50 protein-coding genes, 1 tRNA gene and 2 pseudogenes (1 of these 53 cut by a window edge) are annotated in these 56,467 nt (G+C 63.4%); 22 read left to right on the top strand and 31 right to left on the bottom strand.

Annotation, left to right across the window (positions count from 1 at the left end; translation table 11 throughout):
* The 5 genes from pcaF to pcaC form a co-directional block, all read left to right on the top strand.
* Positions 1–1,117, top strand: partial view of a 3-oxoadipyl-CoA thiolase gene (pcaF, locus tag PPA02S_RS13955; protein ID WP_174435885.1) — the 3' portion only. It extends 89 nt beyond the left edge of the window; the window shows 1,117 of its 1,206 coding nt (coding positions 90–1,206); the start codon falls outside the window, past its left edge; the stop codon is at positions 1,115–1,117.
* Between the two features lie 140 nt (positions 1,118–1,257).
* Positions 1,258–2,547, top strand: a complete 1,290-nt coding sequence (locus PPA02S_RS13950) for an MFS family transporter (RefSeq protein ID WP_028635114.1) — start codon at positions 1,258–1,260, stop codon at positions 2,545–2,547.
* A gap of 9 nt (positions 2,548–2,556) precedes the next feature.
* On the top strand, positions 2,557–3,909 hold the full coding sequence (locus PPA02S_RS13945; protein WP_028635113.1) for a 3-carboxy-cis,cis-muconate cycloisomerase: 1,353 nt from the start codon (positions 2,557–2,559) through the stop codon (positions 3,907–3,909).
* 11 nt (positions 3,910–3,920) lie between these two features.
* The gene (gene pcaD, locus PPA02S_RS13940; protein ID WP_028635112.1) at positions 3,921–4,712 is read left to right on the top strand and encodes a 3-oxoadipate enol-lactonase; all 792 of its coding nucleotides are present in this window, start codon (positions 3,921–3,923) and stop codon (positions 4,710–4,712) included.
* A gap of 10 nt (positions 4,713–4,722) precedes the next feature.
* The gene (pcaC, locus tag PPA02S_RS13935; protein WP_028635111.1) at positions 4,723–5,115 is read left to right on the top strand and encodes a 4-carboxymuconolactone decarboxylase; all 393 of its coding nucleotides are present in this window, start codon (positions 4,723–4,725) and stop codon (positions 5,113–5,115) included.
* Positions 5,116–5,276: 161 nt separating this feature from the next.
* Here pcaC and PPA02S_RS13930 read toward each other — a convergent pair whose 3' ends face one another.
* The 5 genes from PPA02S_RS13930 to PPA02S_RS13910 all read right to left on the bottom strand — a co-directional run bounded on the left by PPA02S_RS13930 (position 5,277) and on the right by PPA02S_RS13910 (position 13,154).
* Positions 5,277–5,762 carry an Mpo1 family 2-hydroxy fatty acid dioxygenase gene (locus tag PPA02S_RS13930; protein WP_028635110.1) on the bottom strand — a complete coding sequence of 162 codons (486 nt, stop codon included), beginning with the start codon at positions 5,760–5,762 and terminating at the stop codon, positions 5,277–5,279.
* A gap of 137 nt (positions 5,763–5,899) precedes the next feature.
* The gene (locus PPA02S_RS13925; RefSeq protein ID WP_028635109.1) at positions 5,900–7,153 is read right to left on the bottom strand and encodes an OprD family porin; all 1,254 of its coding nucleotides are present in this window, start codon (positions 7,151–7,153) and stop codon (positions 5,900–5,902) included.
* 236 nt (positions 7,154–7,389) lie between these two features.
* Entirely contained in the window at positions 7,390–8,844 is a 1,455-nt protein-coding gene (locus PPA02S_RS13920) for an AdeC/AdeK/OprM family multidrug efflux complex outer membrane factor (RefSeq protein ID WP_028635108.1), read from the bottom strand.
* Entirely contained in the window at positions 8,841–11,993 is a 3,153-nt protein-coding gene (ttgB, locus tag PPA02S_RS13915) for a multidrug efflux RND transporter permease subunit TtgB (RefSeq protein WP_028635107.1), read from the bottom strand. Before ttgB ends, PPA02S_RS13920 begins: the two co-directional genes overlap by 4 nt.
* Before the next feature lie 3 nt (positions 11,994–11,996).
* A complete protein-coding gene (locus PPA02S_RS13910) occupies positions 11,997–13,154 on the bottom strand; it encodes an efflux RND transporter periplasmic adaptor subunit (RefSeq protein WP_028635106.1) in 1,158 nt (385 codons plus the stop codon).
* Between the two features lie 254 nt (positions 13,155–13,408).
* On the opposite strand from PPA02S_RS13910, the gene ttgR reads away from it, so the two are divergent.
* Positions 13,409–14,041 (top strand): efflux transport transcriptional regulator TtgR, encoded by a 633-nt coding sequence (gene ttgR, locus PPA02S_RS13905; RefSeq protein WP_028635105.1) that lies wholly within the window; start codon positions 13,409–13,411, stop codon positions 14,039–14,041.
* Between the two features lie 52 nt (positions 14,042–14,093).
* On the opposite strand, the gene PPA02S_RS13900 is transcribed toward ttgR, so the two are convergent.
* A complete protein-coding gene (locus tag PPA02S_RS13900) occupies positions 14,094–15,545 on the bottom strand; it encodes an MDR family MFS transporter (RefSeq protein ID WP_028635104.1) in 1,452 nt (483 codons plus the stop codon).
* A 374-nt stretch (positions 15,546–15,919) separates the two neighbouring features.
* Between PPA02S_RS13900 and PPA02S_RS13895 the strand changes: the two genes are divergently transcribed.
* The gene (locus PPA02S_RS13895; protein WP_028635103.1) at positions 15,920–16,789 is read left to right on the top strand and encodes an isocitrate lyase/PEP mutase family protein; all 870 of its coding nucleotides are present in this window, start codon (positions 15,920–15,922) and stop codon (positions 16,787–16,789) included.
* Positions 16,790–16,810: 21 nt separating this feature from the next.
* Here the strand turns inward: PPA02S_RS13895 and PPA02S_RS13890 are convergent, their stop codons facing one another.
* Positions 16,811–17,716: a LysR family transcriptional regulator gene (locus PPA02S_RS13890; protein WP_028635102.1), complete on the bottom strand. Its 906-nt coding sequence runs from the start codon at positions 17,714–17,716 to the stop codon at positions 16,811–16,813.
* 103 nt (positions 17,717–17,819) lie between these two features.
* Here PPA02S_RS13890 and PPA02S_RS13885 point away from each other — a divergent pair, with 103 nt between their 5' ends.
* On the top strand, positions 17,820–18,695 hold the full coding sequence (locus PPA02S_RS13885; RefSeq protein ID WP_028635101.1) for an MBL fold metallo-hydrolase: 876 nt from the start codon (positions 17,820–17,822) through the stop codon (positions 18,693–18,695).
* A gap of 27 nt (positions 18,696–18,722) precedes the next feature.
* Positions 18,723–19,337 carry an NAD(P)-dependent oxidoreductase gene (locus PPA02S_RS13880; RefSeq protein WP_028635100.1) on the top strand — a complete coding sequence of 205 codons (615 nt, stop codon included), beginning with the start codon at positions 18,723–18,725 and terminating at the stop codon, positions 19,335–19,337.
* Here the strand turns inward: PPA02S_RS13880 and PPA02S_RS13875 are convergent.
* Positions 19,313–20,221: a LysR substrate-binding domain-containing protein gene (locus PPA02S_RS13875; protein WP_028635099.1), complete on the bottom strand. Its 909-nt coding sequence runs from the start codon at positions 20,219–20,221 to the stop codon at positions 19,313–19,315. The two genes, PPA02S_RS13880 and PPA02S_RS13875, sit on opposite strands and share 25 nt — an antisense overlap.
* Positions 20,222–20,335: 114 nt before the next feature.
* Here PPA02S_RS13875 and PPA02S_RS13870 point away from each other — a divergent pair, with 114 nt between their 5' ends.
* Positions 20,336–21,970, top strand: a complete 1,635-nt coding sequence (locus PPA02S_RS13870; RefSeq protein WP_028635098.1) for a 5-guanidino-2-oxopentanoate decarboxylase — start codon at positions 20,336–20,338, stop codon at positions 21,968–21,970.
* Positions 21,971–21,978: 8 nt separating this feature from the next.
* Here PPA02S_RS13870 and PPA02S_RS13865 read toward each other — a convergent pair whose 3' ends face one another.
* Positions 21,979–22,899, bottom strand: coding sequence for an AraC family transcriptional regulator (locus PPA02S_RS13865; protein ID WP_028635097.1), 921 nt, complete (start codon positions 22,897–22,899; stop codon positions 21,979–21,981).
* 201 nt (positions 22,900–23,100) lie between these two features.
* On the opposite strand from PPA02S_RS13865, the gene PPA02S_RS13860 reads away from it, so the two are divergent.
* Both PPA02S_RS13860 and PPA02S_RS13855 read left to right on the top strand, forming a co-directional pair.
* Positions 23,101–23,394 (top strand): putative quinol monooxygenase, encoded by a 294-nt coding sequence (locus PPA02S_RS13860; protein WP_028635096.1) that lies wholly within the window; start codon positions 23,101–23,103, stop codon positions 23,392–23,394.
* A gap of 76 nt (positions 23,395–23,470) precedes the next feature.
* Positions 23,471–23,704, top strand: a complete 234-nt coding sequence (locus PPA02S_RS13855) for a hypothetical protein (RefSeq protein ID WP_028635095.1) — start codon at positions 23,471–23,473, stop codon at positions 23,702–23,704.
* Here PPA02S_RS13855 and PPA02S_RS13850 read toward each other — a convergent pair whose 3' ends face one another.
* The 6 genes and pseudogenes from PPA02S_RS13850 to bglX all read right to left on the bottom strand — a co-directional run bounded on the left by PPA02S_RS13850 (position 23,705) and on the right by bglX (position 31,889).
* The gene (locus tag PPA02S_RS13850) at positions 23,705–24,310 is read right to left on the bottom strand and encodes a flavin reductase family protein (protein WP_028635094.1); all 606 of its coding nucleotides are present in this window, start codon (positions 24,308–24,310) and stop codon (positions 23,705–23,707) included.
* Between the two features lie 97 nt (positions 24,311–24,407).
* A pseudogene (locus PPA02S_RS13845) lies at positions 24,408–24,614 on the bottom strand (heme utilization protein); the annotation flags it as partial.
* A gap of 291 nt (positions 24,615–24,905) precedes the next feature.
* Positions 24,906–26,225: an MFS transporter gene (locus PPA02S_RS13840; protein ID WP_028635093.1), complete on the bottom strand. Its 1,320-nt coding sequence runs from the start codon at positions 26,223–26,225 to the stop codon at positions 24,906–24,908.
* Between the two features lie 244 nt (positions 26,226–26,469).
* Positions 26,470–27,804: a sigma-54-dependent transcriptional regulator gene (locus tag PPA02S_RS13835; RefSeq protein ID WP_028635092.1), complete on the bottom strand. Its 1,335-nt coding sequence runs from the start codon at positions 27,802–27,804 to the stop codon at positions 26,470–26,472.
* Positions 27,801–29,555 carry a sensor histidine kinase gene (locus PPA02S_RS13830; RefSeq protein ID WP_028635091.1) on the bottom strand — a complete coding sequence of 585 codons (1,755 nt, stop codon included), beginning with the start codon at positions 29,553–29,555 and terminating at the stop codon, positions 27,801–27,803. The genes PPA02S_RS13835 and PPA02S_RS13830 overlap by 4 nt, the downstream gene beginning before the upstream one ends.
* Positions 29,556–29,597: 42 nt before the next feature.
* A complete protein-coding gene (gene bglX / locus PPA02S_RS13825) occupies positions 29,598–31,889 on the bottom strand; it encodes a beta-glucosidase BglX (protein WP_028635090.1) in 2,292 nt (763 codons plus the stop codon).
* 186 nt (positions 31,890–32,075) lie between these two features.
* Between bglX and PPA02S_RS13820 the strand changes: the two genes are divergently transcribed.
* From PPA02S_RS13820 to PPA02S_RS13810, 4 genes and pseudogenes are all read left to right on the top strand, one after another.
* Positions 32,076–32,693, top strand: coding sequence for a TPM domain-containing protein (locus tag PPA02S_RS13820; RefSeq protein ID WP_028635089.1), 618 nt, complete (start codon positions 32,076–32,078; stop codon positions 32,691–32,693).
* A 66-nt stretch (positions 32,694–32,759) separates the two neighbouring features.
* Entirely contained in the window at positions 32,760–33,965 is a 1,206-nt protein-coding gene (locus PPA02S_RS13815; RefSeq protein ID WP_028635088.1) for a class I SAM-dependent methyltransferase, read from the top strand.
* 154 nt (positions 33,966–34,119) lie between these two features.
* Positions 34,120–34,394: pseudogene (locus tag PPA02S_RS23355) on the top strand (hypothetical protein).
* A gap of 5 nt (positions 34,395–34,399) precedes the next feature.
* On the top strand, positions 34,400–34,906 hold the full coding sequence (locus tag PPA02S_RS13810; RefSeq protein WP_028635087.1) for a helix-turn-helix transcriptional regulator: 507 nt from the start codon (positions 34,400–34,402) through the stop codon (positions 34,904–34,906).
* Here the strand turns inward: PPA02S_RS13810 and PPA02S_RS13805 are convergent, their stop codons facing one another.
* The 8 genes from PPA02S_RS13805 to PPA02S_RS13770 form a co-directional block, all read right to left on the bottom strand.
* The gene (locus PPA02S_RS13805) at positions 34,907–35,920 is read right to left on the bottom strand and encodes a DUF4917 family protein (RefSeq protein WP_028635086.1); all 1,014 of its coding nucleotides are present in this window, start codon (positions 35,918–35,920) and stop codon (positions 34,907–34,909) included.
* Positions 35,921–35,972: 52 nt separating this feature from the next.
* Positions 35,973–37,694 carry a SulP family inorganic anion transporter gene (locus tag PPA02S_RS13800; RefSeq protein WP_028635085.1) on the bottom strand — a complete coding sequence of 574 codons (1,722 nt, stop codon included), beginning with the start codon at positions 37,692–37,694 and terminating at the stop codon, positions 35,973–35,975.
* 72 nt (positions 37,695–37,766) lie between these two features.
* The gene (locus tag PPA02S_RS13795) at positions 37,767–39,311 is read right to left on the bottom strand and encodes a Fic family protein (RefSeq protein ID WP_028635084.1); all 1,545 of its coding nucleotides are present in this window, start codon (positions 39,309–39,311) and stop codon (positions 37,767–37,769) included.
* Positions 39,312–39,533: 222 nt separating this feature from the next.
* Positions 39,534–39,607: transfer RNA gene (locus PPA02S_RS13790), tRNA-Gly, on the bottom strand.
* Positions 39,608–39,718: 111 nt separating this feature from the next.
* Entirely contained in the window at positions 39,719–40,606 is an 888-nt protein-coding gene (locus PPA02S_RS13785) for an alpha/beta fold hydrolase (protein WP_028635083.1), read from the bottom strand.
* Positions 40,607–40,937: 331 nt separating this feature from the next.
* Entirely contained in the window at positions 40,938–41,630 is a 693-nt protein-coding gene (locus PPA02S_RS13780) for a pseudouridine synthase (RefSeq protein ID WP_028635082.1), read from the bottom strand.
* Positions 41,631–41,635: 5 nt separating this feature from the next.
* Complete coding sequence (locus PPA02S_RS13775) at positions 41,636–41,848, bottom strand: cysteine-rich CWC family protein (RefSeq protein ID WP_028635081.1); 213 nt, start codon at positions 41,846–41,848, stop codon at positions 41,636–41,638.
* Positions 41,841–43,322 (bottom strand): sensor domain-containing diguanylate cyclase, encoded by a 1,482-nt coding sequence (locus PPA02S_RS13770; protein ID WP_028635080.1) that lies wholly within the window; start codon positions 43,320–43,322, stop codon positions 41,841–41,843. The genes PPA02S_RS13775 and PPA02S_RS13770 overlap by 8 nt, the downstream gene beginning before the upstream one ends.
* 213 nt (positions 43,323–43,535) lie before the next feature.
* Between PPA02S_RS13770 and PPA02S_RS13765 the strand changes: the two genes are divergently transcribed.
* Positions 43,536–43,949: a hypothetical protein gene (locus tag PPA02S_RS13765; protein WP_033728190.1), complete on the top strand. Its 414-nt coding sequence runs from the start codon at positions 43,536–43,538 to the stop codon at positions 43,947–43,949.
* A 24-nt stretch (positions 43,950–43,973) separates the two neighbouring features.
* On the opposite strand, the gene dspII is transcribed toward PPA02S_RS13765, so the two are convergent.
* On the bottom strand, positions 43,974–45,080 hold the full coding sequence (gene dspII / locus PPA02S_RS13760) for an enoyl-CoA hydratase/isomerase DspII (RefSeq protein ID WP_028635079.1): 1,107 nt from the start codon (positions 45,078–45,080) through the stop codon (positions 43,974–43,976).
* 125 nt (positions 45,081–45,205) lie between these two features.
* Between dspII and ung the strand changes: the two genes are divergently transcribed.
* Entirely contained in the window at positions 45,206–45,898 is a 693-nt protein-coding gene (ung, locus tag PPA02S_RS13755) for a uracil-DNA glycosylase (protein WP_028635078.1), read from the top strand.
* Positions 45,899–45,910: 12 nt separating this feature from the next.
* Here the strand turns inward: ung and PPA02S_RS13750 are convergent, their stop codons facing one another.
* The 5 genes from PPA02S_RS13750 to PPA02S_RS13730 all read right to left on the bottom strand — a co-directional run bounded on the left by PPA02S_RS13750 (position 45,911) and on the right by PPA02S_RS13730 (position 51,283).
* Positions 45,911–46,942, bottom strand: coding sequence for an AbrB family transcriptional regulator (locus tag PPA02S_RS13750; RefSeq protein ID WP_028635077.1), 1,032 nt, complete (start codon positions 46,940–46,942; stop codon positions 45,911–45,913).
* Complete coding sequence (locus PPA02S_RS13745; protein WP_028635076.1) at positions 46,935–48,449, bottom strand: tripartite tricarboxylate transporter permease; 1,515 nt, start codon at positions 48,447–48,449, stop codon at positions 46,935–46,937. The genes PPA02S_RS13750 and PPA02S_RS13745 overlap by 8 nt, the downstream gene beginning before the upstream one ends.
* 3 nt (positions 48,450–48,452) lie before the next feature.
* Complete coding sequence (locus PPA02S_RS13740) at positions 48,453–48,911, bottom strand: tripartite tricarboxylate transporter TctB family protein (RefSeq protein WP_028635075.1); 459 nt, start codon at positions 48,909–48,911, stop codon at positions 48,453–48,455.
* A 69-nt stretch (positions 48,912–48,980) separates the two neighbouring features.
* Entirely contained in the window at positions 48,981–49,961 is a 981-nt protein-coding gene (locus tag PPA02S_RS13735) for a Bug family tripartite tricarboxylate transporter substrate binding protein (RefSeq protein WP_028635074.1), read from the bottom strand.
* Between the two features lie 32 nt (positions 49,962–49,993).
* A complete protein-coding gene (locus PPA02S_RS13730) occupies positions 49,994–51,283 on the bottom strand; it encodes an OprD family porin (protein ID WP_028635073.1) in 1,290 nt (429 codons plus the stop codon).
* 199 nt (positions 51,284–51,482) lie between these two features.
* On the opposite strand from PPA02S_RS13730, the gene PPA02S_RS13725 reads away from it, so the two are divergent.
* Together PPA02S_RS13725 and PPA02S_RS13720 are read left to right on the top strand one after the other, a co-directional pair.
* Entirely contained in the window at positions 51,483–52,154 is a 672-nt protein-coding gene (locus PPA02S_RS13725; RefSeq protein WP_028635072.1) for a response regulator, read from the top strand.
* A complete protein-coding gene (locus PPA02S_RS13720; RefSeq protein WP_028635071.1) occupies positions 52,147–53,526 on the top strand; it encodes a sensor histidine kinase in 1,380 nt (459 codons plus the stop codon). Before PPA02S_RS13725 ends, PPA02S_RS13720 begins: the two co-directional genes overlap by 8 nt.
* 21 nt (positions 53,527–53,547) lie before the next feature.
* Here PPA02S_RS13720 and PPA02S_RS13715 read toward each other — a convergent pair whose 3' ends face one another.
* On the bottom strand, positions 53,548–54,354 hold the full coding sequence (locus PPA02S_RS13715; RefSeq protein WP_028635070.1) for an HDOD domain-containing protein: 807 nt from the start codon (positions 54,352–54,354) through the stop codon (positions 53,548–53,550).
* 55 nt (positions 54,355–54,409) lie between these two features.
* Complete coding sequence (ygfZ, locus tag PPA02S_RS13710; RefSeq protein ID WP_028635069.1) at positions 54,410–55,351, bottom strand: CAF17-like 4Fe-4S cluster assembly/insertion protein YgfZ; 942 nt, start codon at positions 55,349–55,351, stop codon at positions 54,410–54,412.
* A gap of 134 nt (positions 55,352–55,485) precedes the next feature.
* Between ygfZ and PPA02S_RS13705 the strand changes: the two genes are divergently transcribed.
* Positions 55,486–55,740 carry an FAD assembly factor SdhE gene (locus tag PPA02S_RS13705; RefSeq protein ID WP_028635068.1) on the top strand — a complete coding sequence of 85 codons (255 nt, stop codon included), beginning with the start codon at positions 55,486–55,488 and terminating at the stop codon, positions 55,738–55,740.
* Complete coding sequence (locus PPA02S_RS23350) at positions 55,724–56,182, top strand: protein YgfX (RefSeq protein ID WP_080667904.1); 459 nt, start codon at positions 55,724–55,726, stop codon at positions 56,180–56,182. The genes PPA02S_RS13705 and PPA02S_RS23350 overlap by 17 nt, the downstream gene beginning before the upstream one ends.
* Positions 56,183–56,467: the final 285 nt, after the last annotated feature.

The raw sequence follows: 56,467 nt of genomic DNA, 5'->3' as shown, positions 1-56,467 counted from the left end.
GGCTGCTGTGCCCCTCAAGGCGCTGATCGAGCGCAACCCTGGCGTGCAGTGGGACCAGTTGGACGAAGTGTTTTTCGGCTGTGCCAACCAGGCCGGTGAAGACAACCGCAACGTGGCGCGCATGGCGCTGCTGCTGGCCGGCCTGCCCGAGAGCATTCCCGGCGTCACCCTGAACCGCCTGTGCGCTTCGGGCATGGATGCCATCGGCACAGCGTTCCGTGCCATTGCCAGCGGCGAGATGGAACTGGCCATTGCCGGCGGCGTGGAGTCGATGTCGCGCGCCCCCTTCGTAATGGGCAAGGCCGAGAGCGGCTACTCGCGCAGCATGAAGCTTGAAGACACCACCATCGGCTGGCGCTTCGTCAACCCGCTGATGAAAAGCCAGTACGGGGTGGACGCCATGCCCGAAACGGCCGACAACGTGGCAGACGATTACCAGGTTTCCCGCGCTGACCAGGATGCCTTCGCCGTGCGCAGCCAACAGAAGGCTGCAGCCGCCCAGGCTGCCGGGTTCTTCGCCGAAGAGATTGTGCCGGTGCGCATTGCTGGCAGAAAGGGTGAAACCGTGGTCGAGCAGGACGAGCACCTGCGCCCGGACACCACCCTGGAAACCCTGGCCCGCTTGAAACCGGTCAATGGCCCGGACAAAACCGTCACGGCAGGCAACGCTTCGGGGGTCAACGATGGTGCGGCGGCGTTGATCCTGGCATCGGCAGAGGCGGTCGAGAAGCATGGCCTTACCCCACGTGCCCGGGTACTGGGCATGGCCAGTGCCGGTGTGGCGCCGCGTGTCATGGGTATCGGTCCGGTGCCTGCAGTTCGCAAGCTGACCGAGCGGCTGGGGGTGGCGGTGAGCGATTTCGACGTCATTGAGCTCAATGAAGCCTTTGCCAGCCAGGGCCTGGCGGTGTTGCGCGAGTTGGGGGTAGCGGACGATGCCCCGCAGGTGAACCCCAACGGTGGCGCGATTGCCCTGGGCCACCCGCTGGGCATGAGTGGTGCACGGCTGGTACTCACGGCCTTGCACCAGCTGGAGAAAAGCGGCGGGCGCAAGGGCCTGGCGACCATGTGCGTAGGCGTAGGGCAAGGCCTGGCGTTGGCCATCGAGCGCGTGTGAAGGGTAGGGGCCTGCTCGCGCACTGTGCGCTGACAGGCCCTTGCTGTTAGACACAGGGCCTATTGGCGGCCACTTGGTGGAACATGTGTGTTACTAGGTATGTCTAGACTTACCTTGTACCCTCCAGGAGCAAAACCCTCATGACCTCAAGCTATTACACCGGTGAAGAGCGCAGCAAGCGCATCTTTGCCATCGTCGGTGCCTCATCAGGCAACCTGGTGGAATGGTTCGACTTCTATGTCTACGCCTTCTGTGCGATCTATTTTGCTCCGGCCTTCTTCCCCTCCGACGACCCTACCGTACAGTTGCTGAACACTGCCGGTGTATTCGCCGCCGGGTTCCTGATGCGCCCGATCGGCGGCTGGATTTTCGGCCGCCTGGCCGACCGGCATGGCCGCAAGAACTCCCTGATGATCTCGGTGCTGATGATGTGCTTCGGTTCCCTGATGATCGCCTGCCTGCCCACCTACGCCAGCATCGGCACATGGGCCCCGGCGCTGCTGTTGCTGGCGCGGCTTATCCAGGGGCTTTCGGTGGGTGGCGAATATGGCACCACGGCCACCTACATGAGCGAGGTGGCCTTGCGCGGGCAGCGTGGTTTCTTCGCCTCGTTCCAGTACGTGACCCTGATCGGCGGCCAGTTGCTGGCTGTGCTGGTGGTGGTGGTCCTGCAGCAGGTGCTGACCGAGGACGAACTGCGCGCCTGGGGCTGGCGCATCCCCTTCGTGGTGGGCTCCATCGCCGCGGTGATTTCGTTGATGCTTCGCCGCTCGCTGCATGAAACCAGCAGCGCCGAAACCCGGCAGGACAAGGACGCAGGCAGCATTCGCGGCCTGTTTGGCAACCACCTGGCGGCATTCATTACCGTGCTGGGCTACACCGCCGGTGGCTCGCTGATCTTCTATACCTTCACCACCTACATGCAGAAATACCTGGTGAACACGGCCGGCATGACCGCGAAGAACGCCAGCTACGTGATGACCGGCGCGCTGTTCCTGTTCATGGTGCTGCAGCCGTTCTTCGGCATGCTTTCCGACCGTATCGGGCGGCGCAATTCCATGCTGCTGTTCGGCGCGTTGGGCACGCTGTTCACGGTGCCGTTGCTGATGGCACTGAAAACCGTCAGCAGCCCGTTCATGGCCTTCGTATTGGTCAGCCTGGCGCTGTGCATCGTCAGTTTCTACACCTCGATCAGCGGCCTGGTTAAGGCCGAGATGTTCCCGCCACAGGTGCGGGCATTGGGCGTGGGGCTGGCCTATGCGGTGGCCAACGCTGCCTTTGGCGGGTCGGCTGAATACGTGGCCCTGGGCCTGAAGACCCTGGGCATGGAAAACACCTTCTACTGGTATGTCACGGCCATGATGGCAATCGCCTTCCTGTTCAGCCTGCGCCTGCCCAAGCAAGCGGAATACTTGCACCACGATCATTAAGGACGTTGCATGACCAACCAGTTGTTCGATGCCTACTTCACCGCGCCGGCCATGCGTGAGGTGTTCTCCGACCGCGGCCGCCTGCAGGGCATGCTCGACTTCGAAGCCGCCCTGGCGCGGGCCGAGGCGGCGGCAGGGCTGGTGCCGCAAAGTGCGGTGGCTGCAATCGAAGCGGCCTGCAAGGCCGAACGCTATGACGTGGGGGCGCTTGCCGAAGCGATCGCCACGGCTGGCAATTCGGCCATCCCACTGGTGAAGGCGCTGGGCAAGGTGATCGCCACGGGTGTACCGGAAGCTGAACGCTACGTGCACCTTGGCGCCACCAGCCAGGACGCCATGGACACTGGCCTGGTGCTGCAGTTGCGCGATGCGTTGGCGCTTGTCGAGGCTGACCTGGCTGCACTGGCCGACACGCTGGCCCGCCAGGCGCTGCTGCACGCCGATACGCCGCTGGTGGGCCGCACCTGGTTGCAGCATGCAACCCCGGTTACCCTCGGCATGAAACTGGCTGGCGTGCTGGGTGCGCTCACACGCCACCGCCAGCGCCTGCAACAGTTACGGCCGCGGTTGCTGGTGCTGCAGTTCGGGGGCGCCTCTGGCAGCCTGGCGGCGTTGGGCAGCAAGGCACTGCCGGTGGCCGAAGGCCTGGCCGAACAGTTGCAACTGACGCTGCCGGAGCAGCCGTGGCACACCCAGCGTGACCGTCTGGTGGAGTTCGCCTCGGTGCTGGGGCTGATCGCCGGTAGCCTGGGCAAGTTCGGGCGTGACGTCAGCCTGCTGATGCAGACCGAGGCGGGGGAGGTGTTCGAGCCTTCCGCACCGGGCAAGGGCGGCTCGTCGACCATGCCGCACAAACGTAACCCGGTGGGCGCTGCTGTGCTGATTGGCGCGGCTACGCGGGTACCGGGCCTGGTTTCGACGCTGTTTGCGGCGATGCCGCAGGAGCACGAACGCAGCCTGGGGCTGTGGCATGCAGAATGGGAAACCCTGCCTGAGATCTGCTGTTTGGTTTCCGGGGCGCTGCGCCAGGCCCAGATCATTGCCCAGGGCATGGAAGTGGACGCCCCGCGCATGCGCCGTAACCTGGACCTGACCCAGGGGCTGGTACTGGCCGAGGCTGTAAGCATCGTGCTGGCCCAGCGGCTTGGCCGCGACAGTGCCCACCATTTGCTGGAGCAGTGCTGCCGCCGTGCGGTCGCCGAGCAGCGCCATTTGCGCGCGGTGCTGGGTGATGAACCGCAGGTCACGGCGCAGTTGTCTGCCGAAGAACTGGACCGCCTGCTCGACCCCGCGCATTACCTGGGCCAGGCCCGGGTGTGGGTAGCGCGTGCTGTGTCCGAACATCAACATTTCACTGCCTGAAGGAGACCGCTGTGGCGCACGTGCAATTGGCCGATGGCGTTTTGAATTACCAGATCGATGGCCCCGAAGCGGCGCCGGTGCTGGTCTTGTCCAACTCGTTGGGTACCGACCTCGGCATGTGGGAGACCCAAATGCCGCTGTGGACCCAACACTTTCGCGTGCTGCGCTACGACACCCGGGGGCATGGCGCATCGTTGGTCACGGCCGGCCCGTACAGTATCGAGCAACTGGGCCGTGACGTGCTGGCCCTGCTGGATGCCTTGGATATCCCGCAAGCGCATTTTGTCGGCCTTTCGATGGGCGGGCTGATCGGGCAGTGGCTGGGCATCAATGCCGGCCAGCGCCTGCGCAGCCTCACCTTGTGCAACACCGCCGCCCAGATCGGCACTGCCGAGGTGTGGAACAGCCGCATCGACACCGTGCTCAAGGGCGGGCAACAGGCGATGGTCGAGCTGCGTGATGCCTCCATCGCCCGCTGGTTCACCCCGGGCTTTGCCCAGGCCCAGCCACAACAGGCGCAGCGCATCTGCCAGATGCTGGCGCAGACCAGCCCGCAAGGCTACGCAGCCAACTGTGCGGCGGTACGTGATGCGGACTTCCGCGAGCAAGTAGGCGGTATCAAGGTGCCTACCCTGATTGTTGCCGGTACCGAGGACGTGGTGACCACGCCAGCCCATGGCCGCTTCATGCAGGCTGCCATCCAGGGTGCCGACTATGCCGAGTTCCCGGCGGCGCACTTGTCCAACGTGGAGATCGGCGAAGCGTTCAGCCGCCGCGTGCTCGACTTTCTGCAGGCTCACTGAGTACTTGACCATGGACGAGAAACAACGTTACGACGCCGGCATGCAGGTACGCCGTGCGGTACTGGGTGATGCCCACGTGGACCGCAGCCTGGAGAAGCTGAACGACTTCAATGGCGAGTTCCAGGAAATGATCACCCGCCACGCCTGGGGCGACATCTGGACCCGCCCGGGCCTGCCACGCCACACCCGCAGCCTGATTACCATCGCTATGCTGATCGGCATGAACCGCAACGACGAGCTGAAACTGCACTTGCGCGCGGCTGCCAACAATGGCGTGACCCGTGACGAAATCAAGGAGGTGCTGATGCAGAGCGCCATCTACTGCGGCATCCCGGCAGCCAATGCCACGTTCCACCTGGCTGAGTCGGTGTGGGATGAGCTGGGCGTGGAATCGCGCGGCTGACCCTTTGGCCGAATGCCGCAGCATGCGATACGCCGTGGGGGGCTGAAGGGTGTTCGCCGTAACAGGGATTGCGCCTATGAGATCGAGCGCCGCGCGGGCGGCGCTCGATCTCACAGGCGAAAAAACCCTCAAGGCAGGCCCCTGGCGGCCCTCACGCTATCTCAATCCGTATCAATGCTGCGCTTTAGGGATGACCGCAGGCCCAGCATGAACGCCGCTTCAGCCACCACGAACAGCGGGCCGATGATCAGGCCGCTGACGTCATCGACGAATGCCGGTTTACGCCCCTCGTAGTAATGCCCCACGAACTGGATCACCCAACCCACCACGAATGCACCCAGGCCGGCCATAAGCCACACTGCGGTAGCCTGCACCGCCAGCGCCTGGCCTACCCACAGGCACAGCCCCAGCAACAGCCCCATCACCAGGCCGAACGGGATATCGAGCCGCAGGTAAAACCAGACAGCAGCCACCACCGCGAGCAGGGCAGGGGACAGCCATACACCGGCTACCTCCCAGCCAGGGCGCGACAGCAGGATGGCCACGGCCAGCACGATCATGGGGATGCCGATGAAATGGGTGGCGATGTTGCGCGGGTCGCGGTGGTAGCTGGCGTACTGGCTCAGGTGCTCGGCGAGGGTTTTCACTGTTGTGCCTCCTGTCGTGCCTGATCGGGATGTTGCTCCCGATATAGCTCAGGATAGCCCCAGGCTCCACCATCATCAGCCAGACGAATGGCGAGCCCGCACCCGGCAAGCGGGGCGGGCCTTGTGCAGCCAGGCACTTACAGGAGGTTGAGGGGGTAACTCACGATCAGCCGGTTCTCATCGAACGCGTTGGTGCTGAAGTCACGGCGCATGGTCGAATTTCGCCATTTCAGCGACAGGTCCTTGAAGGTGCCGGCCTGGATCACGTAGGCGAGTTCCGTCTCACGGGCCCATTCCTTGCCGTCATCTACACGGCCCGCAGTGACGTTGTCACCTTTGATATAGCGGTTCATCAGGGTCAGCCCCGGTACGCCGACAGTGGCGAAGTTGAAGTCATGGCGAACCTGCCACGAGCGCTCCTTGGCATTGTCGAAGCTTGAGTTGTAGCTGTCGTTGGCCAGTGTGCCGCCGCTGGTGCCGTTGACCCGCATCCAGGCGTTGTCGCCGCTGACCTTCTGCAGGCCGACGTAGAAGGTATGGCCTTGGTAGCGTGCCGAGAGCATGGCCGAGGCGGTGCGGTTGTCCAGCTTGCCGGCCCGCTCGGAGCCGTCTTCCTTGCCGATGAAGTAGCCCAGGTTGGCACCCAGGGTCCAGTCGCCCAGCGGCTGGCTGTGCACCAGGTTGAGGTACTGCTGGCGGTAGATGTCCTTGAGCTGGGCATCCCACAGGCCGATCATCGTGCGCTTGTCGTTGAAGGTGTACTCACCACCGGCGAAGTTGAAGCGGTCAGAGGTGATGGCGGCGCGGCCGGTGAGCGACATGTCGTCCATGCTCGCATCGTTGCGCGGGCTGTTGCCGCGGAACTGCCCGGCGTACAGGGTCAGCCCAGCGATTTCCTTCGAGGTCAGCTGGCCGCCACGGAAGGTCTGGGGCAACGAGCGGCCATCGTCCGAGCGCAGGATCGGCAGCACCGGCATCCACTCACCGACTTTCAGTTCGGTCTGGGACAGCTTGGCCTTCAGCGCTACCCCAAGCCTGCCGAAGTCGTCGGCCGGGCGGCCGTCATCGTGCACCGGCAGCAGTTGAGTGTTGGTGGTACCCCTGCCACCGTCGAGCTTGACCGAGTACAGCCCCAGTACATCCACACCGAAGCCGATAGTGCCCTGAGTGAAGCCGGAACGGGCATCCAGAATGAAGCTTTGCGTCCATTCCTCGGCCTTGCCCTGAGCATGTGCAGGGTCGACGAAATTGCGGTTGATGTAGAAGTTGCGCAGGTTGAGAGTGGCCTTGGCGTCCTCCATGAACCCCCCTTCGGCGGCGTACAGAGGGAAAGCGCAGGACATGGCCAACAGGCCGGGCAGCAGCTGGCGTGCGGGTGGCAAAGTGCTCATGTGTCGTGGATCTCTTGTTTTTATGGGCGAATCGGTGCCTTGCAGGCGCAGGCCGGCTGAGGCGGTCGGTATTCCGTAAACCGGGGCAACGTTGCGTGGGGAAGATGGTGCGGGGTGGTGCGGGGGAGAGGCAATTCGCCGCAGACGGAATGGGGCGATAATCGAACGGAATGTTCCAGTTAGTTAATTGTTGTACGCAAGCGCGGCGGGCGCCACGCCTGCGTACAACAACGGCGTCAGCCTTGGGGCGTTTGCACCGCCGCTTGCTGGTTGGCCTGGCCAGTGCGCTCATACCAACCGCCGCCCAGCGCTTTGTACAGGTTGACCTCGCTGGTCAGCTGCGAAAGGCGGTCACCGATCAGCGCTTGCTGGGCACTGAACAGGTTGCGTTGTGCATCGAGGTAGGTCAGGTTGCTGTCGATGCCGATGCGGTAGCGGCGCTCGGCCAGGCGGTAGTAATCCTGGTTGGCCTGCACCAGGTCACGTTGCGCCTGCAATTGCTCTTCGAAGGTCTTGCGCGCCGCCAGGCCATCAGAGACTTCCTGGAAGGCGGTCTGGATGGTCTTTTCGTACTTCGCGACGTTGATGTCCTTCTGGATCTTCGAGTAATCCAGGCTGGCCCGGAGGCTGCCGGCGTTGAAGATCGGCAGGTTGATCTGTGGCTGGAACAACCAGGTGCCCGAACCGCCCTTGAACAGCCCGCCCATGTCAGGGCTGAGCGTGCCCGCGTTGGCGGTCAGGCTGATGCTCGGGAAGAACGCAGCCCGCGCGGCGCCGATGTTGGCGTTGGCGGCCTTGAGCAGGTGCTCGGCCTCCTGGATGTCCGGGCGCCGCTGCAGCAGGTCTGAAGGCAGGCCAGCCGGCACGTCGGCCAACTGATCGGCATCCAGCTTGAGCGGCTCAGGCAGGTTGTTCGGGATACCGGTGCCCAGCAGCACGGTGAGGCTGTTCACATCCTGGGCAACCAGGCGCTGGTACTGGGAATACTTCACCCGCGCGCCCTCGACGGCGGTGCGTGCCTGGCTCAGGTCCAGTGCCGATGCCACGCCCACTTCGTTGCTGCGGCGCGTGAGGTTGAAGCTTTCCTGGTAGTTCTTGAGGGTGTCCTCAGTCAGCTTGAACAGGGCCTGGTCGGCCTGCCAGGTGTAATAGGCATTGGCCACGCTGGCCACCAGGCTGATCTGCGTGGAGCGCCGTGCCTGCTCGCTGGACAGGTACGTTTCCAGAGCCTGTTCGGAAAGGCTGCGAACACGGCCGAACAGGTCCAGTTCGTAGGCGCTCACACCCAGCGTGGCCGAGTACTGGCTGGTGATGGCCGACTGACCCGTCTGCGACATGTTGGCCGGCAGGCGCTGGCGGTTACCGCTGCCGGTGGCCGACACCGCCGGGAACAGGTCGGCGCGCTGGATGCGGTATTGCGCACGGTAGGCGTCGATGTTCAGTGCTGCCACACGCAGGTCGCGGTTGTTCACCAGCGCGGTCTGGATCAACTGCTGCAGCGCTGGGTCGTTGAAGAACTGACGCCAGCCTTGTTCGGCGGCGGCAACGTTGGCCGACTGGGTTGGCGAGTACGCCGGACCTTGTGGCCACTGGGCAGCCACCGGTGCTTCCGGGGTTTTGTAATCGGGGATAAGCGAGCAGCCGCCAAGCACGAGAGCGGTAACTGCCAGGGACAACAAAGACTTGGTCATTGCCCAGCCTCATAACGTGGGGTTTCAGGGGTATCGTCTTTTTTCGGCTCTTTGCTGCCGAACAGCGACGACACTGCGACGAAGAATAGCGGTACCCAGAAGATCGCCAGTACGGTGGCGCTGATCATGCCGCCGATCACGCCAGTACCGATGGCGTGCTGGCTGCCGGCCCCGGCGCCGCTGGCGATGGTCAACGGTACCACGCCCAGAATGAACGCCAGCGAGGTCATGATGATCGGGCGCAGACGCATGCGGCAGGCCTCGATGGCGGCGTCATACAGGCTGCGGCCCTGTTCGTGCAGTTCCTTGGCGAACTCGACGATCAGAATGGCGTTTTTCGCCGCCAGACCGATGGTGGTCAACAGGCCCACCAGGAAGTACACGTCGTTGGACAGCCCGCGCAGGCTGGTGGCGATCAGCGCACCGATGATACCCAGCGGCACCACCAGCACCACCGCGATAGGGATCGACCAGCTTTCGTACAGCGCTGCCAGGCACAGGAACACGAACAGTACCGAGAGGGCGAACAAGGCCGGCATCTGCGAACCGGACAGTTTTTCCTCGTAGGACATGCCGGTCCAGGCGAAGCCGACACCGCTTGGCAGCTCGCCGGCAATCCGCTCGACCTCGGCCATGGCCTCACCCGTGCTGTAGCCAGGGGCCGGGGCACCGAGGATCTCCATGGCCTCTACACCGTTGTAGCGCGACAGCTTGGGCGAACCGTAGGTCCATTCACCCTTGGCGAACGAGGAGAACGGGACCATTTCGCCTGCGCCATTGCGCACGTACCACTTCTGCAGGTCTTCCGGGCTCATGCGGGCATTCGCCTCACCCTGGATGTACACCTTCTTGACCCGGCCGCGGTCGATGAAGTCGTTGACGTAGCTGGCGCCCAAGGCAATCGACAGGGTGTTGTTGATGTCGGAGATGGTCACGCCCAGGGCGCTGGCACGTTCGTCATCGATGGTCAGCTGGTACTGCGGCTCATCGTTCAGGCCGTTGGGGCGCACGCCGGCGAGGATCTTGCTTTGCGACGCCTTGGCCAGGAACTGGTTGCGCGCCTCCATCAGCTTGGCGTGGCCGACGCCACCACGGTCCTGCAGGAACACGTCGAAGCCGGTGGCGTTACCCAGCTCGAGCACGGCAGGCGGGGCGAAGGCGAACACCATCGCGTCACGGAAGCTGAAGAAGTGCTGCTGGGCACGCTGGGCCAGGCCGAACACGCTGTTTTCGGCCGAACGCTCACCCCACGGCTTGAGCATGATGAACGCCATGCCCGAGCTCTGGCCACGGCCGGCGAAGTTGAAGCCGTTGACGGTGAACACCGACGATACCGTGTCCGCTTCGTCCTTGAGCAGGTACTCGCGCATCTGGTCGACCACCGCCTGGGTGCGCTCGGCACTGGAACCGGCCGGGGTCTGTACCTGGGCAAACAGTACGCCCTGGTCTTCTTCAGGCAGGAACGCCGTTGGAATGCGCGTGAACAGCCAGATCATGCCCACCACGATGAGTGCATAGGCCAGCAGGAACGGAATCTTGTTGCGCAGGATGGCGCCCACGCTGCGCTCGTAGCCGTTCACGCTACGGTCGAAGTTGCGGTTGAACCAGCCGAAGAAGCCACCTTTGGCCACGTGGTGCTCGCCCTTTTTCAGCGGCTTGAGCATGGTGGCGCAAAGGGCCGGGGTGAACACCAGCGCCACCAGCACCGAGAGGCCCATGGCCGAGACGATGGTGATGGAGAACTGCCGGTAGATTACCCCGGTGGAGCCGCCGAAGAAGGCCATGGGCAGCAATACCGCCGACAGCACCAGGGCGATACCCACCAGGGCCCCCTGGATCTGCTCCATCGAACGCTTGGTCGCCTCCTTGGGCGGCAAGCCTTCCTCGGACATGACCCGCTCGACGTTCTCGACCACGACGATGGCGTCGTCCACCAGCAGGCCGATGGCCAGCACCATGGCGAACATGGTCAGGGTGTTGATGCTGAACCCCGCTGCGGCAAGGATGCCGAAGGTGCCCAGCAACACCACCGGTACCGTCATGGTGGTGATGATGGTGGCGCGGAAGTTCTGCAGGAACAGGTACATCACCAGGAACACCAGGACCACGGCTTCGATCAGGGTGTGGATAACCCCGCTGATCGATTCGGTGACCACCGGCGTGGTGTCATAGGGGAATACGGCCTTGACCCCCGGCGGGAAGAACGGCTCTAGGTCGGCAATGGTCTGGCGCAGTGCCTTGGCAGTGTCCAGGGCGTTGGCGCCGGTGGCCAGCTTGACCGCAAGGCCCGACGCCGGCTTGCCGTTGAACTGGGCACTGACGGCGTAGTTTTCACCACCCAGGCCAACGTCTGCGACGTCGCCCAGGCGTACCTGAGAGCCATCGCTGTTGACCTTGAGCAGAATCTTCTCGAACTGCTCGGCGGTTTGCAGGCGGGTCTTGCCGATGATGGTGGCGTTCAGCTGGGTACCCGGCATGGCCGGCAAGCCGCCAAGCTGGCCGGAGGAAACCTGCACGTTCTGCGCGGCCACGGCGGTTTTAACGTCCACCGGGGTCAGCTGGAACTTGTTCAGCTTGGCCGGATCCAGCCAGATGCGCATGGCGTACTGCGCGCCGAACACCTGGAAGTCGCCCACACCTGCGGTCCGTGAGATCGGGTCCTGCATGTTGGAGACGATGTAGTTGGCCAGGTCGTCCTTGGTCATGCTGCCGTCTTCGGACACCAGGCCGATCACCAGCAGGAAGTTCTTCACTGCCTTGGTGACGCGGATACCCTGCTGCTGCACTTCCTGCGGCAACAGGGGCGTGGCCAGGTTCAGCTTGTTCTGAACCTGAACCTGCGCGGTGTCAGCGTTGGTGCCCTGTTCGAAGGTGGCCGTGATGGTCATGCTGCCGTCTGAGTTGCTTTCAGACGACACGTACCGCAGGTTGTCGATACCGTTGAGCTGCTGCTCGATCACCTGCACCACGGTGTCCTGCACGGTCTGCGCGGAGGCGCCCGGGTAGGTCACGGCGATGGCGATGGCCGGTGGCGCGATACTGGGGTACTGGTTGATCGGCAGCTTCAGGATCGACAGGGCGCCGACCAGCATGATCACCAAGGCGATCACCCAGGCGAAGATCGGGCGATCAATAAAGAACTTCGACATGGTTTACTCCGCTTTGGCGTCAGCTGGCGCTGCGTTGCCCTGTTCAGGGCTACCCGGCTTCTTGACGTTGGTGGCGTCGCTGACCTTGACCTCGACGCCAGGGCGCACGTACTGCAGGCCTTCGGTGATCAGGCGGTCGCCCGGGTTCAGGCCTTCCTCGATCAGCCAGTCGCTGCCCAGGGTACGGTTGGCCTTGAGCTGGCGCAGCTCGACCTTGTTGTCCTTGCCGACCACCAGCGCTGTGGGTGCGCCTTTGAGGTCGCGGGTTACACCCTGCTGCGGGGCAAGGATGGCATTGGCGTTGACGCCGGCCTTGAGCCGTGCGTGCACGAACATGCCTGGCAGCAGCGTGTGGTCAGGGTTGGCGAAGATGGCGCGCAGGGTCACCGAGCCGGTGGTTTCGTCCACGGCCACTTCCGAGAATTCCAGGCGGCCTTCCTGCTTGAACAGGCTGCCGTCCTCCAGCACCAGTTGCACCGAGGCGGCGTTGTCGCCGGCCTTCTGCAGTTGGCCGCTTTCAAGGTCACGGCGCAATTTGAGCAGTTCGGCAGTGGACTGGGTGACGTCGACGTAGATCGGGTCCAGTTGCTGGATGGTGGCCATGGCGTTGGTCTGGCCATTGTTCACCAGCGCGCCCTCGGTCACCGCAGAACGGCCGATCCGGCCGCTGATCGGTGCCATGACCTTGGTGTAGCGCAAGTCGATCTGGGCGCTCTTGAGCGACGCTTCTGCCTGCAGGCGCTTGGCATTGGCGTCATCGTATTCCTGCCGGGAAACCGCCTGTTCATCGATCAGCTGCTTGTAGCGATCGGCCAGCGAGCGGGTCGCCTGAAGGTCGGCCTGGGCATTGGCCAGGTTCGCCTCGTACACCGCAGGGTCGATCTGGTACAGCTGCTGGCCCTGCTTCACCTCGCTGCCTTCCTTGAACAGGCGCTTGAGGATGATGCCATTGACCTGCGGGCGCACTTCGGCAACCCGGTAGGCGGTGGTGCGCCCCGGCAGCTCGGTGGTCAAGGTGAAAGCCTGGGGCTGAAGGGTGACGACGCCGACCTGAGGAGCCTGCGCTGCGGGCGCTGACGCTTCTTCTTTCTTGCAGCCACTGAGCAGGGTTGCCAGGGCGACGGCGGAAACCAGAGCGGTAACGGCTGGCTTGAATTGCATGAGTATCCTCGGGGCGCTGGAGCAGGGAGACGCTCAAGAGTAGTGGAAGAGTCTTGATCCGGATAACAGGTTACCCGGTGGATAAATAGCTTGCTAAGGAATATACTTACATTCATGGTTGTTTGTAAATACCGCTGAGTTGTACTCCGTTACCACTACAGCCCTTGATTAGCTTGATCCGTGAGGCCCCCAGCAGAGGTGCCCCGGAGCCCCGCACGCAGTCTCACGTGTGGGCCATATGAGGTTGTACTGCCATGGTCCGTCGAACCAAAGAGGAAGCCCAGGAAACTCGCGCCCAGATCATCGAGGCAGCGGAAAAGGCTTTCTACAAGCGCGGGGTCGCGCGAACCACCCTGGCTGACATCGCCGAACTGGCGGGTGTGACGCGCGGGGCGATCTACTGGCACTTCAATAATAAAGCCGAACTGGTGCAGGCGTTGCTCGATAGCCTGCACGAAACCCATGACCATCTTGCACGCGCCAGTGAGAGCGAAGACGAAATGGACCCGCTCGACTGCATGCGCAAGCTGTTGCTGCAGGTGTTCAACGAGCTCGTGCTCGACGCCAGAACCCGGCGTATCAATGAGATTCTGCATCACAAGTGCGAGTTCACCGATGATATGTGCGAAATCCGCCAGCAGCGCCAGGCGGCGGTACTGGATTGCCATAAAGGCATCACCCTGGCCCTTGCCAATGCCGTGCGCCGTGGCCAACTGCCCGAAAGGTTGGACGTGGAGCGCGGGGCGGCGGCGATGTTTTCTTACATCGACGGCCTGATCCGGCGCTGGCTGCTGCTACCCGAAAGCGTGGACTTGCTTGGCGACGGTGAAAAATGGGTTGATGCCGGTCTGGATATGCTGCGCTTGAGCCCGGCGATGCGCAAATAACACTTTGTTAAGGTTTGTGAGGGCATATTTCCCCCTGCTTTGGTGATGGCTGCTAGCGGCCGCGTAGTTGGCGGTCCGGCAGGGCCACCGCTACCAGCACCCCCGCCAGGCTGACGACCGCGCTGCCCATCAGCAGGTGGCGGAACGTGGCCAGCAAGCGTGCCTGGGTGTGCGGGTCGACCTGGCCAGCCTTGAGGCTGCCCAGCAACGGGTTGTCCAGCAGCGCGAAACCGCCCTGATGGAGCAGGGCGAGCAGCAGGCTGGACATGCACGCCACGCCCATGGCGCCCCCAAGCGAGCGGAACAGGTTGGTGGTGCTGGTGGCCACGCCGATGTCCCGCATATCCACCGCGCTTTGCGTACCCACCAGCGAAGTCGGAAATTGCAGCCCGCAGGCGATACCGGTGATCAGCATGAATAGCGCACTCGACAGCCCCGCCTGGGGTGGGGTCAGCGCCATGGCGAAGATGGCGCACGGCATCATCAGTGCGCCGGCAAGAATCTGCGGCTTGTAGCGCCCGGTCAGGGAGGTCAGGCGCCCGCCGGTAAATGCACCGATGGGCAAACCCATGGCCAGGGGCAGCAGGTGCAGGGCCGCACTGTCGGCGCCACTGCCGGTGATGCCCTGATAGCGCAGGGGCATGAGCATGGTCAGGGAAATGGACTGGAAGCTGGCGAAGAAGATCACCGCCCAGCACAGCACCGCCACCCGGTTGCCGAACAACGCCAGGGGCAGCAATGGCTCGGCGCAGCGGCGCTCATGGGCAACGAACAGGGCCAGGCCCATTACCGCGCAGGCGAACAGTACCAGCACGGCGGGGTCGGCCCAGGCGTGGCCTTGCCCGACCAGGGTTATGCCCAGCAACAGGCTGCCCAGGCCGAGGATCAGCAGCACGGCGCCCAGGTAATCCACCCGAGCCTGGCGGTGCTGCACCGGCATGCCAGCCAGTGCCCGGTGGATCGCCCAGAGCGCCACCGCCCCCAGCGGCAGGTTGATCCAGAACACCCAGCGCCATGACAGGTATTCGGTCAGCCAGCCGCCCAGCACCGGCCCGGCCACGCTGGCGACCGCGTACATGCTGCTGAAATACCCCTGGTAGCGGCCACGCTCGCGCGGTGGCACGAAGTCGCCGATGATCGCCTGGCTTACCGACACCATGCCGCCGGCGCCAACCCCTTGCAGTACCCTGGCCAGTACCAGTTGCTGCATGTCCTGGGCCAGGGCGCAGGCGATCGAGGCCAGGGTGAACAGGCTGATGCCGGTCAGGATCATGCGCCTGCGCCCGTACAGGTCTCCGAGCTTGCCATAGATCGGCACCGCGACGGTCATCGCCACCATGTACCCCGAGATGACCCAGGCCAGCAGGCCGACGTCGTCGAACTGGGCAGAGATGGCCGGGAGCGACACGGCCACGATGGTCTGGTCCAGTGCGCCCAGGAAAATGGCCAGCATCAGGGCAGTGAGCACGTTGCGCAAAGCGGTAGGGGGCAGGGCGGCGGTCACGAATTTACCTTGTCTGTCGATGGCAGGCTTCGACACGCAGTGATGCGTTGAAGGACGCTGGATTGTAACCCGACTTAGGTAGCTTCCTATGTACTATCAGCATCGCCTATGCAAGATCGGCATTGGCGCATTCATCCAGTGCACCATGGCCGCGTGATATCGTTGGTATGCCAGAAGCCCCAGAGGCCGCGTATTGCACCAGCTTGGTGCGTTATTGCCAGTCATCGCCGAGCTCTCTGGCTCCCGCACCTATTATTCCTCTGCCTGCATGTCGAACATGGCCTTGCGCTGATGGCAAGGTTCGATACAGGTCAGGCAAACCCGATTCAGGGGTCTGTAGTTACCGTTCAAATTTCTTCAATAGTGGAGTGATCATGCCCAAGGCTTCCCATCAAGATCTGCGTTTTGCCTTCCGCGAGCTGCTCGCTTCAGGTTCTTGCTACCACACCGCTTCGGTGTTCGACCCCATGTCGGCGCGCATCGCCTCGGACCTGGGCTTCGAGGTGGGCATTCTGGGTGGTTCGGTTGCCTCGCTGCAGGTGCTGGCTGCACCTGACTTTGCCCTGATCACCCTGAGCGAATTCGTCGAGCAGGCCACCCGCATTGGCCGGGTGGCGCAGCTGCCGGTACTGGCCGACGCGGACCACGGCTATGGCAACGCGTTGAATGTGATGCGTACCGTGATCGAGCTGGAGCGGGCAGGGGTTGCCGCGCTCACCATCGAGGACACGCTGCTGCCCGCGCAGTTCGGGCGCAAATCCACCGACCTGATTTCGGTCGAAGAAGGGGTGGGCAAAATTCGTGCGGCCGTGGAGGCGCGCGTCGACGCGTCGCTGTCGATCATCGCCCGCACCAATGCCGGCGTGCTCAGCACTGAAGAAATCATCGTGCGTACCCAGAGCTACCAGAAGGCCGGTGCCGATGGCATCTGCATGGTGGGGGTAAAGGACTTCGAGCAGCTGGAGCAGATTGCCAGCCACCTGACGGTGCCGCTGATGCTGGTCACCTACGGCAACCCCAACCTGCGCGATGACGAGCGCCTGGCGCGCCTGGGCGTGCGCATCGTGGTCGATGGCCATGCCGCCTACTTCGCGTCGATCAAGGCCACCTACGACTGCCTGCGCTTGCAGCGCGGCCAGCAGAACAAGTCGGAAAACCTCAGCGCCACCGAACTCTCGCACACCTATACCCAGCCTGAGGACTACATCCGCTGGGCCAAGGAGTACATGAGCGTCGAGGAGTAACCTTGCGCCGCTGGCGCGGGGTCAGAGGTCTGCGTCCCACGCCGGCTCGTCCTTGAAGCGCTGCGCAAGAAAATCCAGCATGCTGCGCAGCGTTGCGGGCATGTGCTTGCGCGAGGTGTAGACCGCATTCAGGCTCAGCTCCCGTGGCTTGGCTTTGGGCACCAGGCGAATCAGCTGCCCGTTGCGCAAGGCATCGGCAGCCTGATAGGTGGGCAGCATGGCGATGCCTGCGCCGGCAAGTGTGGCCTTCTGCAGCGTCATTGCCTCATTCGCGCTGATATTGCCCGACACGGGTATGGCCACCTGCTGCCCGCCCACCTCGAAATGCCACAGGCCATGGCCGAAGTAGGCATGGGTGAGGCAGTTGTGGCGGGTAAGCTCTTCGACGCGCTGGGGCGTGCCGTGCTCACTGAGGTAGGACGGTGCGGCGCAGATCACCGACCGGCACACGCTGAGCCTGCGGGCAATCAGGTTGGGGTCCAGATCATTGCTGGTGCGTATCGCCAGGTCGATGCGTTCGTCCACCAGGTTGACGGTGCGGTCGAGCATTTGCAATTCCACGTTCACCCCTGGGTAGCGGCGCACGTAATCGGCTACTGCATCGGCCAGCTGAGCCTGGCCAAACGACGTGCTCACGCTGATGCGCAGCGCACCGCGTGGCGCGTCATCGGGCTGCTGCACGGCGCTTTGCAGGTCTGTGGCCATGTCCAGCATCTGCCGGCAGCGTGGCAGCACCTCTTCGCCGGCGGTGGTAAGGCTCAGCTTGCGCGTGGTGCGCTGCATGAGCCGCGCGCCCACCCAGGCTTCCAGTTCTGCCAAGTAGCGTGACACTACAGGCCGCGACAGTTGCAGATGATCGGCCGCCGCCGATTGGCTACCCAGGTCGACCACGGTGACGAAAACGCGCATTGCGGTAAGGCGGTCCATGATTTGCTCGATTCCAGAAACAAACTATGTCGCAGGATCGCATTTTTTGTACTGGTTACGGCAACTATGCTCTGGGGCATCGCCAATCTGAAAGGTTTCCCCCATGCCCCTTCTCAACACCTTACGCGTGATGCTTGTGGCCTGCCTGGCGCTGGCCGGGCAGGCACTGGCTGCTGCCCCTTTGCAGTTGGATGTCTACAACCCCGGCGAGCAGGCCATCTTCCCGGTGAGTTCGGTCATCGTCAGCGGCGAGCACGATGCCGTGCTGGTGGACGCCCAATTCGGCAAGGCCCAGGCCGAGCAACTGGTGCAGCGCCTACGCACAAGTGGCAAGCGCCTGACCGCCATCTACATCAGCCATGGCGACCCCGACTATTACTTTGGCCTCGACACGCTGACCCGGGCCTTCCCGCAGGCCAAGGTGCTGGCATCGGCGCCGACCGTGGCGCATATCCGCCAGACCATGGCTGCCAAGCTGGCCTACTGGGGGCCACAAATGGGCGCGGACAAACCTGCAAAGCTGATCGTGCCGCAGGTGCTGGCAGGTGATCGCCTGATGCTGGAAGGCCAGGCCCTGGAAGTGCGCGGCCTGGGCGGGCCGCAACCGGACCGCAGTTATGTCTGGATACCTTCGATCAAGGCCGTGGTGGGCGGGGTGGTGGTGTCTGAAAACATCCATGTGTGGATGGCCGATACCCAATCGGCGCAGTCCCACCAGGCCTGGCTGGCGACCCTGGCCGCTATCGAGGCGCTGGCGCCCGAAACGGTTGTGCCCGGCCACTACCTGGGCACCGGCAGCCGGTCACTGGCAGCTGTGCGCTTCACGGCAGGCTACATACGTGACTTCGATGCCGAAACGGCCAAGGCCCACGATGCTGCGCAACTGATTGACGCCATGAAACAGCGTTACCCGGGGCTGGCCGACGAGAGTTCGCTGGCGCTCAGTGCCAAGGTCGCCAAAGGCGAGATGAAGTGGTAACCCGAACTTACTGAAGGAGCATGACCCATGAGCAACATAGCAATCATCGGTGCGACTGGCCGTGCCGGCAGCCAGTTGGTGGCGGAAGCCTTGCGCCGTGGCCACAGTGTGTTGGCCATCGCGCGAAACCCATCGGCCTTGCAGGGCCGTGAAGGGGTCACGGTGCAGGCGCTGGACGTGAACGACAGTGCTGCGTTGCAGGCAGCGCTGACGGGCGTGGACGCGGTGCTCAGCGCTGCACACTTTGCCAGTATCGAACCCGAGGCCATCATTCAGCCGGTCAAGCGCGCAGGTGTGAAGCGGCTGTTGGTGGTCGGTGGCGCCGGTAGCCTGCTGTTGCCTTCCGGGCAGCGGGTAATCGACAGCCCGGACTTTCCGGAAGCCTACAAGGCCGAGGCCAGTGGTGGGGTGCGGTTTCTTGAGGCGTTGCAGCAGGAAACCGACCTTGACTGGACCTTTCTGTCGCCCTCGGCCGAGTTCGTCGAAGGCGAACGTAGCGGGCACTACGTGCTCGGCAAGGACCACTTGCTGATCGGGGCCGACGGCAAAAGCTGGATTACCTTTGCCGATTATGCAATTGCCTTGCTCGATGAACTGGACACCCCCCGGCATTCGCGTCAGCGCTTCACGGCCGGGTATTGATCCGCAGGGTCAGTGCTGGCACAGGCCTGCAGCCACGCCAGCAACTCGACCAACCCAGGTGCCAGGCCCTTGGCCTGGCTGACCAGGTAGTAGCCCTTGCCGGTCATCACCCTCAAGGCGAACGGCGTACACAGGCGCCCTGCGCGCAGGTCTTCGCCGATCAGCGCCCAGTCACCGATGGCAACGCCCGTGCCTTGCGCAGCCATGGCCATGGCCATGTCCAGCGTCTCGAAATGCTGTTTGTGCCCTCGACCGCTCAGGGTCAGCCCGGCGGCCTGCAGCCAGGCATGCCAGTCCCGCTCGTCCCGCGACGGATGCAGCAGCATGTGCTGGCCCAGGTCCTGGGGCTGCAACAAAGGGGGTAGGCCTTGGCGTAGCGACGGCGCGCAGACCGGGGTGAGTTGCTCATCGAACAGCTTGTACGCCCGCAGCCCCTGGGGCGGTGCAGCGCCATAGACCACTGCGGCATCGAAGCCTTCCCGGTGCAGGTCCACGCCATGCTGCACGGTGGTGGTCAGTTCCACCGGCACCTCCGGGCGCAGGGCCTGCCATTGCATCAGGCGCGGCAGCAGCCAGCGCATCACACAGGTCGGCGCCTTGAGTTGCAGGGTGCTGCTGTGCCCAGCCACCTCACGTACACCCTGCTCGATGAGGGTAAACACCTGCTGTACCCGAGGCAGCCAGTCGAGGCCTTCGCGGGTCAGGCTCAGGCCTCTGGCCTGGCGCTGGAACAGCGGGTAACCCAGGTGTGCTTCCAGGGCCGCGATCTGGCGGCTCACAGCCCCTTGGGTGATATGCAGCTGCTGGCCAGCGCGGGTGAAATTGCAGTGCTGGGCAGTGACCAGAAACGTGTGCAGTGCAGGCAGAGGAGGTAAGCGATTCATAGGAAGCAGCCATGATTTCAGGACATGGCAAGTATGTGTATTTTTGCATTGTGCGGGTAGGCCATCGTTGCGTCCAATAAGCCCTTGTCCGATGCATCAACAGGGTGGAAGCGCATGGCAACTTGTGGCGAAGTGTTGGTGAAGTGGCTTGAGGCTTATGGCGTGGACCATGTTTTTGGCATTCCCGGTGTGCATACGGTCGAGCTGTACCGTGGCCTGGCGGGTTCCGCCATCACGCACATTACGCCACGCCATGAGCAAGGCGCAGGCTTCATGGCCGACGGGTATGCCCGTACCCGGGGTCAACCTGGGGTGTGTTTCATCATCACCGGGCCAGGCATGACCAATATCACCACCGCCATGGGCCAGGCCTATGCGGACTCCATCCCGATGCTGGTCATTTCCAGTGTGCAGGCCCGCAACCAACTGGGCGGTGGCCGTGGCAAGCTGCACGAGTTGCCCGATCAGGGCGCACTGGTCGCGGGCGTGGCTGCGTTTTCCCACACCTTGATGAGCGCGGGCGAGCTGCCCGCGGTGCTGGCGCGGGCGTTTGCGGTGTTCGAGGGCGCGCGGCCACGGCCTGTTCACATCGAGATCCCCCTGGACGTGCTGGTGGAGCCTGCCGACCACTTGCTGCCGGCAAGGCCGGTGCGTACCCACAGGGCGGGGCCTGCACCACAGCCCTTGAGCCAGATGGCCGACCGCCTGGCAGTGGCCAAGCGGCCACTGCTGCTGGTCGGCGGCGGTGCCCTGGCGGCGGGCGAAGCGCTGGCGCAGTTGGCCGAGCATCTGCAGGCACCCGTGGCCTTGACTATCAACGCCAAGGGCCTGTTACCTGCCGCCCACCCGCTGCTGATCGGTTCGACACAGTCGCTGCAGGCCACCCGTGCACTGGTGGCGGAGGCCGATGTAGTGCTTGCCATTGGCACCGAGCTTGGCGAAACCGATTACGACGTGACCTTCCAGGGTGGCTTCGAAATCCCAGGCAGTCTGCTGCGCATTGATATCGACCCTGACCAGACCGTGCGTAACTATGTGCCAGCGCTTGCCCTGGTGGCAGACGCCAGGTTGGCCCTGGAGGGGCTGCTCGCTGCCCTGCGCGGCCGGCAGCCTGTGTACCAGGCGGGGTGGGGTGCTGACCGGGTGGCGGCACTGCGCCTGGCCGTGGCTCGGCAATGGGACCAGGCTACCTTGAGCCAGACGCGTTTGCTGACAGCCACGCTGCAAAGCCTGCCGGATGCCATTCTGGTGGGCGATTCGACCCAGCCGGTGTACACCGGCAATTTCACCTTGGACATGGACCAACCGCGGCGCTGGTTCAATGCATCGACCGGCTACGGCACCCTGGGTTATGCATTGCCTGCCGCGATGGGGGCGTGGCTGGGTAGTGCGGTCAAAAGCGAAGACCGCGCGCCAGCGGTGTGCCTGATTGGCGACGGCGGGTTGCAGTTCACCTTGCCGGAGCTGGCCAGTGCGGTGCAGGCGCAGGTGCCGCTGATCGTGCTGTTGTGGAATAACCAGGGCTATGAAGAGATCAAGAAGTACATGGTCAACCGGGCCATCGAGCCGGTCGGGGTAGACATTCATACCCCCGACTTCGTCGCCGTGGCTCAGGCGCTGGGTGCGGCGGCTCAACACGTGGCCGATGTGCCGCAATTGCACACAGCGCTGGCCCAGGCGGCCAGACGCAGCGGCCCGACGCTGCTGCACATCGACCAGCAGCAGTGGCAGCAGGCTGTGCCAGGCTGAAGGCCGGCCTAGCCGGCACTGGAGCGCAGGCGTGCCACGTCGCGGATCGGTGGCGCGCCATACAACCGGCTGTATTCGCGGCTGAACTGCGAGGGGCTTTCATAACCCACCCGATAGGCCGCCACGGCGGCTTCCAGCCCGTCATTGAGCATGAGCCTGCGGGCCTCCTGCAGGCGCAACTGCTTCTGGTACTGCAGCGGGCTCATGGAGGTCACTGCCTTGAAGCGGTGGTGCAAGGTGGAGGTGCTGAGGTTGACCTCACGGGCCAGGTCCTCGATGCGCAGCGGCAGCTGGAAGTTTTCATTGAGCCAGCTGATTGCCTGGCACACCCGGTGGGTCTGGCTGTTGGCCAGGGCGATTTCGTACAGCCGATAGCCTTGGGGCCCGCGCAGTAAACGGTAGAGGATTTCCCGCCGAAACAGCGGCGCCAGCATGCCGATGTCCCGTGGGCTGTCCAACAGGCGGATCAGCCGCAATAAGGCATCGAGCAATGCAGCGTCGGTCTTTTCCACGTACAAACCCCGCCCCGAAGGCCGGTTAGGCACCAGCATCGGCCCGCTTTCGGCGATCAGCTGGCTGATCTCGGCAGGGTCCAGGTCCATGCGCAGGCCCAGGCTGGGGTTCTGCGGGCTGGCATCGAGCTTTACCGCACTGAGCGGCAAGGTCACCGACACCACCATGTAGTGCAGCGGGTCGTAGGCATATTGCTCGTCGCCCAGAAACAGGCTTTTGCTGCCTTGCGCCAGGATGCACAGCGCAGGTTGGGCCAGCGTGGGCACCGAGCGTACGTTCTCGGTGTAGCGCACCAGGTACAGGTTGTCGATGGCCGAGGCGGGCCCGTGGGGATCGCCGGCATGGCGGCCGATCAGCGCGGCCAGCTCCTGGCGATGGGTTTCCAGATGCGGGTCTAGGGGCGGGGCGGTGGTCATGGTGGCATTCCTCTGCTGACCGACGCAGCATAGGTTTGGGCAACACATGAAGCTAGTCGAATACTGCACGCCGATTGCCTGATCCTGCAGCGCGGCAGGATCAGGCAATCGGCGTGCAGTATTGGCCTAACGTGAACGGCCGGTGGCGCTCTAACCTTGCCAGCCTGGCTTACCCGACCGCCGCTTCAGGGAGATGGTGCAATGACGCTCAAACAACCGGTCACCCACCTTGCTTTCATCCGCGCCAGTAACGGCCGCTCGGCCGAGCTGGGCGCCCGCTTGCGTGACTTGCTCGAACCTTCGCTGGGCGCCCCGGGTTGCCTGAGCTTTACCGTGCAGCGTTCCCAGGCCGATGCCGACCTGTGGTTGCTCAGCGGCAGCTGGCAGGACCAGCAGGCGATGAACGGCTATTTCGCCTCGCCTACCCTGCAGGTGTTCGGTGAGCTGGTGCAGGCCGAAGTGGTCAGCAGCCTCGACCTGCACACCTTTGGCTGACCGGTGGCACGCGACAGCCGCGTTGCCGGGCTGCTTGGCGTAACATGACGGCTCTTTCAACCACGCGGAAAGCACTATGGCACGTAGGGAGTTTGCACAATTCGAGGCAGTTTCGGCGATGGTGCCGGTGGACGGCGGGGGCTACTACGCGGCCATCGCGGTGAAGGCGCTGGGCATGGGCGGCGCACCGCGCTTCCACAAGGTGCTGGAGGGGCAGGTGTTCAAGGGCGCCGTGGCTGCCGATGAAGCGGCCACGGCCGAGTTGCAGCGCCTGCAAGGTGTGAGCGGAGCAGGCGAGCTGATCTGGTGATCAGGCCTGCGGCCTGGCCATCTTGAACAGGTTGCCCAGTTCGAAATAGTCCGCTGGGCCGCCGCCACGCAGGATGGGTTCGGCGGCAGCGGTGTCGTAGATGCCGTCCTTGAGCAGGTGCTCGGCAATATGCACGGCCACCACCTCGCCCAGGATCAGCCAGCTGGGCACCGGCTGCTGGTCAGCACGCTGCAGTTGCACGATCTGGGTTACCTTGCACTCGAAGGCCACCGGCGTTTCGCCTACCCGCGGCACCTTGACGATGCGCGACGGGGCGGCCGTGAGCCCGCTCAGTTCGAACTCGTTCACTTCCGGCAGTACTGCCGCACAGCTCTGGTTCATCTGCTCGGCCAACGGCCGGGTTGCCAGGTTCCAGACAAACTCCCCAGTCTGCTCAATGTTGTTCAGGCTGTCTTTGCGCCCCACGCTACAGAAACCGATGATCGGCGGGATGTAGTTGAAGGCGTTGAAGAAGCTGTAGGGCGCCAGGTTCAGGCGGCCCTGGCGGTCCTGGGAGGAGATCCAGCCGATCGGGCGGGGGCCAACGATGGCGTTGAAGGGGTCATGCGGCAGGCCGTGGCCTTGTGCGGGTTCGTAGTAGTACATCGGTGCTGGGCTTGCCGGCCCACCTCCTGGGTTGACGGGCCCCTAGTGTGCCAAGGCTGCGGCCGCCTGCAAATCATCAGGCAGCGCTGTAGGGTCAGCTGATGCGGTGGCCATGGGTGCGATCGAAGCCATCTTCTGCGAAGCGCTGGGCACCGGTGCGGTCAAAGCCGTCTTCTGCGTACCCGGACGCCTGTGCCTGAGGCGCTGCAAAACCGTGCGCCTTGGTACGGTCGAAACCGTCTTCGGCATAAGCGCCAGCAGCAGACAGCGACAGAACGAGGGCAAGAAGGGTGTGGATTTTCATAAGGGCTACTCCAATGAAGGGGTGACTGTGTAGGTATGCATCACATTTTACGCCCACAATGTTGATTGTTAAGCGCATAAATCTGCGTTAAATAATCGTATAATTCGATATGTTAGTGTGCTCAAGTGCCTGCCATCGCGTGAGCGGCGGCGATTCACAAGATGCTGGGGCAAATGATTATTCAGCCTGGGTAGTATCTGGCTGTGGAATTAATCGAGTATTAAGGGGTAGGCACAACGAAAAAGGGCGCTCCATCACTGGAGCGCCCTTTTCCGTTGTTACCGGCAGAGATCAGTCGGTGGTGATCCGGGAGTGCTGCTTGGTGTCCTTCATGGTGGCGTACACCAGCAGGGAGCAGGCGATGCACCCTGTGACGTACCAGTAGAACCCGCTTTCCATACCCGCGCTCTTGAACCACAGCGCCACGTATTCAGCGGTACCACCAAAGATCGACACCGTCAGGGCGTAGGGCAGGCCGACACCCAGGGCGCGGATTTCGGTGGGGAACAGTTCGGCTTTTACCACCGCGTTGATCGAGGTGTAGCCGCTGACGATGATCAGTGCCGCCATGATCAGGAAGAACGCGCCCCACCAGGTCTGGATAGTGTGCAGGGTGCTGAGGATCGGTACGGTGAACAGCGTGCCCAGTACACCGAAGGCAATCAGGATGGGGCGGCGGCCGATCTTGTCGGACAACCCGCCAATCACCGGTTGCAGGCACATGAACAGGAACAGCGTGGCGGCCGAGATGGTGGTGGAGTCACTGATGCTCATGCCCACCGTATTCACCAGGTACTTCTGCATGTAGGTGGTGTAGGTGTAGAACGCCAGGGTGCCGCCCATGGTCAGGCCGACCACGGTCAGCAGTTCCTTGGGGTGGCGCATCAGGGTGCGCATCAGGCTTTCCTTGGCCTTTTCCTTCTTGGTGAACGAGGCGGTTTCTTCCATGCCGCGACGCAGGTACAGGGCCACCACGGCGCACAGGGCACCGATCACGAACGGTACGCGCCAGCCCCAGGCATACAGCTGCTCGGTGGTCAGGGTTTGTTGCAGGATAATCAGCACAGCCAGGGCGATGAGCTGGCCGGAGATCAGCGTGACGTACTGGAAGCTCGAGAAGAAGCCACGGCGGTCCTTGCTGGCCATTTCACTGAGGTAGGTGGCCGAGGTGCCGTATTCGCCACCCACCGACAAGCCCTGCATCAGGCGCGCGATCACCAGCAGAACGGGGGCAGCAACGCCTATGGTTTCGTAACCGGGGGTAAGGGCGATGACCAGCGAGCCGGCGCACATCAGCAGTACCGACGCCATCAGCGCCGCCTTGCGGCCCTTGCGGTCGGCGTACAAGCCCATCAACCAGCCGCCGATGGGGCGCATCAGGAAGCCTACGGCGAAGATCGCTGCGGTGTTGAGCAATTGTGCGGTGGAGTCGCCCGCCGGGAAAAATGCCTTGGCGAAGTACAGCGAGAATGCTGCGTAGACGTACCAGTCATACCATTCGACCATGTTGCCGATGGAACCGCTGAAGATCGATTTGAGGCGGCTGGCGGTGGTTTTTTCTGCGGCCGGCGCGTTGGCCGCCCCGGCTGGCAGGGAGGTGGCGTTATCCATCAGGGATACCTTCTCGTTGTTTTTGTGAAGCGCGCCTGGGCGCAGCTGGCACTGGTGATTGCAGAAGGTGTGCCAAATGGGGGCGCAGTGACCCGTCTTTGGGCATTTGAGGGGCGGTAGCCCTTACCAGCACTGCGCCTGGGGTGTGGCCAGTGGCGCAGGCCAACGGCCAGATGTGGGTGGCCCTACACCTTGTGCAAGCAAAAATCCGCTTATAGGGCTGCCTGAGTAGGCGGATTTCCGCTTATTGGCTCGACAAGAAATCTTCTCGTAGCAAGCCGTGGCGCTGCATCTTTTCGTTGAGGGTGCGCCTGGGAAGCTGCAGGTCGTCCATCACGGCCTTGATCTCGCCCCCATGCTGGCGCAGCGCTGCGCGCAGGCACTGCGCTTCGTAGGCTTCCATGCGCTCGCTCAGGGATTGACCTGCCGGCACAGGGTCAAGGGTGGGTGAGCCAAGCCCTAGCGCATGACGCTCTGCCGCGTTGGCCAGTTCGCGCACGTTGCCCGGCCAGTCATGGGTGAGCAGCTGGGCCAACTGTGCGCCAGACAGGGGCACGGCATTGCGGCCCAGCTTGTTGGCAGCGGCGGTGGCAAAGTGCTCGAACAGTACGGCGATGTCTTCGCGCCGTTCGCGCAAAGGCGCCAGGCGCAACTCGGCAACATTCAGCCGGTAGGCAAGGTCTTCGCGAAAGCGCCCGGCCCGTGCCTCTTCGAGAAGGTCGGGTTTGGTGGCCGCGATGATGCGCAGGTCCACGCTGATGCTCTGGTTGGCGCCCAGGCGTTCGATTTTCTGCTCTTGTATCACCCGCAGCAGCTTGGCCTGCTGCGCCAGCGGCATGCTTTCGATCTCGTCGAGAAACACCGTGCCGCCGCTGGCGTACTCCAGCTTGCCGATGCGCTTGCCCTGGGCGCCCGTGAAGGCACCGCTTTCATGGCCGAACAGCTCAGCCTCGAACAACGCTTCCGGAATGGCCGCGCAGTTGAGTGCCACAAAAGGCTTGTCGCCCCGTGGGCCAAAGTCATGCAGGCAGCGCGCCACCCGCTCTTTGCCACTGCCCGTCTCGCCACGGATCAGCACATTGACGGGCAGGCCTGCCAGGTCGAGCAACTGGCGGCGCAGCAACTGCGTGCTTTGAGCCATGCCAAGCAAGCTCGCCTCCAGCCGGGTCTTGAGGTCGGCCTGTTCGTGCAGGCGGCGGTTTTCCAGTACCAGCTGGCGTTTTTCCAGGGCGCGGCGCAGGCTGCCCAGCAGGTGTTGCGGGGTGAATGGCTTTTCCAGAAAGTCATAAGCACCGCTGCGCATGGCGTCCACGGCCATTGGCACATCGCCATGGCCGGTCAGCAGGATCACAGGCAGGTCGGGGTCGGCTGCCTGCAGGCGTTCCAGCAACTGCAGGCCATCCATGCCCGGCATGCGGACGTCGCTGATGACCACCCCGGGGAAGTGCGCTGGCAGCTGCGCCAGGCACTCGTCGGCACGGGCGAACAGCTGCACATTGAAACCGGACAGGCTCAGCCACTGCTCCACAGCGCTACGGATGCTGGCCTCATCGTCGATGACGATCACTGAATTCATCATGCGGGCTCCAGGTCACGGGGCAGGGTCAGGCTAAGGCAGGCGCCGCCAGGCACGTTCTCTGCCTGTAGCCGGCCACCTGCGTCATGCACGATGCCATAGGATATCGCCAGGCCAAGCCCCAGGCCTTCGCCTACGGGTTTGGTGGTGAAGAACGGCTCAAAGATTCTGGCCAGGTCGGCCTCGGCGATACCACCGCCTGAGTCCAGAATACTCAGGCGCCACAGCCCGGCTTGCGGTTCTATGCGGATTTCAAGGCGGCGGTAGCCTTTGTCGGCCATGGCGTCCAGGGCATTGCGCAGCAGGTTTATCAACACCTGTTCCAGGCGGATGGCATCGCCCCGCACCCAGGCCGGGCGCGCCAAGTACAGTGCCAGCTGGATGCCTTCACTGTGGATGCGGGTTTCCAGCAGGTGCAGGGCCTGGTCGACCACGGTGGCCAGGTCCAGCCGCTCGCGCAGGCCACCCGGGCTGTTGCGGGCGAATGTTTTCAGGTGGCTGGTCAGGGACGCCATGCGGGTCAGCATCTGCTCAAGGGGTTCGAGGGCCTGGCGCGCTTCATCGTAGCGCCCATGGTCCAGCAGCAGGCGCAGGGTTTCCAGCTGCATGCGCTGGGTCGTCAGCGGCTGGTTGATCTCATGGGCCATGGCCGCAGACATCTGCCCCAGTGCCGCCAGTTTTGCCGTTTGTACCAGCCCTTCCTGGGCGGTGCGCAGCTCCCGGGTGCGCTCCTCGACCTGGCGCTCAAGCTCGGCGCGGCTGCGCTGGCGCAGGCGGGCAATACGCAGGCGCTGGCTGACGAACAGCGCCGCGAACACCAGGCTGAGCCACACGGCAGCTGCGCCCAATGCCGCATTGCGGGCATCCGGGCCTACCTGGGGCTTGCGCAGCAGGTGCAGGGCCCAGCGTTCGCTGTCCAGCGGCAGGGTTTCCCACAGGTAATCGGCACTGCCTTGGGGGCCCTGCACGCGGCTGAGGGTGCTGTTGGCGGCAAACCGGGTGAGCACCTGATGGGGCAGGGGCACAAGGGGTTGCTTGTCGTACTGGCGGGTTTCAGCCAGTTCGGCACGGTCGGCACCGGTCAGCGGCTGCAGCTCCCGGTAGCGCCAGCCGTCCTGGTTGGCAATGAAGGTGATGCCGCGGGCATCGCTGACCAACAGAATGTCGCTGCCTTGGCGCCACTCACGCTCAAGCTCTGGAAACTCCAGTTTTACAACCATGGCGCCGAGAAAGCGGCCCTGTTCGTCGAGCACCGCGCTCGACAGAAAATACCCCGGTACGCCACTGGTCACACCCACGGCGTAGAAGCGACCGTTACCCTGGTTGCGGGTCTGGGTGAAATAGGGCCTGAAGCCATAGTTGGAGCCCACGTAGCTGGTGGGTAGCCGCCAATTGCTGGCAGCGATGGCCAGCCCGGTGTGGTCGAGCAGTTCGAGGGTGGACGAGTTGGCCGCGCCGTTGATCCGTTCAAGCTTTCGGTTCAGGGCGTCTTGCACCTGGTCGTCGACAGGGCCGCGCAAGGCGGCGATCAGTTCCGGGTCCAGTGCCAGCACCGCAGGCAGCGCCCTGTAACGGTCGATCAGGGTGTGCAGGGTATTGGCGTACAGGCCCAACTGCTGGCTGGCAAGCCGGGCGTCGGCCTCCATGGCCTGACGCTTGGCGTGGTGCATGGCCCAGCCCGCGCTCAGCACGGTGCCCAGCACGATCAGCAAGGTGATCAGCCCCAGACGCAGGGCGCGGAAGGTGAAGGGCATCGGGTCAGGTCCGGTGGTTGGCTATCGGGGCGGCCTACTCAGTCAAAGCAACTCGAAGCCCTGTTGCTGCACTGCCTCGGCGTCCAGCCCCACCTGCACGTTGAACTCACCCGGCTCGGCAACCCGCTGCAGTTGGCCATTATAGAACTTCAGGTCGTCTTCGCGGATGGCGAAGGTCAACTGCCGCGTTTCGCCGGGCTGCAACATCACCTTCTGGAAGTGCTTCAGCTCTTTGACTGGCCGGCTCATCGACGCGGTTACATCCTGCAGGTACAACTGCACCACGGTCTCGCCGGCAACCTTGCCGGTGTTTTTCACCGTCACCTTGGCCTGCAGGGTATCGCCGCGCTTGAACTGCTTGTGCGAAAGGTCAAGCCCCGACAGTTCGAAGCGGGTGTAGCTCAAGCCGTAACCGAATGGGTACAGCGGGCCGTTGGGTTCCTCGAAGTACTGCGAGGTGTAGTTGCCCGGCTTGCCCGGCGTGAACGGCCGGCCGATACGGGTGTGGTTGTAGTACATCGGGATCTGCCCGACAGACCGCGGGAAGGTGATGGGGAGCCTGCCGGACGGGTTGTAGTCACCGAACAGCACATCGGCGATGGCGTTACCCCCTTCGGTGCCGGCAAACCAGGTTTCCAGAATGGCGTCAGCCTGCTCCCGCTCCCAGCCGATGGACAGCGGGCGGCCATTCATCAACACCAGTACCAGCGGTTTACCGGTGGCCTTCAGCGCCTTGATCAGTTCACGCTGGCTGGCCGGGATCTCGAGGGTGGTGCGGCTGGACGACTCGTGGGACATCCCACGCGATTCGCCGACCACCGCCACCACCACGTCCGACTGCTCGGCCGCCTTGACCGCTTCGTCGATCAGCACCGCAGGTGGCCGTGGGTCGTCGACGATTTCCGGGGCATCGAAGTTCAGGAAATTCAGGTAGTCGAGGATCGCCTTGTCACCGGTCACATTGGCGCCCTTGGCGTAGACCAGCTTGGCCTTGCCCTCCACAGCCCGGCGCAGGCCCTCGCGCACGGTGACCGAATGTTCAGGCCTGCCATCGGCAGCCCAGCTGCCCATCATGTCGATGGGGGCATCGGCCAGGGGGCCGACCAGGGCGATGGTGCCGGCTTTTTTCAGCGGCAGCGCCTGGTTACGGTTTTCCAGCAGCACCAGGCTGCGCCGCGCCACGTCCCGTGCGGCCTCGCGGTGCAGGCGGTCGTTGCCGTAGTAGTCCTTGAGGTCGGTTTCAGCGTTGCCGATACGCACGTACGGGTCCTTGAACAGGCCCATGTCGTACTTGGCACCGAGCACTTCACGCACGGCCTGGTCAAGCTCGCCCTGGCTGACCTCGCCGGTTTTCAGCAAACCTGGCAGTTCCTGGCCGTACAGGGTGTCGTTCATGCTCATGTCGATACCGGCCTTGATCGCCAGCTTGGCGGCTTCACGGCCATCGCGGGCGACACCGTGGCGGATCAGCTCCTGGATGGCCCCATGGTCGCTGATGGTGACACCTTTGAAGCCCCACTCCTTGCGCAGCACATCGTTCATCAGCCAGGTGTTGGAGGTGGCCGGCACGCCGTTGATCGAGTTCAGCGCCACCATGACGCCGCCAGCTCCGGCATCCAGCGCGGCGCGGTAGGGCGGCAGGTAGTCGTTGTACATTTTGGGCAGGCTCATATCGACTGTGTTGTAGTCGCGCCCGCCTTCCACGGCGCCGTACAGAGCGAAGTGCTTGACGATAGCCATGATGCTGTCGGGGTTGGCCGGGCTGCTGCCCTGAAATGCGCGCACCATCACCTGGCCGATTTTCGAGGTCAGGTAGGTGTCTTCGCCGAAGCCTTCGCTGGTGCGGCCCCAGCGCGGGTCACGGGCGATGTCGACCATCGGCGCGAACGTCATGTCCAGCGCATCGGCCGCCGCCTCGATGGCGGCCGTGCGGCCAACCTTGGCGACGGCGTCCATGTCCCAGGTGGCAGCCATACCCAGGCCGATAGGGAAGATGGTGCGCTCGCCGTGGATGGTGTCATAGGCGAAGAACATCGGGATCTTCAGCCGGCTGCGCATGGCCGCGTCCTGCATCGGGCGGTTTTCCGGGGCCGTGCGTGAGTTGAAGGTGCCACCGATGCGGCCTGCGGCGATCTCTTCGCGGATTTTCTCGCGGGGCATTTCCGGGCTGATGCTGATCAGGCGCAGCTGGCCGATCTTCTCGGCTTCGGTCATCTGGCTGACCAGGTGATCGATGAACGCCCGTTTGTCTTCAAGGGGCGGCGCGGGTGTGGCGGCAAGTGCCGCCTGGCTGGCAAGGCCCATGGCCAGGCCCAGCAAAGACAGTTTCATCAATGAATTCCGTTGAGGGCCTGTGCCGTATCCAGCGTGATACGTGCGCGGCCGAAGTTTTCGGGCGGCTATTGTTGTACGATTTGCAGGCATCTCTTCCAGCGGCGGATTATGCCTGAATATCTCGCCCGCGGACGAAGCCCCGCAAGCCGGGACAACAACTATAAGAACGCTCAAGAGAACGACGGCATGACCCCTCTCGACCTGTACCATCAGCGCCAGATCGCCGAAGCCATTGCCCGTGCCGAGCAGCGCACCGACGCCGAGCTGGTCACGGTGCTGGCCCGGCGCGCCGATGACTATGCCTACCTGCCGCTGTTCTGGGCAGCCCTGTTGGCGCTGGCGGTGCCTGGCATGCTGCATTGGCTGCTGGGCTGGCCCAGCGTGCGCGGCCTGATCGTCGCCAACGTCCTGCTGTTCATCGTGTTGTGCCTGCTGCTGCGCAGCCCGCACGTTGCCAGCCGGCTGATGCCGCGGGTGTTGCGGCGCTGGCGTGCTTCGCGGCTGGCCCGTCAGCAATTTCGCGTGCTCAACCTGCAGCGCACGGTAGGCGCTACCGGCGTGTTGATCTTCGTCAGCGAGGCGGAGCAACATGCCGAGATCCTGGCCGACCAGGGCGTCGCGTGCTTTCTCGACGGTGCAGCCCGCGGCGCCCTCGTCGCCCGCCTGGCCGAGCAGGTACGCGGTGGCCAGACCCTGCAGGGTTTTGTCGAATGCATCGATGCGTGTGCAGAACTGCTGGGCCAGCATGTGCCGCCTACCCATGCCCGCAACCAGTTGCCCAACCGGCTGGTGATCCTCGACTAGCGCGCCAGCGGGCGAAGGCGACAAGGTGTAGAATGCGCTCCCCGCTATTCGAGGCACCGTTTTCCCATGTCTGCCAGTACCTCCACGCCGGATGCACGCGTCCGGTTTCTCGACCTGCTCGGCACTGCCCTGCAGGGCAACACGCTGGTAAAGCTGGTGCTGGCGCGCCCTGTGGGTGCCGACCCGACCTTGCAACGCATCATTGCCAAGCCGCTGTCGGTGAAGGGTCAGCCGTGCCTGTCGCTGGTCTATCGCCACCAGACCCGCGACATCACCCGCAACCTGCCCTCCGAGCAGGCGCTGGCGTTGATGGCCGAACTGCTGCCGGGCAGTTTTCGCAATGCGCACCTGTTCGATGCCGAGGGAGAGGTGCAGCTTACTTTCAGCAAGAAAGGCAAGCCCATGCTGCAGCGTCACGGCGCGCAGGCTCCACGAGAGGCGGTGGTGGATAACGGCCATGACCGGGAGAAGAAGCGTTACCTGGCGCTGTCCCGGCCGTTCCTGCGCGACCTGGGGGTTACCGACGCCCATGGCGCGCTCATCCCGTCGATGTCGCGCAAGTGGAAGCAGATCAACAAGTTCATCGAGGTGTTCGACCACGCCCTGGCCAGCGCCCCGGTACCGGCCGGGCAGACCTTGCGGGTGGCAGACTTTGGTTCTGGCAAGGGCTACCTGACCTTTGCCATGCACGATTACCTGCGCAATACCCTGGCCCGTGAGGCAAAGGTGACCGGGGTGGAACTGCGCCAGGACATGGTCGAGCTGTGCAACGCCGCTGCTGGCCGCCTGGAGCACCCGGGGCTGGAGTTCCAGTGTGGCGATGTGCGCAGCGTGGTGCCCGAAGCCATCGAGGTGATGATCGCCCTGCATGCCTGCGATATCGCTACGGACTATGCCATCCACACCGGCATCCGTTGCAACGCCGCGATCATCATGTGCTCCCCGTGCTGCCACAAGCAGGTGCGCCCGCAACTGCAAAGCCCGGGGCTGCTGCAACCCATGCTGCAATACGGCCTGCACCTGGGCCAGCAGGCCGAGATGCTCACCGACAGCCTGCGCGCGCTGTACCTGGAGGCCTGTGGTTACGAGACCAAGGTGTTCGAGTTCATCTCGCTGGAGCACACCAACAAGAACAAGATGATTCTTGCGGTGAAACGGCGGCAGCCCGTGGACAACGGTGCGCTGTTGGAGAAGATTGCCCAGCTCAAGGCATTCTACGGCGTGCAGGAGCATTGCCTGGAGACGCTTCTGCGGGCGGACAGGCTGCTTTAACACCCCATGCTCGTACGAAAGATGTAGATGGCAGATAGGAATAATCCGAATTTTCCTTATCGACCCACCCACGCCTATTCCTACGCTAGTGTTGCATGTCCATAGAGGTTGTCAGTTGACAACCCTTGCGCACATGCCACACTCGAGGACGCTGATGTCACGGCCCATTCATTCCAATAAGGAAGTCGAGGCTGCGCTGCGATACGCACAGTCGAGGGGCTGGAAAATCAGGGTTGGGGTGGGCATTGTTGGGGGAAAATCTATTGCCCTTGGAATAATTCCGATTGTAGGTGCGGTGAGTTCTGTATCACCAGCATCTGGAGCACGCCCAAAAACCCCGGTAATTTTGCCCGTCAGATTAAACGTACAGTCGATAACTGTTCAGGCCGCTGCGCAGTCAATAACACTGTGGACTCAAAGATAGAGTGATGAGTATGGAGTATGAATTCACACTCAAGTACCAATTGAGTAAGCCATACGATGCTGACGCTCTTCTTGAGCGCCTTGCTGAAAACGGGTGCGACGATGCTTTGATCGGTGTGGGCCAGCCGGGGCGACTGGCATTGGCTTTCATTCGCGAATCGGGCTCTGCCGATGAAGCCCTGCAAAGCGCGTTACAGGATGTCTATCGTGCAATACCGTCTGCTCGCCTGATCGAAGCGACCCCGGACTTGGTCGGGCTTACTGACGTCGCTGACCTGATAGGCGTTTCTCGTCAGAACATGCGGAAATTGATGCTGGCCCATTACAGTGATTTTCCTGCGCCCGTGCACGAGGGCCGTACCTCACTCTGGCACCTTGCGGATATTCTGGTCTGGCTCAGAAAGCGAGAGACCTATGCCATAGGACAAGGGGTTTTCGAGTTGGCGCATACGGCGATGGCGATCAATATCTCAAGCGCCTACGACCGCCTTTTCGGTGCAGCCCATTCGGCCCGCTGATCACGAATTGAAACCCCGGGGCACATCAATCGCCAGCGCCGCCTGCCCCAATGGATGCGTAGCGGCATCAAAGAAGTGAACCGGTGTGTGTGCCAAGCCCTCCAGGCGGCTCATGAAGTGCCGCTTCTGGTTGATCACCGACGCCTCCCCCAATGGCCGTATGGCGATGGCCAGGTGCTTGGGCCTGGCCTGGCGGATGGCGTCCAGCAGGTGCTGGTCGCTGCTGTCCAGGTGTTGCCCGAACAGGCAGACCCCATCCTGTTCCCCAGCCAGTTGCCCCAGGCACCAACTGAGGTAATCCGAGTTGCGGATGGCCCGCAGTTTTTTGTCGCTGCGGTCTTCGTTGACGAACAGGGGCACCTCACCGGGGGTATTCACGGCGAAGCCTTGGAGCAGCTCCGCGCTGCTGGCACTGCGCTGCCGTGTGGTGCCGTCGGGCAGCTTGAGCAAGTGCATGCCGCCGTGCAGGTGCAGTACCCGGGTGCCTTCGCAGGCTGTGCGGCGTACATCGAAGAAGCCTTGTTCGTCGAACAGTTCGGCGAAGCCCTGCGGCGCGTGTTGCAGGGCCCATGGCAACAGCAGGTCGTAGTTGCTGGTGTACACGCTGCGATAGCTGCGCAGGGCCTGGTTCAGGGTTGCCAATGTAGCAGCGGGCACCAGCGGCCATGGCAGGTGCACGGTACGTACGGCGTGGATCAGCGCTTCCTTGATCGAATAGTAACGGTTCAGCGGCGCTGTGGAATTGATGGCCAGTGCAGCGTTGGTGCGCACGGTGGCATTAAGCGCGCTGAGCACGGGTTCGAACAGCTCCGTACCCAGGGACTTGAACAGTGCCTGGTCGCTGATCGCCAGGCCTTTCTTGCGGCCGGCGCGCTGGGCTTGCTCGTAGAGCGAGAAATAGCTGAATGGCTTCCACAGCGCACGGCTGGCGCCGTTGCCCACCAGCAAGGCAGTGCAAGGGTGCTGGGCGGCAAGGTCTGGCCAGGGTAGGAGGGTGGCGTCGAGTGCGGGCATGCTGAAGTCCGTTGGGCGAAGCGGGAACGGCAGGACTTTAACATGCCACGCCCTAACCGAGCGGCTGGGTACCTGCCGCTGGTGCTTCCTCGTGGCGGGTTCTGTTGCGCCATACCCGGTAGGCGCGGATGCCCGCCCGCACCGAACCGAACAGCAGCCGGTCTTCCATTTCCCTGGCCAGGCCCGAACGCACCAGCATGCGCAGGAACGTGCCACGGGCCCGGGCGATGGCAAACAGGATGCCTTGCGCGGCGAGGGTGTCGCGGGCTTCGCGCAGCGCTGCGATGCCGCTCACATCAATGCTGGTCACCGCTTCGGCATCGAACAGCACAGCCTTGGGCTGCGGTTGGCTGTGAACCGCCTCCAGCAGGCGCATCTTGAAGTAGTCAGCATTGAAAAACAGAATCGCGTCATCAAAGCGGTACACCACCAGCCCGGGCACGGTGCGCGCTTGCTTGTGTTTGCGAATGTCCACCTGGCCTTCTGTGCCTGGCAGCCACCCGAGCACGGCATCGGTGGGTTGGTAGATGGTGTAGAGCAGCCGCAAGATGGCCAGGGTCACGGCGAACACGATGCCGGGCAACACGCCCAGGCCCAGCACGCCGGCTGTGGTCAGCAGGCACAGCCAGAACTCGAAGCGGCTCAGCTTGCGGATATGCCTAAGCGACTTGACATCGATCAGCCCCCAGCCGGCCATCAGCAGCACGGCGCCTAGCGCGGCTTGGGGGATCCACGCCATGGGCGCGGTGAAGAACAGCAGGATCGCGGCAATGACCAGGGCAGCCACAACCCCTACCAGCTGGCTCTTGCCACCCACCATGTCGTTGACTGCGGTGCGCGAATCGGCGCCGCTGATGGCAAAGCCTTGCGAAACACCGGCTGCCAGGTTGCTGACCCCCAATGCCACGAACTCGTGGTTGGCATTGATGGCATACCCATGCCGGGCAGCAAAGCTGCGGGCGGTGAGCATGGCGCTGCAGAAACTCACGGTGGCGATACCCAGGGCATCACGCAGCAGGCTTTTCATCTCGGCCAGGTTGCTGTGCGGCCAGGCCAGTTGTGGAATGCCTGCAGGCACCGGGCCCAGAATGGCAACGCCGAAGCGGTCCAGCCCGAACAGCCCCACCAGCAGCATGAACAGCGCCACCACTGTGAGTGCGGCGGGCAGGCGAGGGTAGCGGCGCGGCAGCCAGATCAGCAACCCCAGTGCGGCCAGCCCGATGATCAGCGTGAGCCAGTGGATTTCGCCCAGCCGCTGCAGGAAGTTGATCAGGCTCAGGATGAAGCCGTCACCCTCGATGCTGAACCCCACGACCTTGGACAGCTGCCCGGCGATCAGGCTCAGGCCGATACCATTGAGGTAACCGATCAGGATGGGCCGTGAAAAGAAGCTGGCAATGAAGCCCGCCCGTGCCAGCCCAGCGGCGATCAGCATCACCCCGACCAGCAAGGTGATGATGACCGACAGCTCAGCCAGCCGTTGCGGGTTGCCCATGGCCAGCGGCGCCACTGCGCCAGCGATCATCGCGCAGGTGGCCGCATCCGGGCCCACCATCAACTGCCGCGAACTGCCAATCAGCGCATACACCATCATGGGCAGTACGCAGGCATACAAGCCGTACTGCGGCGGCAGGCCGACGATCTGCGCATAGGCAATGGCAATGGGAATCTGGATGGCCGCCACCGAGAGCCCGGCTTGCAGGTCAGCGTGAAACCATTCGCGGCGGTAATGCAGCAGGTTGGCGAGGCCAGGCAGCCAACGGGAAAGCGCCATGGGGAGTCCTTTCAGGGTGTGTCACAGACCAGTTGCGCATTGAAGCGGATTGGCAGGCAAATGGCCATAACCTCAGTCAAGGCCGCCGCTGGTTCTCCCCTCTTCAAACGCTGACCGGATGGCTTCGAGGATACGATCAGCCCGGTGTTGGTCTTCCAGCTGAGGGTATTGCTTCTTCAGCTTGCCGGAAATGTGCCAGCCGTTCTCCTTGATGGACCGGATAATGCGATGGGCGTCCTGGTCCGGGACCTCGACGACATCCTTGAGACGCTCCAGTGCACACTGGAAGACGATCAGGGCTTTGGCTTCCTCGGCCATCTCTTCCCGCACCGTGTGTGCTACGAGGCGCGTGGTGTACACCACGTGCTCGGTCAGGTCGGGATATCGCCAGGCAAATTTTGCATCGTCGTAGTCGTCAAAGATGAAATTACTGGGTGTGCCATCCTCATGATTCTTCAGCTCGCCGAAACGATATGAGGTTGCGTAGCGACGCATGAACGGGCGAGAAAACGTCTCCAGCGTGCGATCGTACCCTGAGCGGAACTCGGCTGAATTCGTGATGGTGGCCGAAACGGGCAAGATCACGCCGTCCGGGATTGCCTTGTCGCGTACGAGGGTGTCATTGATCAGAAATCGATGAATACGGCCGTTGCCGTCCCGCATGGGATGGATATAGACGAAGCCGAACGCGAGTACCGCGGCACGGGCCAGTGACTCGCGCCCTCTCGTGGCCTGCTCAAACCCGTCCAGCCCCGCGAGCATAGGCCCCAGGTCATCGAAATGCGGGGCGATGTAATGCACGATATTTTCCCGCATCGTCGCTTGGCCCACGAAGACCGGTGAGCGTCTTAGCCCAAGCCCGAATGCATCGTGGCCCAGGATTCCAGCTTGCAAGGTATGCAGGCTTTCATCGCTTAGTGGGTCTTGAATATGGCCGCAGTGCTGGGCGATGACATGAGCGAAACGTTGGATGCGGCTGGCCTGGTCCGCCTCTTTCTCGATCAGAAAGCTCGCCCGTGATTCCTTGAAGGTCAACCAGCTGGCGGTCCGTTGAAGAATATCGGCGCCATAGGCACGGTCCAAATCACCCAGCGCGGCGGCGAGATCGAATTGCAGCACTTCCTGGACGGCCTGCGTGCGGCGAACGACAGGGCAAAAAACTGGCGTTCCAGGCAGATTGTTATTGATACGCCAGCGGCGCACTCGCGCTGGCTTGGTTCGGGTAAGGTATTTGTCTGCTGCAACGGCATCGACATAGCCGCCGTTGGTGACGTCAGGCACGTCCAGCGGTTGCCCGGTCAACCATTCGTACAAAAAGCCCGTGCGGCGGGCGTACTGGCCAAATGGCGCGCTGGTGCACCAGGCCTCGATGGGTTTGGGGCCTACCACAGCAAATAACCGCGCGAAGAACTCTAGGTGGACTTCTTCGTATTTGAGGCCAAACTCGAAATGGCCGGCGAAATCATCCGTTGGCCGGTAGTGCGGCGGATATTGATGCTCGATTTGGTTGCCAGTGTCACGGCTGATGCGACTCGCGCCGAGGGTGGAACCCACTCGCAAAGGCTGTACCAGCGCGATGCCATGCCGGGCGGCAAGAGCCTTGAAACCAACCTGCATGGTGGGATTCCTTTAACGAACGAGCTAAAACGTTAACGATTCACAGATTCTACACCAAATCGATAAGTATCAAGCCGATGCCGTAGCGCTCCAGGATGCATTATCGAGCAGTGATCCAGGCGGATAGATGCAACGCAATGGGACGCCGAGCCGGGCTTTGAATAAGTAAAACTGGAGGGGAGTACTACGGGGCGACGTGCGGAAGCTTTGGGAAGCTTGAGGTGGAGCGGGTAGAGGGAATCGAACCCTCAACTAAAGCTTGGGAAGCTTTCGTTTTGCCACTAAACTATACCCGCGTCTGAGCTGCACTTTTTACCAGAACCCGGGGTAAATTAGAAGCCCACGTTATAAAAAATCTAGCATCACCCTGCAACCTCCACGGTTGTGGCCACAGGGTGTGTTACCCGTCACATGGCCAATGCATGCTGCCCTTGAGCTGCTGCCTGATAACGCGGGCGCTTTTCTCGCACGTCTGGCTTCAGGAAGCCCAGCAGCACGGCGCGGGTATCCTCGCAGGCGGCCTTGTGCTCCATGTCCAGGAAGTGGCCGGCGTCGCGGATCGCGCTGAACTGGCATGTGCCGACATGCCTGTCAAACTGCCGTGCATCCGCCACGGTGGTGTACTCATCGCGCTCGCCGTTGACGAACAGCACCGGAATGTCGATGTTGCGCGCGCGGCTCAGGGCCCGCTCCAGGTCGTGCTGCAGCACTTCGTTGATATGGAAGTGCATCTGCGCGTATTCATGGCTGTCCAGGCTGCTGACGTGCCGATAGTTGAAGCGTTTGAACAGCGACGGCAGGTGCTTGCCAATGGTGTCGTTGACCAGGTTGCCCACTTGGTAGCGGTCGCAGGCGGCGAGGTACTGGCTGCCGCGGCTGAGGTAGTCGCGCATCGGTTCGTTGATCACCGGTGAGAACGAACTGACGATGGCCTTTTTCACCCGCCGCGGCTGATGCGCCAGCGCCAACAGGGTACTGGCGCCACCCCATGAAAACGACATCACATGGTCGGCCTGGAAGTGGTCGATCAGTTCCAGAAGAATATGGGCTTCGGTTTCCTTGCTGATCAACCTTTCCTGACGGTTGTGGGGCTTGGATTTACCGGCGTAGGGCTGGTCGAACAGCACCACGTTGAACTGCGGGTGCAGGTTGCGTACGGTCTGGGCAAACGAGGCCGTGGTGGCAAGCGAGCCGTTGATCAGGATGATCGTTTTCTCGGCCGCGTCCGCGCGATAGAACTCCGTGTAAACCCGATACTGACCTTGAATATCAAGTACAGCGATTTCTGGCCTCATGTCATCGACTCCTGGCGCAAAAAGGGTATTCGCGTCACCTAAAGTGCACGTTTTTTATGACAGGTAGGCATCTGCCTGAAGAGAAACCGGGCCCCGTGTCGATCCATTGGCACGTGTGTCGACGGTGTTGTTATGGCGGGCAATCTGTTGTGCCCCAAGGCATCGAGACCCTGGGTGGCCAGCAGACAGGTGTCGGCCGTGCAGCTATGACTATCCAGTCACATGCAGACCGACGCAGTGGATTCAAGCAGCGACGCCGGGTTCGTGCAAGTGCCGTTCGGGGGAAAGCAGCGCCCTGCGTCGGGCGGTTGATTGCCGTTGGCCGGCTAAATCAGACCGCAGCGACTTCCTCGGCCGTCAGTGCGCGAAAAGCGCCAGGTGCCAGCGCCGGGTCCAGCGCAATGGCACCCATGCGCTCACGGTGCAGCTTCACCACCTTGTTGTTGTAGAAGCCGAACATGCGCTTGACCTGGTGATAACGCCCCTCGACGATGGCCAGCCGCGCCTGGCGCGGCCCCAGAATGTGCAGCTGGGCGGGTTGGGTGACGAGGCCTTCGAAGGCGAAATGAAAACCCTCGAGAAACTTGGCGACGTAGTGCTGGCCGATCTCGTCTTCGGTGTCGACCAGGTAGTGCTTGGGCAACTTGGTGGCCGGCTGGGTAAGCCGGCGCGACCATTGCCCATCGTTGGTGAGGAGCATCAGGCCGGTGGTGTTGAAGTCCAGCCGCCCGGCAATGTGCAGGCCGTGCCGCGCCTCGGCGGGCAGCAGGTCGAGCACAGTGGGGTGTTGCGGGTCGTGGGTGGCACTGACGCAACCGGCTGGCTTGTGCAGCATCAGGTAGCGCGCGGGGTAGCCGGCCTGGAGCACCGCGTCATCCAGCGCCACATGGCTGAATTCGCGCACCTGTGCCAAGGGGTCGCTGACCACCTGCCCATCCACGCGCACGCGCTGCTGGGCCAGCAGCATGCGTGCTTGCTGGCGGTTGTAGTTGGGCAGGTTGGCAAGAAAACGGTCAAGGCGCATGGCTGTCAGTTGACCGGGGCGGGTGGCAGCTGCGCCTCGACGGCTGCGCAGCGTGGGCACAGGCAGGCTTTGCCGCGCAGCTCGGCGGGCAGCGCCTGGATGACGGCGGGGTCGATGTGGGCGCTGTAACACCAGCAGGCCTGGGTGGCGCTGCGTGGGTCGGCCAGGCTGCACTGGTTGAGGGCGCCGCACGCAGGGCAATGTTGGTTGTCATTCATTGTGCAGTTCACTGCAGACGCGGTTGCGGCCAGCCTGTTTGGCACGGTACAGGGCGCTGTCGGCGCGGGTCAGCAAGGTGTGCAAGGTGTCGTCTTGCTGCAGGTTGCTGACGCCGATGCTGGTGGTCAGGCGCAGGGGCTGGTCCTCGTAGCTGAATGTCAGTTGCTCGGCGCGCCTGCGGATTTTTTCGGCGACCTCGATGGCCTGCCGGCCTTCGGCTTCACGGAGCAGGACGATGAATTCCTCACCGCCCCAGCGGCACAGTATATCCGACTCGCGCAGGCTGCCCTGCAGCACATTGGCAAACTGGCGCAGCACTTCGTCGCCCGCCAGGTGGCCGTAGGTGTCATTCAGGGCCTTGAAGTGGTCAAGGTCGATCAGTAGCGCCACCAGCGGGCTGCCGTCGCGCTGGGCTTCGCGCAGTGCCTGGGCGGCCAGCAGGTCGAAACTGCGGCGGTTGGGCAGGCCCGTGAGGCTGTCGAGGGTGGCCAGGGCCTCGATGCTGGCGTGGTGGCGGCGCACCATGGCATGCACCAACGCCACGACCACCAGGGTGATCATGGCGCAGATGGCCAGGTTCAGGTAGAGCGAATGGCGGATGCGGTCCAGCGCGCCGGTCTCGCGTTTGTCCACCAGCAGGTACCAGTCCAGCTCCGGCAGGCGCCGCACGTTGAGGAAATGGCTGTGGCCGTCGGCATCACGGTAGTCGTGGCTACCTTCGCTCGGCACCGGTTGGCCTGCCCGTGCGTCATCAAGGTCGGTGTTATCGCTGAGCGACTGGCCCACCCGCACGCCGCGCGGGCCGCCTTCAGACCCAGTGAGCAACACCTTGCCCTTGGCATCGACGAACATCACCGCACGCTGATAACGACGCTGATACTGGTCGATCAGCTTTACCACCGAAGACACGCTGAGCCCGACGCCGGCCGCACCGAGGAACTGCTGCTGGTAATCATGCACCTGGTAGTTGATGAACACGGTCAGGCTGTCCTGGTTAGCCATGTCCAGGTCGACGTTGATCTCATAGGGCGCCTTGAGACCACGCAGGCGAAAGTACCAGGCATCACGCCAGGCCTGCGGTTGCACGTGCTTGAGCACACCCTTGGCCTGGTAATAGGTAAGGGTACGGTCCGAGACGAAGAACGAGGTGAAGGTGTCCTGCTTGCCCATCACTTCGCCCAGGTAGCGCGTGATGCGGTCTGTGTCTTGTTCACCGGACAGCACCCAGTCACGCAGGAAGGTGTCCTGGGCCATCATCGAGGCGATGAGCACCGGGCGGACCAGGTCTTTCTGGATTTCCGAGTACACCGTGTCGGAGGTGAGCGGTAACTCGGTGTTGATGATGCCGTCACGGATGGCGCTGCGCGATGAAAAGTAGCTAAGCAGCGAGGTGGCGATAAAACCGCAGGCCAGCAGTATCAACAGGGCCGCAATCAGCGAACGCTGCGATAACAGGGCGGAACGTGAGGGCATGATCTTCCCATGATGTGTGCCAAGCCGGCTATTCTAGTGGCCTGGGCGACAAATGGCCGCATGTTTTTCAGGGTTTGCCCACGTGTATCAATTTATTGCAGGCAGCGCACTGCACGCCCTTGGCGCTGTCTTACTCATTACCAGCCCACGCATGCCGGGTTGGCGCTCGCCAGCGTCGCTGCCCGAGCATCCCTGCGGTCCAGGAGGCCGCCTATGTCCTATCGAATTCTGTTGCTTGCCCTCGTGGGGCTGACGGTGAGTGCCTGCGTCCCTTATTCGGGGCGCTCTGCCTACTACCGCACGGACTATTACGTCACTGACCGCTATGCGTCTCCTGGCTACGCGCCGGGTTATTACCGCTATGACCGTTACTATGTGGCGCCCCAGCCCCGTTACTATTATCAGCCTGGGCCACGCTACTACGCGCCGCCCGTACCGGTTTACCGGCCTGTGCCACCTGGGGTGGACCGCTGGCACGGCAACCCGCGCTACGACTATGGCAACCGCCAGCGCTATGACTACGGTCGCGACCGCGACCGGCATGACTACCGCGACCGCGGCCCGCGTTACCAGCCAGACCGCTGGCATTCGAACGGTTGGGGGGACCCGCGCAGCCGCAGGCCCTGATCGCGGCGGCAAAACGCACAGGGGCTACCCCAGGTCTGCCAGTGGGTGGCGCCCCTCCCAGGCCTTGGCAAAGTGAGCCTGCACCACCGCCTGGGGCACCTGGGCCACATCCGGCCAGTGCCAGCGCGGCTGGTTATCCTTGTCCAGCAAGCGGGCACGCACGCCTTCGCCAAACTCAGGATGGCGACAGCAATTCAGGCTCATGGCGTATTCCATCTGGAACACCTGCGCCAGTGACAGGTGGCGGGCGCGATGGATCTGTTCCCACACCAGGTGGGCCGTGAGTGGGCACCCCCCTTGCATGCGCTCGGCGGCCGACGCCAGCAGCGGGTCGTCGTGCTGGCGCAACGCACTCAAGGCATGCCAGGCGGCGCTTGCGTCCGTGACATCCAGCACACGATCGATCAGCTGCCGGCGTGGCAGCCACTGCGCTGGCGGCAATTGGCTGCAGGCGCGGTGCTCCTCGGCCTTGAGCAGGCTGTTGAGTTGCAGTGCGGTTTGCTCCTGCCAGTTCAGCTGCAGCAGTTCGTCGACCAGCCCAGCCTGCTGTTGTTCGCCAAGGAAACGATCAGCCAGCCCCAGGTCGAGGGCATCCCGTGCGTTCAGCGGGGCGCCGGTGAGCCCCAGGAACAACCCGAGCCGGCCGGGCAAACGGGCGAGAAACCAGCTGGCGCCTACATCCGGGTACAGGCCGATGCTGATCTCTGGCATGGCCAGGCGGCTGCTGGGGGTGACGATACGCACATTGGCCCCTTGCAGCAGCCCCATCCCGCCACCCAGCACGTGGCCATGGCCCCAGCACAGCAGGGGCTTCGGGTAGGTGTGCAGGGTAAAGTCCAGGCGGTACTCGGCCGCGAAAAAGGTTGCCGCCAGGTGGGGGACGCGGCCTGGCTGATTGCTGCAGGCCTGGGCCAGGGCCCGAACGTCGCCGCCTGCGCAAAACGCCTTGGCGCCATTACCGCGCAGCAATACGCAGGCCACCCCAGGGTCCTGGGCCCAGGCATGCAACTGCTCGCCGAGCACTTCGATCATGGGCAGGGTCAGGGCATTGAGCGCCATGGGGGCATCGAGGGTGGCGATAGCGATGCGCGCGCCGTCGACACCGGTGTGTACTTCGCAACGAATAGTCATGGCTCACCTCGTCAGGTTACCGCACAAGTATGGCCCGGCTGACCGATCATGCCGGTTGGCGGTCGGAGGGTTTGACAAGCACTCATCGCGCACCTAGTGTCGCGCCATTGATTACGGATGGCCCCATGACTGACGACGATCGCATCAAACTCGAACCCAGCTGGAAAGCTGCACTGCGTGCCGAGTTCGACCAGCCCTACATGCACCAGCTGCGGGAGTTTCTGCGCAGTGAGTACGCAGCCGGCAAGCAGATCTTCCCGCCTGGCCCGCTGATCTTCAACGCGCTCAATTCCACGCCCCTGGACAAGGTCAAGGTGGTGATCCTCGGCCAGGACCCGTACCACGGCCCTGGGCAGGCCCACGGTCTGTGCTTCTCGGTGCAGCCGGGTGTGGCGACGCCGCCGTCGCTGGTGAACATCTACAAGGAGCTGCACCGCGACCTGAACATCCCGATCCCCAGCCATGGCTGCCTGCAAAGCTGGGCAGACCAAGGCGTGCTGCTGCTCAACACCACCATGACCGTGGAGCGGGCCAATGCTGCCTCGCATGCCAAGAAGGGGTGGGAGTTCCTTACCGACCGCATCATCGAACTGGTCAGCGAGCGCTGCCAGCATGTGGTGTTCCTGCTGTGGGGCTCCCATGCGCAGAGCAAGCAGAAGCTGATCGACGGCACCAAGCACCTTGTGCTCAAATCGGTGCACCCCTCGCCACTGTCGGCCTACCGTGGGTTCCTGGGTTGCGGGCATTTCAGCCGCGCCAACAGCTTCCTGGAACAACGCGGGCTGGCCCCTGTCGACTGGGCCTTGCCACCGCTTTAGGGCAGCCGCCGGCTACGCCGGCGCTTTCACCCAGTAACGGAACAACGGCTCGGCCAGAAACAGCACGAACAGCAGTCGCATCACCTGCAGCGCCGTGACCAGCGGCACCGATAGCTGCAGGGTTTCTGCCGTGAGGCTCATCTCGGCAATGCCGCCCGGCATCATGCCCAGCGTCAGCGAGCGCAGGTCCAGCGCGGTAATCAGGCTCAGCACCCAGGCGGCGCTGCCAGCAATGAACATGCACAGGGCGGTGGCCACCAGGGTGCGGGCGAGAAACGCCGGTGCACGGCGGAAGAACGCACGGTTGAAATGGCAGGCCAGGCCGCTGCCGATCAGCCACTGGCCGATTTGGCTGCCGCCGTTGGGCAGGGCGATCTGCAGGTTGGCTGCCAGGCAAACGCTGGCCGCGACCAGCAGCGGCCCGAACAGCCACGGGTTAGGCTGGCGCAGGCGCTGCCACAGCCAGGCAACGGCCACCCCCATGGGTACGATCAGCGCCAGCCAGCCCCAGCTCACGCTGGCGCCGTGGTTCAGTGCCACCCCGTCACCCAGCAGCCACTTGAACAGCGCCGGCACGCACAGCACCACCGCCAGCACCCGTAGGCTCTGCGCCGCAGCCACCTGGCTGAGTACCGCACCATTGCGTGCACCCAGGTTGACCATTTCCCCCGACCCGCCCGGCATGCTGGCAAAGAACGCTGTTGCGCGGTCTTCGCCAGAGCGCCTCAGCAGCCATACGCCGATGACACTGGACAAGGTGGTGAGCAAGGCGCCGAAGAAGATCAATACGAAGTGGCTGGCCACCTGTTCGATGATGGCGGGGGTGAAATGCAGGCCGATTCCAATGCCGATGATGCATTGGCCGCAGCGCCGGCCATTGGGTATTTCCGGCAGTTGCCAGGGGGTGAGGCAGCGCACGGCGATGATCGCCAGCAACGAGCCCACCATCCACGGCAAAGGCCAGCCGACCTTGCTGGCGATGAAACCGCCCGCAAGGCCGACCAGCCCGGTTGCCCAGTACAGCGGCAAACGGCTATCAGGCATCGGCCATCGCCCGACGTTGCTGGCTGCGTTTGCGCCAGATGCGCAACAGCGGCAGTGCCAGCATCATCGCAACCAGCGCCCAGACGCCCATGCTGATCGGGCTGGACCAGAGGATGCCCAGTTCACCGTTGGAGATCGACAGCGCCCGGCGCAGGTTCTGCTCCATCAGGCCACCGAGGATGAAGCCCAGCAGGATTGGCGACAGCGGGAAGTCCAGCTTGCGCAGGATGTAGCCCATGATGCCGATACCGACCATCAGGAACAGGTCGAACGTAGTGGCATGCACGGCGTACACGCCGATGGCGGTGATGATGGCGATCACCGGTACCAGCGCCCAGTTCGGGACGGCCAGGATGCGGGTGAAGATGCGGATCATCGGGATGTTCAGGATCACCAGCATGATGTTGGCAATGAACAGCGATGCGATCAGGCCCCAGACGATGTCCGGCTGCTGTTCGAACAGCAACGGGCCTGGGGTGATGTTGTACAGGGTCAGTGCACCGATCATCACCGCAGTGGTGCCTGAGCCAGGTACACCCAGGGTCAGCATCGGCACCAGCGCGCCGCAGCAGGAGGCGCCGATGGCCGTTTCCGGGGCCGCCAGGCCACGGGCATCACCCTTGCCGAAGTGGCCGCTGGTGCCGGCGATGCGCTTCTCGGTCATGTAGGCCACGGCACTGGCCAGGGTGGCCCCTGCGCCTGGCAGCACGCCCATGATGAAGCCCAGCAGGCCACAGCGAATGTTCACCACGAACACCGAGGCTGCTTCCTTGAGGTTGAACAGCATGCGCCCGGTGGCCTTGATCGCCTGGTGGCCATGGTGGGTCTTTTCCAGCAGCAGCAGAATTTCGCTGACCGAGAACAGGCCCAGCACAAGCACCACGAACTGAATGCCATCGGCCAGGTGCACACTGTCACCGGTGAAGCGGTACACGCCGCTGTTGGCGTCGATACCCACTGCCGAGAGGAACAGGCCGATCAGTGCCGCGATGAAGGTCTTCAGCGGTTTGTCACCTGCCATGCCGCCCAGGGCGACAATGGCGAACACCATCAGCACGAAGTATTCCGCAGGGCCGAAGGCAATCGCCCACTTCGCCAGCAGTGGTGCGAACAGCACCATGCCGCAGGTGGCGATGAAGGCACCGATGAACGAGCTCCAGGCCGACAGCGACAGTGCAACGCCGGCCAGCCCCTGGCGGGCCATGGGGTAGCCATCGAGGGTGGTCATCACGGTCGATGCTTCACCAGGGATGTTCAGCAGAATCGAGCTGATGCGGCCGCCGTACTCGCAGCCCAGGTACACGGCCGCCAGCAGGATCAGGGCCGACTCCGGTGGAAGCCCCAGTGCGAAGGCGATGGGGATGAGCAGCGCCACGCCATTGATCGGGCCCAGGCCCGGCAGCAGGCCGACCACGGTGCCGATCAGCGTGCCGGAAAGGGCGGTAACCAGGTTGTAGGGGGACAGGGCGACGCCGAAGCCCTGGCCCAGGTAGCTCAAGGTATCCATGTGTCAGTTCTCCAATACGCTCAGCAGGCCAAGGGGCAGGGGCACGTCCATGACGCGGTCGAACAGCCAGTAGAGGAACACGCTCATGCCGACCACCACGACAACACTGTGCAGCCAGCGGCCGCCATACAGCCGGGCCATGGGTACGCCGGCCAGGATGGCGCTGAGAATGAAGCCCAGCGATTCGAAGGTGGCCGCGAAGACCAGCAGCAGGCCGATACAGGCTGCGATCTTGGTCAGGGTTTCGCGGTCCAGTTCCGGTTCGTCATCCTTGCGCACGATGGGGGTGGGGCGGATGGCCAGGTACAGCAGGCCAAGGCTCATCAGGCCGAGCATCAGCAGCGGGTAGGCGCGCGGGCCTACCGGCTCATAGGAAAACGCCGCCTGGTAGGGCCAGGCCATTACGGCCAGGGCGGCGCAAACCGCCAGCAGCACCAGGGCGAAGATGCGTTGAAGGATCATGACAGAGTCCTCATGTGTGAGAGCGGCGGGTCGCCGCCCCCACAGGGGGCGGTGAAGGGGCGTGATGGGTTACTGGATCAGGCCGAATTCCCTGGCTAGCGACTTGTAGTCGGCCACCTGTTTCTTCACATACACGTCCAGCTCTTCACCCGTCATGGCAAACGGGAACAGCTCACGCTGGTCACGCAACTTGGCGAAGTCTTCCGAGGCCAGCATGTTGTCGAACGATGCCTTCCACCAGGCGTAGTCCTCGTCGCTCACCTTCGGCCCTAGGTAGAAGCCGCGCACCACTGGCCAGACGATGTCGTAGCCCTGTTCCTTGGCGGTGGGGATGTCCTTCATTTCCGGTTCGTCCAGGCGCTTTTCCGAGAACACCGCGAGGATGCGCATGTTGCCGCTCTGGATGTGCGGCATGGAGTCGGAGATATCGGTCGAGCCGACCTGAATGTGGCCACCCAGCAGCGCCGTGGCAATCTCGCCACCGCCCTCCAGGGCCACGTAGCGCAGGTCACGCGGGTTGATACCGGCGGCCTTGGCGATCAGCGCCGTCTGCATCCAGTCCTGGCTGCCGACGGTGCCCCCCGAGCCGATCACCACTTTGCTCGGGTCTTTTTTCAGTGCGGCGACCAGGTCATCCAGGGTTTTGTAGGGCGAGTCGTTCTTCACCGCGATGGCGCCGTAGCTGGTGCCCACGGCCGCCAGCCATTTCACCGCGTTCTCGTCGAAGCGGCCGAACTTGCCCTGGGCCAGGTTCAACAGCGAGCCACTGGACCAGGCCACCAGGGTGCCCGCATCGGCCGGCCGCTGGGCGACCACGGCGTTGTAGGCTACCGCGCCGACACCGCCCGGCATGTAGGTGACGCGCATGGGCTTGCTGAGGATCTTTTCCTGCACCAGGGCGCTTTGCACCAGCTTGCAGGTCAGGTCGAAACCGCCGCCTGGCGAGGCAGGGGCGATGCATTCAGGGCGTTTGGGTTCGGCGGCCAGGGCGTTGCCTGCCAGCAGCAGGCAGCCGGTTGCAAGGACGATGCGGCGCAGTGAGAAGGTCATGGTGTATCTCCGTAGGCATTGTTGTTATCGGGTTACCACAGGGCCACGCTGTAGCTCACCAGCAGGCGCACTTCGTCAGCGTCGCGGGCAAAGTTGGAGCGGAAGGTGGCATTTCGCAGGCGTACAGCGACGTTCTTCAACGGGCCGCTCTGCACCACGTACTTCAGTTCGGTGTTGCGCTCCCATTCCTTGCCTTCGCCCCCGCTGGCGCGGCTGACATTGTCGCCGTTGATGTAACGGGTCATGAAGGTCAGGCCCGGTACGCCGAGCGCTGCGAAGTTGTAGTCGTAACGGGCCTGCCAGGAACGCTCGTCGGCATTGGCGAAGTCGTTGATCTGGACGAAGTTGACCAGGTAAGGGTCGGCGCCATCCACGTAGGGGAATGCGCTGTCACCCGACAACTGCTGCCAGCCGGCACTCACCTTGTGCCCGCCCAGCGCGTAGCTGAACAGGCTGCTGAAGGTGGTGTTGTCGATAGTGCCGGCCTTGGCAGCGCCAGCGTCATCGCTGAGCGCCAGGCGCAGGTCCACGCCGACGGTGCCGGGGCCCCATGGCTGGGTGGCGAGCATGCCGATGAAGTGCTGGCGGTAGATATCGTCGAGCTGGGCGAAGTGGTAGCTGCCGGTGATACGGTCGGTGAACTGGTAGTCCAAGCCCGCCAGGGTCAGGTTGTCTGCGCTGAACGTGCCACCGAAGCGGCCATTCTTGTTGTTCAGTGCCAGGTCTTCCCAGTTGGTGTCGTTGCGGTCCTTGGCTTTGTCCAGGCGGCCACCGGTGAAGGTCAGGCCCTTGATCTCGCGGGAGGTCAGCAGGCCACCTTCGAAGGTTTGCGGCAGGATGCGCCCGTCGTTGGGGCGCAGGGTGGGCAACTCGGGGATCAGCGTGCCGATCTTGAGCTCGGTCTGGGAGATCTTCGCTTTGGCGGTCAGGCCCAGCTTGGAGTACTCATCGGCAGCCCTGCCATCATCGTGGGTGGGCAGCAAGCCGCTGCCAGTGCGGTCGGGGCTGGAATCGAGCTTGATGCCGAGCATGCCCAGCGCATCCACGCCGAAGCCTACGGTGCCGTCGGTGTAGCCGGACTCGAAATTGAGGATGAAACCCTGGGCCCATTCATCACGCTTGGACTGCTGCGCGCTGGTGCCATCGCGAAAATCGCGATTGAAATACATGTTGCGGGTTTCAAAGGTGGCCGTGCTGTCTTCGATGAAGGCGGCCTGGCTTATAGGGGCGACCCCGGCGAGCGCAAGTGCGCTGGCGATGGCGTTGGGCCGTACGGCAAAGGAACGGGTAGGCGCAAATGCCTGCGGCTGCGATGACAGCATCGTGTTTGGCTCCGTTTATTGTTCTTATTCGTTGCACCTTGCTGGTGCTTTTTTCGGCGCTTGGCGCGACCGTGGTGCGATGCTAGGTAACGAACCTTTCGCTAACCTTTCAGTGTGAAAGGTTTGTCAGCAAGGGCTTCACAGGCAGCCCGACAGCGGTACACTCCGCGCCACCGCCCCACCCGAGAGGCATGAACCGATGCGTGTGTTGCTGGTTGAAGACCATCTGCAGTTGGCCGACAGCGTGGCCCAGGCTTTGAAAAGCCTTGGCCTGACCGTGGATGTATTGCATGACGGGGTGGCTGCCGACCTGGCGCTGGCCAGTGAGGACTATGCCGTCGCCATACTGGACGTCGGCCTTCCGCGGCTGGACGGCTTCGAGGTGCTGGCCCGCCTGCGTGGGCGTGGCAAGACCTTGCCGGTGTTGATGCTGACCGCCCGCAGCGACGTCAAGGATCGCGTCCACGGCCTGAACCTGGGGGCCGATGACTACCTGGCCAAGCCCTTTGAGCTGACCGAGCTGGAGGCGCGGGTAAAGGCGCTGCTGCGGCGTAGTGTGCTGGGTGGTGAGCGCCAGCAGCGCTGCGGCCCCCTGGTGTATGACCTGGACACCCGCCGCTTCAGCCTGGGTGACGACACCCTGGCGTTGACGTCGCGCGAGCAGAGCGTGCTGCAAGCACTGATCGCCAGGCCCGGGCGGGTGATGAGCAAGGAACAGCTGGCTGCCCAGGTATTCGGCCTGGACGAAGAAGCCAGCCCGGATGCCATCGAAATCTACATCCACCGCCTGCGCAAGAAGCTCGATGGCCACCCGGTGGCGATCGTTACCTTCCGCGGCCTGGGTTATCTGCTCGAGCATCGCGATGCGTGACAATGTCAGCCTGCGGGGGCGTTTGCTGGGCAACCTGGCCCTGTTGCTGGTGGTGCTGATGCTGGCCAGCGGTTTGAGCGCCTACTGGAACGGTCGCGAAGCCGCCGATACCGCCTACGACCGCACCTTGTTGGCCTCGGCGCGGACCATTGCAGCAGGCTTGTCCCAGCGCGACGGCTCGCTGAGCGCGGATGTGCCGTATGTGGCACTGGACACCTTCGCCTACGACAGCGCTGGCCGTATCTACTACCAGGTGCTGGACATCAAGCAGCGGCTGATCTCCGGCTACGAAAAGCTGCCGCCTCCGCCGCCAGGTACGCCGCGCACCGACGACTACCCGGCGTTGGCGCGGTTCTACGATGCCACCTACCTGGGCCAGAACGTGCGGGTGGTCAGCCTGCTGAAGGCGGTGAGCGAGCCCAACATGAACGGTATGGCAGAGATTCGCGTGGCCGAAACCGACGAGGCGCGGGTGAGCATGGCCCGCGGCCTGATGGCTGATACGTTGCTGCGCCTGGGCATGCTGGCACTGGGTGCGCTGGTGATGGTCTGGTTCGCTGTCAGCGCGGCCTTGCGGCCGCTGGAGCGCTTGCGCACGGCGGTCGAGGAGCGCCAGCCAGACGACCTGCGCCCGCTGCCGGTGGTGCAGGTGCAGCGTGAGTTGGGCCCGCTGGTAGGGGCCTTGAACCACTTTACCGAACGCCTGCGACGCCAGTTCGAACGCCAGGCCCAGTTCATCGCCGACGCCGCCCATGAGTTGCGCACGCCGTTGGCCGCCCTGAAAGCGCGAGTGGAACTGGGGCTGCGCTCCAGCGACCCGCAGGTGTGGCGCCAAACCCTGGAAACCGCCGCACAGGGTACTGACCGCCTGACCCACCTGGCCAACCAGCTGCTGTCGATGGCTCGGGTGGAAAACGGCGCGCGGGCAATCGCCGAGGGTGGCGCCCAGCGCCTGGACCTCAGCCAGCTGGCGCGCGAACTGGGCATGGCGATGGCGCCACTGGCGCATAACCGTGGTGTGGCCCTGGCGCTTGAAGCCCAGGCACCGGTGTGGCTGAAAGGCGAGCCCACGCTGCTCAACGAGCTGCTCAGCAACCTGGTGGACAACGCCTTGGCGCACACGCCAGCAGGGGGGAACGTCATTTTGCGGGTCATTGCCCCGGCGGTACTGGAGGTGGAGGACGATGGGCCGGGCATTCCCGAGGACGAACGCGAGCGGGTGTTCGAGCGCTTCTACCGTCGCGGTGTTCAGGGCAGCGGGCTGGGTTTGGCAATCGTCGGCGAAATCTGCCGCGCCCACCTGGCGCAGATCAGTCTGCACGATGGCGTCAACGGCGGGTTGCGGGTGCGCGTGAGCTTCATCGCCGACTAGCCTGCCCATAAGGGCCTGGCCTCAGCGCAACAGGCTGCGGGCTTCGGTCAGTTCGTCGGCCTGCAACTCGATCCCCACGGGTAACCCCAGATGGCGATAGGCGGGCAGGGCAGCCAGCGGCCGTTGCCGCCCGCGCTGGCTGATGCAGCGGGCAATCTGCACCACGTCGATGTAATCGAGGGCAGCGGTCTGCCGGTCCAGGTCCTGGATCTGGCCGGGCAGCCTGACCAGTTGCTCGGGGAACTCCCAGGCCTTGAGGATCTTGTCGCCCAGCACGGGCTGGATCTGTTCGATGACATAGTGCAGGCAAACCGGGTCGGAGAGCAGCTCGTTGTGCTCCTCGGCGTAGATCAGCACCGGCAGCGCGCCAATCTGATGAACCAGGCCGCCCAAGGCTGCCTGGTCGGGCTTGAGGCGGCTGTAGCGCCGTGCAATTTCGTAGCTGATACCTGCCACTTCCAGGCTGTTGGCCCAGATTTCTCGCAGTTTCTGCTCCACCGCCGGGGCGCGTGCATGGAAGATCTGCTCGATCACAAGGCCAATGGCCAGGTTGCAGCTGTAGTTGATGCCCAGGCGGGTGATTGCGGTATGCAGGTCGGTTACTTCCACCGCTGCGCGCAGCAGGGGGCTGTTGACCACCTTGATCAGGCGTGCTGACAGGGCGGCATCGCGCCCGATCACCTTGCTCAGCGCCGCCACGCTGATTTCATTGTCTTCCGCTGCTTCGCGGATGCTCAAGGCAACCTCGGGCAGGGTCGGCAGCACCAGGTCATCCTTTTCGATGGCATCCAGCAACTGTGCCTGGACCATCTCGGCCAGCTTGTTCATTGGCATATCTACCGCAGTGGTGGAGCAGCCCCGCGGGGATGGCGGGGCGGGCTGTTCAGCGCTGGATTTCCCGGTCGCGGTCCAGTTCGTAGGGCAGGGGCAGCACGTGCAGGCGCGGGCCTTCCAGGTTGCCCAGGTGCAGGTTGCCGTCCTCGACTGCCTCGGCCCCGATCACTGCCAGCAGTTCGCAGCCAGCGCCGGTGCTGGCCGCCAGTACCACCTCACCCACCGATGAACCGTGGGTAGGGGAGAAGATCTGGTCGCCAGGCGATACCTCCACCTGCTGCTCAAGTGCCACACGGTACTGACGGCGCTTGAGCTTGCCCAGGTACTGCATGCGGGCGACGATTTCCTGGCCGGTGTAGCAGCCTTTCTTGAAACTGACGCCGTCCACGGCCTGCAGGTTGATCATTTGTGGAATGAACAGCTCGCGGGTAGGGCCCATCACCTGGCCGATGCCGGCGCGGATCTGCCCCAGCAACCAATCGTTGAGGTTGCCTTCCGGCAGCGCAGCGGCGAGGGTGGTGTGAACCTCGGTGGCGATGCTCGCAGGCGCCCATAGTTCGACCCTGCCAGTGGAAACGGCAATGGCGATGAGGCCTTCGTGGCGCACGGTACTGCCCGCGGTGCCCGGCACTTCCAGGCCCAGCGACTGCAGTGCTGCCTCGCCATTTGCCAGACCGAAACGGGCCCACTCGGCGCTTTCGTCGGCCAGCGTGGCTTTGGAGAACACCGCATATTTCTTCAGGTCAGCCAGCTGTGCGTCCAGCAGCTCACTGGCCATGGCCAGCAGGTAGCCGTTGCCCTCGGGCAGGATGCGGAAGCTGGACTGCATGCGGCCTTTGACCATGCAGCGGGCACCAAGGCTGGCGTATTCCGAGTTGAGGTAATTGATATTGCAGGTCAGCTGGCCTTGCAGGAACTTGCCTGCATCGGAGCCGCGGACGGCGAGGATGCCCTCGTGGGACAGTGGGCAGAAGAAAGCGGAATCGGCCATGGGTCATCGCGGTGGCTAAAGACTGTCGGCCATCATAGAACGCTGGTAACAAAATAGGTAGGTGACTTAGACCAACGCCCGCTGTCGCTTCGATGACCTGGCTGTATACTGGCGGGCCATTCGAGGAGGGCCCCATGGTCGAACAAACTGAACTCAACCGGCTTTTCTGGCACAGCCGCCGGGGCATGCTGGAACTGGACGTACTGCTGGTGCCATTCACCCAGGAAGTCTACCCCACCCTCAATGAAACCGACCGTGAACTGTACGTGCGTCTTCTGAGCTGCGAGGACCAGGACATGTTCGGCTGGTTCATGGAGCGCACCGAGTCCGACGACCCGGAGCTGCAGCGCATGGTCCGCATCATCCTGGACCGTGTCCAGCCCAAGTGAGTGCTTCGAATGCCGGTGGCAGGGCTCGCGCCTGCTGCTGGCGGCCTACCTGATCTGCCAGTTGCTGGCGTGGCTCGCCGCCTTGCTTGGCCCGCTGCCGTGGTGGGCGGGCCTGGGCGCCATTTGTGCGTGTGTTGCCCATGGGGCCTGGGTGGTTCCGCGGCGCATTCTGTTGAGTCATGGGGATGCGGTTGTAGGGCTGCGTCGTGACGGGCGTGGCTGGTGGGTGTTCAGCCGGGCGCAGGGGTGGCGGGCGGTGCGGTTGTGCCGTGACAGTGTGGCGTTGCCGGCGCTGGTGGTCTTGAGGTTTGTGCCGGTGGGGGGCTGGGTGGGGCGGAGTCAGTGCATACCTTGCGATGCGCTTGAGGGGGATGAGCATCGGCGGTTGCGGGTTAGGCTTAAGTTTAGTCGGCGGCGGTGGGTGGACCCTGGGCAGGGTTAGTTTGAAGTTGTTTGCTGTTCGTGGGTTTTCATGGCAAGCATGCTCTCGTCATCCGGCCCTTATGCTGCGCTTCGGGGTTCCCTCACTACGGCCTCCTGAAGTCGCGAAGATCAAGGCCAAAGTCAAGATCAAGATCTACAGCAATAGCAACAGCGAACTTAAATATATCCATCCACCAACTGAAAGCACTCTACCGCTCTTGCTTCTAAGTGCGCGATAGTTCAAACAACACAAATTGCGACTTCAGGAGGCCGAGCGGAGGGATTGCGGAGGGAGGTGACGGGC

It is taken from the genome of Pseudomonas parafulva NBRC 16636 = DSM 17004 (assembly GCF_000730645.1).
Lineage (GTDB): Bacteria > Pseudomonadota > Gammaproteobacteria > Pseudomonadales > Pseudomonadaceae > Aquipseudomonas > Aquipseudomonas parafulva.
Note: the sequence above shows the minus strand (reverse complement) of the source record. Positions and strands in the feature narration are given on the sequence as shown.

Excerpts from the sequence above, each read along its gene's own strand:
- PPA02S_RS13950 (WP_028635114.1), top strand. The coding sequence starts at position 1,258 with ATGACCTCAAGCTATTACACCGGTGAAGAGCGCAGCAAGCGCATCTTT.
- PPA02S_RS13945 (WP_028635113.1), top strand. The coding sequence starts at position 2,557 with ATGACCAACCAGTTGTTCGATGCCTACTTCACCGCGCCGGCCATGCGT.
- pcaC (WP_028635111.1), top strand. The coding sequence starts at position 4,723 with ATGGACGAGAAACAACGTTACGACGCCGGCATGCAGGTACGCCGTGCG.
- PPA02S_RS13925 (WP_028635109.1), bottom strand. The coding sequence starts at position 7,153 with ATGAGCACTTTGCCACCCGCACGCCAGCTGCTGCCCGGCCTGTTGGCC.
- PPA02S_RS13920 (WP_028635108.1), bottom strand. The coding sequence starts at position 8,844 with ATGACCAAGTCTTTGTTGTCCCTGGCAGTTACCGCTCTCGTGCTTGGC.
- ttgB (WP_028635107.1), bottom strand. The coding sequence starts at position 11,993 with ATGTCGAAGTTCTTTATTGATCGCCCGATCTTCGCCTGGGTGATCGCC.
- PPA02S_RS13910 (WP_028635106.1), bottom strand. The coding sequence starts at position 13,154 with ATGCAATTCAAGCCAGCCGTTACCGCTCTGGTTTCCGCCGTCGCCCTG.
- ttgR (WP_028635105.1), top strand. The coding sequence starts at position 13,409 with ATGGTCCGTCGAACCAAAGAGGAAGCCCAGGAAACTCGCGCCCAGATC.
- PPA02S_RS13895 (WP_028635103.1), top strand. The coding sequence starts at position 15,920 with ATGCCCAAGGCTTCCCATCAAGATCTGCGTTTTGCCTTCCGCGAGCTG.
- PPA02S_RS13890 (WP_028635102.1), bottom strand. The coding sequence starts at position 17,716 with ATGGACCGCCTTACCGCAATGCGCGTTTTCGTCACCGTGGTCGACCTG.
- PPA02S_RS13885 (WP_028635101.1), top strand. The coding sequence starts at position 17,820 with ATGCCCCTTCTCAACACCTTACGCGTGATGCTTGTGGCCTGCCTGGCG.
- PPA02S_RS13880 (WP_028635100.1), top strand. The coding sequence starts at position 18,723 with ATGAGCAACATAGCAATCATCGGTGCGACTGGCCGTGCCGGCAGCCAG.
- PPA02S_RS13875 (WP_028635099.1), bottom strand. The coding sequence starts at position 20,221 with ATGAATCGCTTACCTCCTCTGCCTGCACTGCACACGTTTCTGGTCACT.
- PPA02S_RS13870 (WP_028635098.1), top strand. The coding sequence starts at position 20,336 with ATGGCAACTTGTGGCGAAGTGTTGGTGAAGTGGCTTGAGGCTTATGGC.
- PPA02S_RS13865 (WP_028635097.1), bottom strand. The coding sequence starts at position 22,899 with ATGACCACCGCCCCGCCCCTAGACCCGCATCTGGAAACCCATCGCCAG.
- PPA02S_RS13860 (WP_028635096.1), top strand. The coding sequence starts at position 23,101 with ATGACGCTCAAACAACCGGTCACCCACCTTGCTTTCATCCGCGCCAGT.
- PPA02S_RS13855 (WP_028635095.1), top strand. The coding sequence starts at position 23,471 with ATGGCACGTAGGGAGTTTGCACAATTCGAGGCAGTTTCGGCGATGGTG.
- PPA02S_RS13850 (WP_028635094.1), bottom strand. The coding sequence starts at position 24,310 with ATGTACTACTACGAACCCGCACAAGGCCACGGCCTGCCGCATGACCCC.
- PPA02S_RS13840 (WP_028635093.1), bottom strand. The coding sequence starts at position 26,225 with ATGGATAACGCCACCTCCCTGCCAGCCGGGGCGGCCAACGCGCCGGCC.
- PPA02S_RS13835 (WP_028635092.1), bottom strand. The coding sequence starts at position 27,804 with ATGATGAATTCAGTGATCGTCATCGACGATGAGGCCAGCATCCGTAGC.
- PPA02S_RS13830 (WP_028635091.1), bottom strand. The coding sequence starts at position 29,555 with ATGCCCTTCACCTTCCGCGCCCTGCGTCTGGGGCTGATCACCTTGCTG.
- PPA02S_RS13820 (WP_028635089.1), top strand. The coding sequence starts at position 32,076 with ATGACCCCTCTCGACCTGTACCATCAGCGCCAGATCGCCGAAGCCATT.
- PPA02S_RS13815 (WP_028635088.1), top strand. The coding sequence starts at position 32,760 with ATGTCTGCCAGTACCTCCACGCCGGATGCACGCGTCCGGTTTCTCGAC.
- PPA02S_RS13810 (WP_028635087.1), top strand. The coding sequence starts at position 34,400 with ATGGAGTATGAATTCACACTCAAGTACCAATTGAGTAAGCCATACGAT.
- PPA02S_RS13805 (WP_028635086.1), bottom strand. The coding sequence starts at position 35,920 with ATGCCCGCACTCGACGCCACCCTCCTACCCTGGCCAGACCTTGCCGCC.
- PPA02S_RS13800 (WP_028635085.1), bottom strand. The coding sequence starts at position 37,694 with ATGGCGCTTTCCCGTTGGCTGCCTGGCCTCGCCAACCTGCTGCATTAC.
- PPA02S_RS13795 (WP_028635084.1), bottom strand. The coding sequence starts at position 39,311 with ATGCAGGTTGGTTTCAAGGCTCTTGCCGCCCGGCATGGCATCGCGCTG.
- PPA02S_RS13785 (WP_028635083.1), bottom strand. The coding sequence starts at position 40,606 with ATGAGGCCAGAAATCGCTGTACTTGATATTCAAGGTCAGTATCGGGTT.
- PPA02S_RS13780 (WP_028635082.1), bottom strand. The coding sequence starts at position 41,630 with ATGCGCCTTGACCGTTTTCTTGCCAACCTGCCCAACTACAACCGCCAG.
- PPA02S_RS13775 (WP_028635081.1), bottom strand. The coding sequence starts at position 41,848 with ATGAATGACAACCAACATTGCCCTGCGTGCGGCGCCCTCAACCAGTGC.
- PPA02S_RS13770 (WP_028635080.1), bottom strand. The coding sequence starts at position 43,322 with ATGCCCTCACGTTCCGCCCTGTTATCGCAGCGTTCGCTGATTGCGGCC.
- PPA02S_RS13765 (WP_033728190.1), top strand. The coding sequence starts at position 43,536 with ATGTCCTATCGAATTCTGTTGCTTGCCCTCGTGGGGCTGACGGTGAGT.
- dspII (WP_028635079.1), bottom strand. The coding sequence starts at position 45,080 with ATGACTATTCGTTGCGAAGTACACACCGGTGTCGACGGCGCGCGCATC.
- ung (WP_028635078.1), top strand. The coding sequence starts at position 45,206 with ATGACTGACGACGATCGCATCAAACTCGAACCCAGCTGGAAAGCTGCA.
- PPA02S_RS13750 (WP_028635077.1), bottom strand. The coding sequence starts at position 46,942 with ATGCCTGATAGCCGTTTGCCGCTGTACTGGGCAACCGGGCTGGTCGGC.
- PPA02S_RS13745 (WP_028635076.1), bottom strand. The coding sequence starts at position 48,449 with ATGGATACCTTGAGCTACCTGGGCCAGGGCTTCGGCGTCGCCCTGTCC.
- PPA02S_RS13740 (WP_028635075.1), bottom strand. The coding sequence starts at position 48,911 with ATGATCCTTCAACGCATCTTCGCCCTGGTGCTGCTGGCGGTTTGCGCC.
- PPA02S_RS13735 (WP_028635074.1), bottom strand. The coding sequence starts at position 49,961 with ATGACCTTCTCACTGCGCCGCATCGTCCTTGCAACCGGCTGCCTGCTG.
- PPA02S_RS13730 (WP_028635073.1), bottom strand. The coding sequence starts at position 51,283 with ATGCTGTCATCGCAGCCGCAGGCATTTGCGCCTACCCGTTCCTTTGCC.
- PPA02S_RS13725 (WP_028635072.1), top strand. The coding sequence starts at position 51,483 with ATGCGTGTGTTGCTGGTTGAAGACCATCTGCAGTTGGCCGACAGCGTG.
- PPA02S_RS13720 (WP_028635071.1), top strand. The coding sequence starts at position 52,147 with ATGCGTGACAATGTCAGCCTGCGGGGGCGTTTGCTGGGCAACCTGGCC.
- PPA02S_RS13715 (WP_028635070.1), bottom strand. The coding sequence starts at position 54,354 with ATGAACAAGCTGGCCGAGATGGTCCAGGCACAGTTGCTGGATGCCATC.
- ygfZ (WP_028635069.1), bottom strand. The coding sequence starts at position 55,351 with ATGGCCGATTCCGCTTTCTTCTGCCCACTGTCCCACGAGGGCATCCTC.
- PPA02S_RS13705 (WP_028635068.1), top strand. The coding sequence starts at position 55,486 with ATGGTCGAACAAACTGAACTCAACCGGCTTTTCTGGCACAGCCGCCGG.